51 protein-coding genes and 1 tRNA gene (2 of these 52 running past the window's edge) are annotated in these 57671 nt (G+C 56.0%); 35 read left to right on the forward strand and 17 right to left on the reverse strand.

Going from position 1 to position 57671, the window contains the following annotated elements; genetic code table 11:
• The 6 genes from CWM57_RS11415 to ecpR all read right to left on the reverse strand — a co-directional run.
• A protein-coding gene (locus CWM57_RS11415) for a fimbria/pilus periplasmic chaperone (protein WP_012542735.1) crosses the window boundary here: on the reverse strand, positions 1-248 show its 5' end (the start). The gene continues 463 nt to the left of window position 1, outside the view; the window shows 248 of its 711 coding nt (coding positions 1-248); it begins with the start codon at positions 246-248; its stop codon lies beyond the left edge, outside the window.
• Entirely contained in the window at positions 217-1860 is a 1644-nt protein-coding gene (ecpD, locus tag CWM57_RS11420) for a fimbrial adhesin EcpD (RefSeq protein ID WP_061155624.1), read from the reverse strand. The genes CWM57_RS11415 and ecpD overlap by 32 nt, the downstream gene beginning before the upstream one ends.
• Positions 1850-4375, reverse strand: coding sequence for a fimbrial usher EcpC (ecpC, locus tag CWM57_RS11425; protein ID WP_074386777.1), 2526 nt, complete (start codon positions 4373-4375; stop codon positions 1850-1852). Before ecpC ends, ecpD begins: the two co-directional genes overlap by 11 nt.
• Positions 4376-4400: 25 nt before the next feature.
• Positions 4401-5069, reverse strand: coding sequence for a hypothetical protein (locus tag CWM57_RS11430; protein ID WP_061155626.1), 669 nt, complete (start codon positions 5067-5069; stop codon positions 4401-4403).
• A 58-nt stretch (positions 5070-5127) separates the two neighbouring features.
• Entirely contained in the window at positions 5128-5715 is a 588-nt protein-coding gene (gene ecpA / locus CWM57_RS11435; RefSeq protein WP_012542737.1) for a common pilus major fimbrillin subunit EcpA, read from the reverse strand.
• Positions 5716-5790: 75 nt separating this feature from the next.
• Positions 5791-6333: an ECP biosynthesis operon DNA-binding transcriptional regulator EcpR gene (gene ecpR, locus CWM57_RS11440; RefSeq protein ID WP_061155628.1), complete on the reverse strand. Its 543-nt coding sequence runs from the start codon at positions 6331-6333 to the stop codon at positions 5791-5793.
• Between the two features lie 843 nt (positions 6334-7176).
• Here ecpR and phnC point away from each other — a divergent pair.
• The 4 genes from phnC (at position 7177) to phnE (CWM57_RS11460) (ending at position 10801) form a co-directional block, all read left to right on the forward strand.
• On the forward strand, positions 7177-8019 hold the full coding sequence (phnC, locus tag CWM57_RS11445; RefSeq protein WP_012542738.1) for a phosphonate ABC transporter ATP-binding protein: 843 nt from the start codon (positions 7177-7179) through the stop codon (positions 8017-8019).
• A 22-nt stretch (positions 8020-8041) separates the two neighbouring features.
• The gene (phnD, locus tag CWM57_RS11450; RefSeq protein ID WP_032691132.1) at positions 8042-8980 is read left to right on the forward strand and encodes a phosphonate ABC transporter substrate-binding protein; all 939 of its coding nucleotides are present in this window, start codon (positions 8042-8044) and stop codon (positions 8978-8980) included.
• Between the two features lie 67 nt (positions 8981-9047).
• Positions 9048-9920: a phosphonate ABC transporter, permease protein PhnE gene (gene phnE / locus CWM57_RS11455; protein ID WP_038422156.1), complete on the forward strand. Its 873-nt coding sequence runs from the start codon at positions 9048-9050 to the stop codon at positions 9918-9920.
• Entirely contained in the window at positions 9917-10801 is an 885-nt protein-coding gene (phnE, locus tag CWM57_RS11460; protein ID WP_100676217.1) for a phosphonate ABC transporter, permease protein PhnE, read from the forward strand. Before phnE (CWM57_RS11455) ends, phnE (CWM57_RS11460) begins: the two co-directional genes overlap by 4 nt.
• Positions 10802-11241: 440 nt before the next feature.
• On the opposite strand, the gene CWM57_RS11470 is transcribed toward phnE (CWM57_RS11460), so the two are convergent.
• Entirely contained in the window at positions 11242-11907 is a 666-nt protein-coding gene (locus tag CWM57_RS11470) for an HAD family hydrolase (RefSeq protein WP_023322122.1), read from the reverse strand.
• Between the two features lie 94 nt (positions 11908-12001).
• Entirely contained in the window at positions 12002-12871 is an 870-nt protein-coding gene (locus tag CWM57_RS11475) for a DMT family transporter (protein ID WP_100631405.1), read from the reverse strand.
• 411 nt (positions 12872-13282) lie between these two features.
• On the opposite strand from CWM57_RS11475, the gene CWM57_RS11485 reads away from it, so the two are divergent.
• A complete protein-coding gene (locus tag CWM57_RS11485) occupies positions 13283-13849 on the forward strand; it encodes an NlpC/P60 family protein (protein ID WP_004222859.1) in 567 nt (188 codons plus the stop codon).
• Between the two features lie 44 nt (positions 13850-13893).
• Here CWM57_RS11485 and phoE read toward each other — a convergent pair whose 3' ends face one another.
• Entirely contained in the window at positions 13894-14946 is a 1053-nt protein-coding gene (gene phoE, locus CWM57_RS11490) for a phosphoporin PhoE (RefSeq protein ID WP_049163779.1), read from the reverse strand.
• Between the two features lie 289 nt (positions 14947-15235).
• Here phoE and proB point away from each other — a divergent pair, with 289 nt between their 5' ends.
• The 3 genes from proB (at position 15236) to CWM57_RS11505 (ending at position 17792) form a co-directional block, all read left to right on the forward strand.
• A complete protein-coding gene (proB, locus tag CWM57_RS11495; protein ID WP_008805306.1) occupies positions 15236-16339 on the forward strand; it encodes a glutamate 5-kinase in 1104 nt (367 codons plus the stop codon).
• A gap of 10 nt (positions 16340-16349) precedes the next feature.
• Positions 16350-17603: a glutamate-5-semialdehyde dehydrogenase gene (gene proA, locus CWM57_RS11500; protein WP_008805305.1), complete on the forward strand. Its 1254-nt coding sequence runs from the start codon at positions 16350-16352 to the stop codon at positions 17601-17603.
• Between the two features lie 113 nt (positions 17604-17716).
• Positions 17717-17792: transfer RNA gene (locus tag CWM57_RS11505), tRNA-Thr, on the forward strand.
• Between the two features lie 718 nt (positions 17793-18510).
• On the opposite strand, the gene CWM57_RS11510 is transcribed toward CWM57_RS11505, so the two are convergent.
• From CWM57_RS11510 to CWM57_RS11530, 5 genes are read right to left on the reverse strand one after another with little or no spacing between them, the layout of a single operon-like run.
• On the reverse strand, positions 18511-19254 hold the full coding sequence (locus tag CWM57_RS11510; RefSeq protein WP_100631404.1) for an ABC transporter permease: 744 nt from the start codon (positions 19252-19254) through the stop codon (positions 18511-18513).
• Complete coding sequence (locus CWM57_RS11515) at positions 19251-20441, reverse strand: ABC transporter substrate-binding protein (RefSeq protein ID WP_100631403.1); 1191 nt, start codon at positions 20439-20441, stop codon at positions 19251-19253. Before CWM57_RS11515 ends, CWM57_RS11510 begins: the two co-directional genes overlap by 4 nt.
• Positions 20425-21225: an ABC transporter ATP-binding protein gene (locus CWM57_RS11520; protein ID WP_008805294.1), complete on the reverse strand. Its 801-nt coding sequence runs from the start codon at positions 21223-21225 to the stop codon at positions 20425-20427. The genes CWM57_RS11515 and CWM57_RS11520 overlap by 17 nt, the downstream gene beginning before the upstream one ends.
• Positions 21222-22280: an acyl-CoA dehydrogenase family protein gene (locus CWM57_RS11525; protein WP_074386783.1), complete on the reverse strand. Its 1059-nt coding sequence runs from the start codon at positions 22278-22280 to the stop codon at positions 21222-21224. Before CWM57_RS11525 ends, CWM57_RS11520 begins: the two co-directional genes overlap by 4 nt.
• A gap of 33 nt (positions 22281-22313) precedes the next feature.
• Positions 22314-22865, reverse strand: a complete 552-nt coding sequence (locus tag CWM57_RS11530) for a carboxymuconolactone decarboxylase family protein (RefSeq protein ID WP_074386784.1) — start codon at positions 22863-22865, stop codon at positions 22314-22316.
• A gap of 109 nt (positions 22866-22974) precedes the next feature.
• Between CWM57_RS11530 and CWM57_RS11535 the strand changes: the two genes are divergently transcribed.
• The 4 genes from CWM57_RS11535 to CWM57_RS11550 all read left to right on the forward strand — a co-directional run bounded on the left by CWM57_RS11535 (position 22975) and on the right by CWM57_RS11550 (position 27194).
• On the forward strand, positions 22975-23928 hold the full coding sequence (locus CWM57_RS11535; RefSeq protein WP_008805291.1) for an AraC family transcriptional regulator: 954 nt from the start codon (positions 22975-22977) through the stop codon (positions 23926-23928).
• Positions 23929-24145: 217 nt separating this feature from the next.
• Entirely contained in the window at positions 24146-24493 is a 348-nt protein-coding gene (locus tag CWM57_RS11540) for an AraC family transcriptional regulator (protein WP_008805290.1), read from the forward strand.
• Between the two features lie 288 nt (positions 24494-24781).
• Positions 24782-26476 (forward strand): assimilatory sulfite reductase (NADPH) hemoprotein subunit, encoded by a 1695-nt coding sequence (gene cysI, locus CWM57_RS11545; protein ID WP_100676218.1) that lies wholly within the window; start codon positions 24782-24784, stop codon positions 26474-26476.
• A gap of 1 nt (position 26477) precedes the next feature.
• Positions 26478-27194, forward strand: coding sequence for a glutamine amidotransferase (locus CWM57_RS11550; protein ID WP_008805288.1), 717 nt, complete (start codon positions 26478-26480; stop codon positions 27192-27194).
• Between the two features lie 170 nt (positions 27195-27364).
• On the opposite strand, the gene CWM57_RS11555 is transcribed toward CWM57_RS11550, so the two are convergent.
• The gene (locus tag CWM57_RS11555; RefSeq protein ID WP_100676219.1) at positions 27365-30130 is read right to left on the reverse strand and encodes a LuxR C-terminal-related transcriptional regulator; all 2766 of its coding nucleotides are present in this window, start codon (positions 30128-30130) and stop codon (positions 27365-27367) included.
• A gap of 252 nt (positions 30131-30382) precedes the next feature.
• On the opposite strand from CWM57_RS11555, the gene CWM57_RS11560 reads away from it, so the two are divergent.
• The 12 genes from CWM57_RS11560 to CWM57_RS11620 all read left to right on the forward strand — a co-directional run bounded on the left by CWM57_RS11560 (position 30383) and on the right by CWM57_RS11620 (position 43149).
• The gene (locus CWM57_RS11560) at positions 30383-31342 is read left to right on the forward strand and encodes a thiamine pyrophosphate-dependent dehydrogenase E1 component subunit alpha (protein WP_002889884.1); all 960 of its coding nucleotides are present in this window, start codon (positions 30383-30385) and stop codon (positions 31340-31342) included.
• Between the two features lie 11 nt (positions 31343-31353).
• Complete coding sequence (locus CWM57_RS11565) at positions 31354-32373, forward strand: alpha-ketoacid dehydrogenase subunit beta (protein ID WP_002889881.1); 1020 nt, start codon at positions 31354-31356, stop codon at positions 32371-32373.
• A 3-nt stretch (positions 32374-32376) separates the two neighbouring features.
• Positions 32377-33912, forward strand: coding sequence for a 2-oxo acid dehydrogenase subunit E2 (locus CWM57_RS11570; protein WP_074386787.1), 1536 nt, complete (start codon positions 32377-32379; stop codon positions 33910-33912).
• Positions 33902-35299, forward strand: a complete 1398-nt coding sequence (gene lpdA / locus CWM57_RS11575) for a dihydrolipoyl dehydrogenase (protein ID WP_100676220.1) — start codon at positions 33902-33904, stop codon at positions 35297-35299. The genes CWM57_RS11570 and lpdA overlap by 11 nt, the downstream gene beginning before the upstream one ends.
• Positions 35300-35476: 177 nt before the next feature.
• Positions 35477-35728 (forward strand): zinc ribbon domain-containing protein, encoded by a 252-nt coding sequence (locus tag CWM57_RS11580; RefSeq protein WP_023288528.1) that lies wholly within the window; start codon positions 35477-35479, stop codon positions 35726-35728.
• 512 nt (positions 35729-36240) lie between these two features.
• The gene (locus tag CWM57_RS11590) at positions 36241-37032 is read left to right on the forward strand and encodes a class I fructose-bisphosphate aldolase (RefSeq protein WP_002889868.1); all 792 of its coding nucleotides are present in this window, start codon (positions 36241-36243) and stop codon (positions 37030-37032) included.
• Between the two features lie 14 nt (positions 37033-37046).
• Positions 37047-37598: a glycerol-3-phosphate responsive antiterminator gene (locus CWM57_RS11595; protein ID WP_002889866.1), complete on the forward strand. Its 552-nt coding sequence runs from the start codon at positions 37047-37049 to the stop codon at positions 37596-37598.
• A 20-nt stretch (positions 37599-37618) separates the two neighbouring features.
• Positions 37619-39157: an FGGY-family carbohydrate kinase gene (locus CWM57_RS11600; protein WP_100631392.1), complete on the forward strand. Its 1539-nt coding sequence runs from the start codon at positions 37619-37621 to the stop codon at positions 39155-39157.
• Positions 39158-39168: 11 nt separating this feature from the next.
• Positions 39169-39930: an SDR family NAD(P)-dependent oxidoreductase gene (locus tag CWM57_RS11605; protein WP_012542779.1), complete on the forward strand. Its 762-nt coding sequence runs from the start codon at positions 39169-39171 to the stop codon at positions 39928-39930.
• A 16-nt stretch (positions 39931-39946) separates the two neighbouring features.
• Positions 39947-40942, forward strand: coding sequence for a 2-hydroxyacid dehydrogenase (locus tag CWM57_RS11610; RefSeq protein ID WP_100631391.1), 996 nt, complete (start codon positions 39947-39949; stop codon positions 40940-40942).
• Between the two features lie 88 nt (positions 40943-41030).
• On the forward strand, positions 41031-42293 hold the full coding sequence (locus CWM57_RS11615; RefSeq protein WP_100631390.1) for a PTS galactitol transporter subunit IIC: 1263 nt from the start codon (positions 41031-41033) through the stop codon (positions 42291-42293).
• A 217-nt stretch (positions 42294-42510) separates the two neighbouring features.
• Positions 42511-43149 (forward strand): glutathione S-transferase family protein, encoded by a 639-nt coding sequence (locus CWM57_RS11620; RefSeq protein WP_100631389.1) that lies wholly within the window; start codon positions 42511-42513, stop codon positions 43147-43149.
• A gap of 40 nt (positions 43150-43189) precedes the next feature.
• On the opposite strand, the gene CWM57_RS11625 is transcribed toward CWM57_RS11620, so the two are convergent.
• Together CWM57_RS11625 and CWM57_RS11630 are read right to left on the reverse strand one after the other, a co-directional pair.
• Positions 43190-43939: an SAM-dependent methyltransferase gene (locus tag CWM57_RS11625; RefSeq protein ID WP_165784184.1), complete on the reverse strand. Its 750-nt coding sequence runs from the start codon at positions 43937-43939 to the stop codon at positions 43190-43192.
• Positions 43940-43996: 57 nt separating this feature from the next.
• A complete protein-coding gene (locus CWM57_RS11630; RefSeq protein ID WP_061155654.1) occupies positions 43997-44254 on the reverse strand; it encodes a YjhX family toxin in 258 nt (85 codons plus the stop codon).
• A gap of 461 nt (positions 44255-44715) precedes the next feature.
• Here CWM57_RS11630 and glaH point away from each other — a divergent pair, with 461 nt between their 5' ends.
• From glaH to CWM57_RS11685, 11 genes are all read left to right on the forward strand, one after another.
• Positions 44716-45693 (forward strand): glutarate dioxygenase GlaH, encoded by a 978-nt coding sequence (gene glaH, locus CWM57_RS11635; RefSeq protein WP_100676242.1) that lies wholly within the window; start codon positions 44716-44718, stop codon positions 45691-45693.
• A gap of 27 nt (positions 45694-45720) precedes the next feature.
• Entirely contained in the window at positions 45721-46989 is a 1269-nt protein-coding gene (gene lhgO / locus CWM57_RS11640) for an L-2-hydroxyglutarate oxidase (RefSeq protein WP_100676221.1), read from the forward strand.
• Positions 46990-47012: 23 nt separating this feature from the next.
• A complete protein-coding gene (gene gabD / locus CWM57_RS11645; protein ID WP_100676222.1) occupies positions 47013-48461 on the forward strand; it encodes an NADP-dependent succinate-semialdehyde dehydrogenase in 1449 nt (482 codons plus the stop codon).
• 12 nt (positions 48462-48473) lie between these two features.
• Positions 48474-49757, forward strand: coding sequence for a 4-aminobutyrate--2-oxoglutarate transaminase (gene gabT / locus CWM57_RS11650; protein ID WP_100676223.1), 1284 nt, complete (start codon positions 48474-48476; stop codon positions 49755-49757).
• 135 nt (positions 49758-49892) lie between these two features.
• A complete protein-coding gene (gene gabP / locus CWM57_RS11655) occupies positions 49893-51293 on the forward strand; it encodes a GABA permease (RefSeq protein ID WP_100676224.1) in 1401 nt (466 codons plus the stop codon).
• A 45-nt stretch (positions 51294-51338) separates the two neighbouring features.
• Positions 51339-52025 carry a DNA-binding transcriptional regulator CsiR gene (gene csiR, locus CWM57_RS11660; RefSeq protein ID WP_100676225.1) on the forward strand — a complete coding sequence of 229 codons (687 nt, stop codon included), beginning with the start codon at positions 51339-51341 and terminating at the stop codon, positions 52023-52025.
• Between the two features lie 303 nt (positions 52026-52328).
• Positions 52329-53732, forward strand: coding sequence for an undecaprenyl-phosphate glucose phosphotransferase (locus CWM57_RS11665; protein WP_100676226.1), 1404 nt, complete (start codon positions 52329-52331; stop codon positions 53730-53732).
• Positions 53722-55008, forward strand: a complete 1287-nt coding sequence (locus tag CWM57_RS11670; protein WP_100676227.1) for an outer membrane beta-barrel protein — start codon at positions 53722-53724, stop codon at positions 55006-55008. The genes CWM57_RS11665 and CWM57_RS11670 overlap by 11 nt, the downstream gene beginning before the upstream one ends.
• Positions 55005-55559 carry a polysaccharide biosynthesis/export family protein gene (locus CWM57_RS11675; protein ID WP_162677961.1) on the forward strand — a complete coding sequence of 185 codons (555 nt, stop codon included), beginning with the start codon at positions 55005-55007 and terminating at the stop codon, positions 55557-55559. The genes CWM57_RS11670 and CWM57_RS11675 overlap by 4 nt, the downstream gene beginning before the upstream one ends.
• 1 nt (position 55560) lies before the next feature.
• Positions 55561-57648, forward strand: coding sequence for a GumC family protein (locus CWM57_RS11680; RefSeq protein ID WP_100676228.1), 2088 nt, complete (start codon positions 55561-55563; stop codon positions 57646-57648).
• A gap of 5 nt (positions 57649-57653) precedes the next feature.
• A protein-coding gene (locus tag CWM57_RS11685) for a lipopolysaccharide biosynthesis protein (protein ID WP_100676229.1) crosses the window boundary here: on the forward strand, positions 57654-57671 show its 5' end (the start). 1200 nt of this gene lie beyond the right edge of the window; the window shows 18 of its 1218 coding nt (coding positions 1-18); its start codon is at positions 57654-57656; its stop codon lies off the right edge, out of view.

Consider the following 57671-nt stretch of genomic DNA (forward strand, 5'->3'; position numbering starts at 1 on the left):
AGCAGCTCACCATCCACCGGCCGGGAGCGTACTTCGCTGCCGCCCGGGCGATCGATGGCGCTGATGGCGATGCGGTACAGCCGCGCGCTTTTATTGTTGTTGACCACCCGTTTGCTGGCGAAATCCGCTTCGGCCGGCAGGGAAAAGGTCAGGTTGCCGACCGAGATCGCCTGCGCCAGCGGCGCTGCCAGCAGGCAGCCCACCGTCAGCAGGGCCTTAGTTAATGTTGCGCCACGTCGCCTGGACATGAATCTCTCCTGAAGCGCTGACTTCGCCAAACCAGCCGTTATCGTCTACCGTCCGCAGCGAAATGGCGTTATCCATCGGAATCGAAAATTTCACCGTGGTCTTATCCATCTGCCCCACTTCGCCGGAGATATCGGTCCATGGCGTGGTCAGCCACAGCGCATCGGTCATATCCCGCCAGCTGTCATCGCACCCGGCATCGTAGGTCTGCGTCGCCCCGCTGCGGGTGATAAAAGAGAGCGTCGCCGGGAACGGCACTTTCGCCGTACCGTCATCGGAGCTAAAGAGACAGTAGGAACGTCCGCCAATCACCTGCGCCGGTCCGGTCACCTTGATCAGCACTTCATCGGCGGCCGTTTTACCGCTGGTGGTGACGATGTAGCCGAAATCGAGCGCCGGTTCGCCGCTGCCGACATACCCCTCGCGCGACGGCGCCGAGGTATATTCGTCGGAGATAATGCTGATGCTGAAATCACGGGGTTTGATAATCAGCGTATTGGAGGTGGAAAACTCATACCAGCCTGACTCCGGCGAGGTGGTGTTCTGAAAGCGAAAGTTGAACAGATCCTTGGTGTTGATATCGCTGATCCCGAGGTTCACCATCTGCTTAAAGAAGTTGCTGGAGAAGAAAACATAGATTGAGTCTGAGCTCTTCATCTCGTTGAAGGTGTAGTAATAAGCGGTATTGCTCACCGGCTTCCATGAGCTGCCGTTGAGGCTGAACTGCATATCGTACGCCCCGACGGCCGAGGCCAGCGACGAGTTGGCGATCGCCGGGAAAATATGGATCGAGGTGTTGCTTAAGCCGTTGGTCTGCAAGGTATAGTTCACCATCTTACAGCTTAATCCTGCGCGGCTGCCGATGGTCTGCGTCTGGCAGTCGGCGTTCCCTTCCCCCAGGGTCGGCACGCCGTCGCTGTTGATAAACACCTCCGCCAGCGAGTGGGTATTAATCAACCGCAGGTTCGCCGCTTTGGTGTGGGTGACGTTGCGCACATACCAGTTACCGGAGGCCTGATCCTTACAGCGCGCACCGCTGCTGGCATCGTAGTTCACCGAGGTCTGGCAGGCATTGATGGTCATCGTAAAGCTGCCGCCGACCGGCATCTGCTGCAGATACTGATAAAACGCGTCCGACATCATGCCGTGCATCCACTTCGCGCCGCCGCTGGTCACCGTCGCGCCATAAAACCCGCTGGCGTCGGTGGTTTGCGGCAGGATCAGGCTGGTGGCCATATCGCACCCGGCGTACCAGTTGATGCAGCGCAGCCCGGTTAAGGGGTGCGAAACCGGCGAGTTTTCCAGCCACATATCAAACTTCCAGTTGGCATTGAGCCCGGTGTTGTAGCCGTTATCGATATAGCCGAGGCTTTGCTGATAGATGGTGCCGGAACCGGTGTATTTTAAGCCGGTCCAGCGGTTAGCGCCGGTCAGGCGCGGATCCAGCGCCCCGCCGGGGGTGACGAAAAAGTTGTCGTCGGAGTTGTTTTCAACAAACACAAACTCGCGCGCCGGCGCATCCGACCAGGTGGTCTTGGACACCGCCGCTCTGAGCGCGGCTGCCGGCCAGAGTAGCGCGAGGATCGCCAGCGCCATCAGTGCATTAACTTTCATTCTCTTCTCCTGTCTGCTGCACTACCGCCCACGACGAGAGGCCGCTGCAGACCACATCCCCGACCCAGACGGCGCCGCGCGCCTGGCTGAGCTCCAGCGCCACTTCGCAGGTTTTATTGCCGCCGTAGCTGAAATCGATAGTGGGGTATTTCTTATCCACGTCCATGACAAACTCGCCGTTTTCATCGGTCCGGGTACGGCCGATATGGTTGTTAATCCGCGCATTCGCCAGCAGCGTGCCGTCTTCTGCACGAATACGACCGGAGACGGTGACCATCTGCTTCACCTCTGGCTCAATCACCGCGACGTTGCCCGGATAGAGAGTCAGATGACTCTTGCGCCCACTGACGATGTCGTAACTGTCGAGCGAGTTTTTGCTGTTCTGTAGCTCCACCTCATAGCGACCATAGGGAGAGAGCGGCAGGTAGTTACGTTTGCCGCTGAGCGGGAAAATCCGCCCGTTAACCCTGGCGCTGATCTGACCATCGTCCTCCAGCCCGGTGTTGAAAATCACCCCGGCGTTACCGTCGGTTCGTCCGCTGGCGGCGATGTTTTTGCCCTGCCAGCCGACGCTGCCGCTGGCGGTAAGGTTGGTGTTGACGTAGCCGTCCGCCGCGCTGTTGACGTTCAGCGTGCCGCTGGCGTAGCGGGCGTCGAACTGGGCATACGCCCCGCCGCTGAGGGTTTTGTCATCCCCGGTATCGCCGGAGATGGCTCGCGACAGATTGGCGCCGATGGTGCGAATGGTGCCTTCATCAAACTGCTTACGCGCTGAGAGGTTAGCCATGGTGTAGCCGTTCTGATGGGTCATCCCGGCGCTGAACCAGTTGCCCAGCGGCAGCGAGAGATCGAGGGCGATATATTTCCCGGTGTTGGCGCTGCTGTCGCCATTGTTATAGCGCTGGATCCCCGCCCGCAGACCAAGCGATCCAAACGCGCCGCTGTAGACCGTCTGATAGTAATCCGCGGTGTAGTAATGACTGTTGTAGCGGCGGTCATCGTTGTAGCTGACGCTGAACGTCCCCAGCTTCGACCACAGCGCGTTGAGGTTGAGGGTCCCGCCGATCGCCCGGTTGTCGGCATCGCTACGCCGCAATTGATCGCCAATGCGGGTTCTCTCCTGGTTGACCCACACTGAACTGAAGCCCCCCGGCAGCGTGGCGCTGATGCTGCCGACGCTGCTCCAGGAGCTGTCGCTGGCCAGCATATTCTGCAGGTTAACGTTGATCGACTCGCCCAGCGGCAGCGTCAGGCGGGTTTCCCCCACCGCCTGATTGTCGTAGCCATAGCCCGTTGCCGCCCAGCTCAGGGTACTGAGCGACCCGGAGGTCGAGAGGCCTGCCAGCCAGCTCTCTTTTGCCGGCCGGGTCTTTTTGCCGCTTTCCGACCAGCGATCCATATGGAAACTGCCGCCCCATACCTGCCACGCCAGCGGCGCGCCGATGCCGCGTCCCCGGCTGAACAGCTTATTGACCCGCTGGGTGCGTTTGCTGACCACCCGACCGTTGACGATCACCTCCACTTCCACGTCGTAAATACCGTACGGCAGGCCGCGGGTATCCACTTCGTGGTTGCCCATGGCGAAGTTCTGGACGCTCAGCAACCGGCCGTCACGGGTGAGATGCACCTCGCCCGCCGCCGGTAAAAAGGCAATCACCGGCGTGGCCGACTGGCTGCTGTCGAAGACGGTGGAGCTGGCCTGATTTCCCCAGGAAAGGCCGTAAATCTTGCCGGCCGAAATAGCGGTCATCGGTCCCAGGGACTGCAGGTTCCAGGTGTCGAGCATCCCACCGGCAAAACGGTGGCCGGCGAAATCGCGCTCATACATGGCCTTATATAATTCGCTGTCCTGCTGACCACTGCCGATCCCGTACAGCGAGCCGTCGAGCACCACGTGATGCTCCCGCAGCGCCGTGACGTTGTTCAGCGACAGGTAGCTGGAGGTGTTGCTCCCGCCATTGCGCATCTGGTTGTTATAGACGCCGAGGTTATAGCTCAGGTTGCTGCTGAGAGTGTTCACGCTGGACTGACCGATATCTTCGCTGCGTGAGCGCAGCACGGTGCCCAGCGCCTCGCGCTTGACCACCAGCTGCAGCAGCAGCTGGCGCAGGCTGAGATCCAGCTGCGCGCTGTCGGTCAGGGGAATGGTGAGTGCCTCGCTGAACGGGGCATTGGCCAGGCCGATCAGCTGCTGTCGGGTCTGTTCGCTGACGCTGGCGTTCCCCTCGCTCTCCTCCAGTTGGATCTGCCGGACGCGTAGCTGGCCGTCGTCCAGCCAGATAAAGGCGCTGCCGATCCGCTGATCGTCCCGGGTGTCCTGGCTGCCGGCAAGATGAATATAGAGCGGGACGCTCATACCGTCCTGCAGCGCCCGACTGAAGGCCTGCGGAATAATCACCCCACCAATCTGCTGGGCACGTACGGCAGCAGCGCTGGCGTCGGGCTGAACGAACAAAAAGATCATGCCGAAGGCAAGCTGCGTTTTCAGTCCTGGGGAAATCCGTCGTAGAGGCATCGTCGTTATCCATCTGCACAACTGTCTATTTCACGGGAACAAACTGCTCACCCTGCCAAAGCGCAACCCGTCCTTTTTTATTCGCCGTGTCCACCTGCGTAAAACGGCGCGATTTACCCGGCATCAGGTAGTAATTCTCTTTACACTCCTTACCGTCGGCGGCCTTCAGGCAAGGGCCGTAGGCGAGGATCCGCAGCGTCGCATTCCCGGTGTTGGTCAGGGAGCCGTTGGCGTACTGAAAGCGGTAGTTCACCTGGCGTGGCGCCACCACCAGGATGGTGCCGATGCGGGCGGACGCCGTCGCTACCGCGCTGCGGTTGGCGTTATCGCGCTGGGCATCGCTGAGTGCCTGATCGAACCAGACAATGCGGTAGTAGCGCTCTTTGTCGTCCGCCGGGCCTTTATAAAAGAAGCGGATAACATCGCTGGCCTGGGCGGGTAGCAGCAGGCTGGCGGGGGTGAGCAGCACCTCATCCGGTTTATCCATCGGGATAACCTGCCCGTCGTCCAGCGGGGAAGAGAGCCGTTCGAGATGGATATTGATCAGTCGACCGCTGTCTGTGCTGTTCTTGATCGTTTTGCTCAGCGTGCTGCTGCCGCTGTTCATAAAGGATGAAATATCGCCGACATCCAGCGCCTGCGCCGGCGACACCCCGGCAAGCAGCAGCCCGAGGGCCAGAAGGTGCTTTTTCATAACAATTCCGTCCGTGAAAAAAGCAGGGGGAGCCCCCCCTGCTGGTGCATCAGAAGGATCAGCTGGTCCAGGTGGCGTCGAACTGGACGCTGACGTCGCCGCTCCAGATCCCTTCCGGCAGGGTGCTGTAATCGGTCACTGCGGTAGTGCCGTTAGTGGTGCCGCTGATGATGGAGAAGGTGAAACCATCCTGCGCGGTGGTACGGCCGCTGGCGTTGTAGCCATTTGCCAGCGCGCTGAGGTTGCCGCCCAGTACGCCGTTAGCGGTATCGATCATCACGGTATCTGCGGTTTTTTCGACCGCGGCGCCGTTATAATCCACACCCACGCTCAGCGTGGAGCCGGAGGTATCCAGCTGGGTTAAGGTGTTAGTGATAAGGCGCGAGGTCAGCTTAAAGGCGGTCGCCGTTGCGTCACCTTCAATCGCCACGTCAAACAGACCTTTCTGCGAGTTAAAACCTTTAATGCCTTCGGCGTACTGGAACGCCAGGCTGCCGAGCGGGGTCACAACCAGCTTGCTGGTGGTGTCTTTTTTAGCGGTCGCCGACCAGGTCGCAACAGCCTGAGCCGTTACGTCAGCAGCCTGCGCCACACCCATACCGGTAAACGCTGTTACCAGAGCTATTGCCAGAACCTTTTTTTTCATCGCTTTTTCATCCTGAGTTGAATTAAGGACATGATGTCCCGGTGAACCATTTAAAAAAACAAACTTGCCTGGGTGTTACTGAACTAACTTATATATTTTGGAATACAGTTTGGCCTCGGCATTGCGCCGATGGGTATATACTGTCTTCACGCTACAATTTTCAATTCTGGCGATCGATTTCGGCTGCATGCCCTGGGCGGTCATGCGGATAATTTTCATTTCGCGGTCTGTAATTTTATCTTTCTTAATATCTTTACGGAGAAATCTGCCATTAATGACGTAAGCCAGTTCTTTTCGAATATCGCGGCTCAGGCCAACATATACCACACCGCGAATATTGCTATTGTAATACCAGTAATTTGCTAAGGCTTCTGATTTCCTGGCCGCAATCAATACGACCTGTTTCCCCTTTACCGCGGATAGCCATTCGCTATCGCGCCTGATAAATTCGTTTAAAGAAGCCGTATTGAGATTGATAAAAACAAAATCTTTTCTGATTTTTTCCAACGACAGATAAATTAATTCGTCGATATCCATAATCAGTTCGGATAGCCCTTTATAGAAGTAGGAGTCATGGGCAGACCAAATGTACTTATCGGAACAGCATTTATATTCCATATAGTTTTTAACCTCATAGTCCTTGAAGTAATCATTTTTACAACTTCACTGTTTGCCAGGCCTACAAAGTTAACTGGCGTATTCGCTTCCTTTAATAAATCGCCATTAAATAAGACACACATTACTTATCAATATTTGATAAGCCGGGTTTAATTTTAATTATTTTCGGCATGGGTTGAATTTAAGTTTTTTCCTATGGAGTGTCAACACGCGGGCAGGCAATCAATTTCGTGCCTGGGTCAATATTTACAAAAACTGAAAATATCGGATTTTTGAGAAGATGAAAAAGACATTTATTTTCATGAGGTTATTGACAATATAACCCTCAATTCTTACTTGTGCTTTATATTACCCAGGATCTTCGCCCTATTATGTTAGGAATATTCTTAATGGTGCACCGGATGGAGTTATCAAATAGACTAAATTTATATAAAAATAAAGAATATAAATCTGGAAATTAGCAATAACCAGGATGATTCACCAATACATAAGACCAATGAATAGATTAACCTGCCGCACAAAATAGTTATACATATGTTAATTCTGCGGAATGATGAATGCTAAACAAAGGCAGACGCATTATCTATTCGATTAAACAGACCTCATTAGCAAGATAAAACGAGTTTTGCCGATGGGTTCCTGCCGTCACGGGTGCACCTGCCTCTGCGTCCCCCGAAAGCATAGCCGCTTTTCAAGGCTTCGCCAGCGGCCAGCGAGCCGCGCGGTCGGCCTGTCATCCCCGCCCTTTCCCGCCTGTTCACGGTTTGTTCGCAATACCGTCATCGAAATTTCATATAAAGACCTATTAATAGTGCCCAGTTAATGACGAACCTGGACACTCTTATGAACAGCTCTCTTGCCGCGGTGGCCGAAACTGATTTCCAGCCGTTCACCGATCTCGATGCAGGCCTGCAGCGGAAGGTCTTAAGCGTGCGTAACCTGACTAAAGCCTATCATGCCCAGCACAAGGTGCTGGACGGCATTAGCTTTGACCTGCACGCCGGCGAAATGGTCGGGGTCATTGGTCGCTCCGGCGCCGGCAAATCGACGCTCCTGCATGTCCTTAATGGTACGCACAGCGCCAGCGGCGGCGAAATTCTTAGCTATCCGGAAGTCGGTATGCCACACGATGTCTCAAAGCTGAAAGGCCGCTCACTCAACGCCTGGCGCAGTCAGTGCGGGATGATCTTTCAGGACTTCTGCCTAGTACCGCGCCTCGACGTGCTCACCAACGTCCTGCTTGGCCGCCTCAGCCAGACTTCAACCCTGAAGTCGCTGTTTAAAATTTTCCCCGCCGCCGACCGGGCGCGCGCCATTGCGCTGCTCGAATGGATGAACATGCTGCCGCATGCGCTGCAGCGGGCGGAGAACCTCTCCGGGGGACAGATGCAGCGGGTGGCAATCTGCCGGGCGCTGATGCAAAACCCCGGCATATTGCTGGCCGACGAACCTGTCGCCTCGCTGGATCCGAAGAACACCCAGCGCATCATGGATGTGCTGCGCGAGATTAGCGAGCAGGGCATCAGCGTGATGGTGAACCTGCATTCGGTAGAGCTGGTGAAGGCCTACTGCACCCGGGTTATCGGCGTCGCCAGCGGCCAGCTTATTTTTGACGATCACCCCTCCCGGCTGACGCAGGATGTGCTGCAGCAGCTGTACGGCGATGAAGTTAGCCAATTGCATTAATTTCACTCACACGGGCAACATAATGAAAAAATATATGACTGGCGCAGTTCGTTTATCCGCAGTGGTCGCGGGCATGATGATGGCATGGCAGGCGGCGGCAGCGCAGCCGAAAGAGCTGAATCTGGGCATTCTCGGCGGCCAGAACGCCACCCAGCAAATCGGTGATAACCAGTGTGTGAAGACCTTCCTCGATAAAGAGCTGAACGTGGATACCAAACTGCGTAACTCTTCCGACTATTCCGGGGTGATCCAGGGTCTGCTGGGGGGCAAAGTCGACGTGGTGCTGAGCATGTCCCCCTCCTCTTACGCCTCGGTTTATATCAATAATCCGAAAGCGGTGGATATCGTCGGCATTGCCGTGGACGATAAAGATCAGTCTCGCGGCTATCACTCCGTGGTGATCGTCAAAGCCGACTCCCCGTACAAAACGCTGGACGATTTAAAAGGTAAAGCGTTCGGCTTCGCCGATCCTGACTCCACTTCCGGTTATTTGATCCCTAACCATGCGTTTAAAGAAAAATTTGGCGGTAACGCCGACAACAAATACAACAATACCTTCTCCAGCGTTACCTTCTCCGGTGGCCACGAGCAGGACATCCTCGGCGTGCTGAACGGCCAGTTCGCGGGCGCGGTCACCTGGACCTCGATGGTTGGCGATTACAACACCGGCTACACCACCGGCGCGTTCAACCGTCTGATTCGCATGGATCATCCGGATCTGATGAAGCAGATCCGCATTATCTGGCAATCGCCGCTGATCCCGAACGGCCCGATCCTGGTGAGCAATGCGCTGCCGGCGGACTTTAAGGCGAAGGTCGTGGCGGCAGTGAAAAAACTGGACACCGAGGACCACGCCTGCTTTATCAAAGCGATGGGCGGTACCCAGCACATCGGTCCGGGCAGCGTGGCTGACTTCCAGCAGATTATCGACATGAAACGCGAGCTGGTGAGCGCGCGTTAATCCTGCCTCAACGCCGCCTGCTTGCCTCCAGGGTGAACGGCGGCGCTACGTTGAAGATCCCCGACGCATGAAGACGACCCACACCGAATTTGAACGCTATTACCAGCAGGTACGCTCGCGGCAAAAGCGCGATACCGTCTGCTGGTCGTTACTCCTGCTGGCGCTCTATTTTGCCGCCGGCAGCGCCGCAGAATTTAATCTGCTGACCATCTGGCACTCGCTGCCCCACTTCTTTGACTATATGGCAGAGACCATTCCGCCTCTGAGTGCCGGCAACCTGTTCGCCGATGTGCAGACCAAAGGGTCGCTGGCCTGGTGGGGCTATCGCCTGCCGATCCAGTTGCCGCTCATCTGGGAAACCCTGCAGCTGGCGCTGGCCTCGACGCTGGTGGCGGTCGCCATTGCCACCGTCTTCGCGTTCCTCGCCGCCAACAACGCCTGGACCCCGGCGCCGGTGCGCTTTGCCATTCGCGTACTGGTGGCGTTTTTACGCACCATGCCCGAGCTGGCGTGGGCGGTGATCTTTGTCATGGCGTTCGGCATCGGTGCGATCCCGGGCTTTCTGGCGCTGATGCTGCACACCGTCGGCAGCCTGACCAAACTGTTCTACGAGGCGGTGGAGAGCGCGCAAAACAAACCGGTACGCGGCCTGGCGGCCTGCGGCGCGTCGCCGCTGCAGAAAATCCGCTTCGCCCTGTGGCCGCAAGTGAAACCTCTATTTCTCTCCTACGGCTTTATGCGGCTTGAAATCAACTTCCGCTCGTCAACCATTCTCGGCCTGGTGGGCGCGGGCGGCATCGGTCAGGAGCTGATGACCAACATCAAACTCGACCGTTACGATCAGGTGAGCATCACCCTGCTGCTGATCATTCTGGTGGTGTCGGCGCTGGACATGCTGTCCGGTCGTCTGCGCCTGTGGGTACTGGAGGGAAAAAAATGAGCATCTGGCACATGCAACCGGATATCGCCGCCAGCCGTCGGCAGCATAAGCAGCTCTATCAGGTCCAGGGGCGCTACCTGCGCTACGTCGGGCTGGTGGCGCTGGCCTGCGTGCTCTATTACGTCTGGTTTTTTCTGCAGTTTGGCATCAGCGGCGAGCAGCTGACCACCGGTCTGCAGCAGATTGGCCGCTACCTGGCGCGGATGTTCGTCTGGCACGACTTCTGGAACTGGCCGTTCGGCTATTACTTCACGCAAATCGGCATCACCCTGGCTATCGTCTTCGCCGGGACGCTGACCGCCACGGTGCTGGCGCTGCTGCTCTCCTTCTTTGCCGCCCGCAACATCATGCGCGGCATGGTGCTGGGGACCCTCGCTCTGCTGATGCGCCGCCTGTTTGATGTGCTGCGCGGGATCGATATGGCTATCTGGGGGTTGATTTTCGTGCGCGCGGTAGGCCTCGGGCCGCTGGCCGGGGTGCTGGCGATCATCATGCAGGACACCGGTCTGCTGGGACGGCTGTACGCGGAAGGACACGAAGCCGTGGACCGCTCCCCCGGACGCGGGCTGACCGCCGTGGGCGCGAACGGCCTGCAAAAGCATCGCTTCGGCATTTTTACCCAGTCGTTCCCGACCTTCCTCGCCCTGAGCCTGTATCAGATTGAATCCAACACCCGCTCCGCGGCGGTGCTGGGCTTCGTCGGCGCCGGCGGTATTGGGCTTATCTATGCCGAGAACATGCGCCTGTGGAACTGGGATGTGGTGATGTTTATCACCCTGCTGCTGGTGGCGGTGGTGATGATCATGGACACCCTCTCCGCCTGGCTGCGCCGTCGTTATATCGGCGGCGCCGCGGTGCCGCTGTATCAGGGCGGACGCTAGCGCGCCTTTGCGCCGGATGGCGGCTTCGCCTTATCCGGCCTACTCGTCCGGCTCTGACTGTCTCCAGGCCCGGCAAACAACTGCGCCGCCGGGCGATGGCATCAGGCACGGAGCTGCTTTTATGCCGGGTGGCGGCTGCGCCTTACCCGGCCTACAACCCCAAATCACCGCCGAGCCTGGGGCAACTGAAACTGCCGGTGCTGGCGGCCTCAACATCGCTGAGACGTTCCCTGCCCATGGAAAAAAGAATGCAGAAAAATTAACCGGGAGCGCAATCTGCCCGGAAATAACACAGGAGTGGTAGCCCTGCTAAGCGCAGCGCGAGCAGGGACATCTCCGGTTGCGCCGATATTTCGCCGGGTGGCGGCTGCGCCTTACCCGGCCTACAGAGCTTATCCGGCCTGGAACAGCTGAACCCGCAGAAGCATTTATCCGCTCCGCTATTCCAGCCGCCAGCTCAGCACCGGCCAGCCGTATCCGGCACCCGCCGCCTGCAGCTGCGGACAAGGATTGACCAGCCGCACGCGATCCGCATGCAGGCACAGCGGCAGATCGTTAATGGAATCGGTATAGAAAGTCACCTCGCCGTCATACTGCGGATGCGCCTCGCGCCACTGCGCCAGACGCGCCACCTTCCCCTGCTGATAGCTGGGGATCCCGGCAATGACCCCGCTGTAGCCGCCGTCGACCATCGCCACGTCAATGCCCAGCGCCTGATCAATCTCCAGCGCGGCGGCCACCGCCTGCACCAGCAGGCTAACCGAGGCGGAGATAATCAGCATCTGCTCCCCCTCGGCCCGCAAACGACGAATGAGCTCCCACGCCTGCGGATAGACCCGGGGCAGGATCGCCTCGCGCACGCAGCGGGCCACCAGCGCGTCAACGTCCGATTTCGGTATTCCGGCCAGCGGCGCCTGGATCAGAGCCACATAATCGGCGATATTCATCTCTCCCCGGTCATAATCCGCCATTAGCCGCGCCTCGCGGGCAAGATACCCCTTCTGCGTCGCTAATCCTTCGCGAACCATAAACTGGCTCCAGACCGTACTGCTATCGCCCTGTATCAGGGTGTTGTCGAGATCGAAAATCGTCAGCGTGTTGCCCATCTGCTTTCCCTTGTTGATCAAAATAAGCTGCCGGGAGCATGCGTAAAAAAGATGACAGGAAAATGAACCGGACGCCGCAGCGCCCGGCTCACCATCAGCCGGCGCTGACCTTCGTGGTGCGGAACACCAGCACAATCCCACCGATGATCGCCACCATACCGACCATCGCCGCCGCCGGCAGCCGGTTGCCCAGCAGCAGATAATCCAGCAGCGCCGTGATCGCTGGCACCAGATAAAAGAGGCTGGTGACATTGACAATATTTCCCGCGCTCAGCAGACGATACAGCAGCAGCTGGGCGACCACCGAAATCAGCAGCCCGAGAAACAGCACCGGAATAATCAACCCGGCGTTAACGGTAAACTGGAAGCCGCTGACCGGGGCAATCAGCAGGCACAACCCCAGACTGACGGCGTACTGCAGCGGCAGGACATCCGCCGGCGCCTGACGGCTGCGCTTTTGCCACAGCGCGCCAGAGGTCATCAGCAGCAGAGCCGCTAGCGCAAACAGGATCCCCACCATCGCCATCGGCGAGGCCGCCAGGCTGCGCCACACCAGCAGCACCAGCCCCGCCAGGGCAATCAGCAGTCCTGACAGCCGCCGCCCCTGCAGGCGACGCTCCACCACGCAAAGCGTGAGGATGGGCTGGATCCCCATGATTGTGGCGATAAGTCCCGGCGTCACACCGTTAGCCATCGCCTCGAAGTAACAGACCGAATAGCCGCCAATCAGCATCAGGCCGGTGGCCGCTGTCTGCAGGCGGGTGCCCGGCGCAGGCAGCCAGCGCCGACGGGCGATGGCCAGCGGCGTCAGCGCGACCAGGGCAATCAGAAAACGAAAGACCAGCAGCGCCATCGGCGAAGCGTTGTCCAGTCCCCAGCGGGTGAAGATGGCCGCGCTGCCCCACAGCAGCACAAAAATGGCCGTTGTCGCCTGCGAGGCGAGCAGAGAATAGCGAACGTGCATAGCATGCTCCAGAACGTCAAACACAAGGTATCAAGCGTCATACCGGCAGGTAAGCGCCTGCTAAAGACGGCGTTAAGCGCCGAAAACAACCCGGTCTGGAGGGGGAGGCGGTGGGCAGAGCGTGGTGAAGCAATGATGAGGCGCAGACGTCATCCACCCCGCGTCGAAAGCGGCGCCGGGCAAAGTCTCACCAGAGATGGCGTAATGCGTCATGGAATGCCTCGTCAAATGTTTAATCAGAATCCTGGCACAGGCCGTTCGGAAGTGACAACTGCCTTTTATGGGTGATCTCTCGGCTGGTTGTTTATTTTTAATCGTAAATAAACGTAAAGGCGGCCTCGGCTTATTCAGCCGTTCTTTTTAATCGGCTATAAAACAAAGCAGTCTGCTTGCTACTTCGAAAATAACGATATGAAGCCAAAACTGACGCATGCTCTCTTTTTAATTCCTTTTTTGTTGTTGGCAGGATGCTCCTCCTCACCGAAACAGGCAAAGAACACAAAATCTCATGCGGATATGACCATTGACGGCGGATCGGACGATCTGATCCCGGTGGTGGCGGCCCTGCATGACCAGATGCACACCTGGCAGGGTACCCCCTATGAATGGGGCGGTACTGAACAAAGCGGCGTCGACTGCTCGGGTTTCGTCTGGCGCACGCTGAAGGATCGCTTTAACCTGCCGATGGAGCGGATCACCACCCGCGAGCTGTTGCACATGGGCGTGCGGGTCAATAAGCGCGATTTACGTCCCGGCGATCTGGTTTTCTTCCGCACCCGGGCCGGGATGCACGTTGGCTTTTACGATACCGATCATAATTTCCTTCACGCCTCGAGCAGCCAGGGCGTGATGCGCTCTTCGCTGGACAACCCTTACTGGGAGTCGGCGTTCTACCAGGCGCGCCGTTTGCCGAAGGAGTATAACGCGCAGATCACCATGAACAGCGACACCCTGCATCTGGCGAAGAATCGCCGCTAAAAAAAAGCCGCAGCCAGGGCTGCGGCGGGTGGTTCTGCGGTTAATCAGAACTGGTAGGTCATGCCCAGCGCGACGATGTCGTCATCGTTGATGGCGAGTTTGTTATCGCTTTTCAGCTGGTTGATTTTGTAATCCACGAAGGCGTTCATGTTTTTGTTGAAGTAGTAGGTCAGGCCCACGTCAATGTAGTTAACCAGATCTTCGCTACCCACCCCTTCAATATCTTTCCCTTTCGACAGCACATAGCCGAGGGACGGACGCAGACCGAAGTCGAACTGATACTGCGCCACCGCTTCAAAGTTCTGCGCTTTGTTGGCAAAGCCGCCGCTGATCGGGGTCATTTTGCGGGTTTCAGAGTACATGGTCGCCAGGTAGATATTGTTGGCGTCATATTTCAGGCCGGTCGCCCAGGCTTCCGCTTTGGAACCCTGACCACGGGACAGCAGGTTCTGCGCATCGGTACGGTCGGAGCTAGTGTAGGCCGCGCTGACGGCGAAGTCGCTGCCGCCGAAATCATAGCTTAATGAGGTACCAACGCCGTCGCCGTTCTGTTTCTTCGCTTCACGGCCTTCGTTTTTACCCTGGTACTGCAGGGTCATATCCAGACCATCCACCAGACCGAAGAAATCGGTGTTGCGGTAGGTCGCCAGGCCGCTGGCGCGTTTGGTCATAAAGTTATCGGTCTGGGCAGAGGAATCGCCGCCGAATTCCGGGAACATATCGGTCCAGGCTTCCACGTCGTACAGGGCGCCAAGGTTACGACCGTAGTCAAAGGAGCCGTAGTTCTTCAGCTTCACCCCGGCGAATGCCAGACGGGTTTTTTGACTGGAGTCGCTCTCGGTTTTGTTACCGGAGAATTCAGATTCCCAACGGCCATAGCCGGTCAGGTCATCGTTAATCTGCGTTTCGCCTTTAATCCCGAAACGCACGTAAGTCTGATCGCCATCTTTGCTGTCATAATCGCTGAAGTAATGCATGGCTTTGATCTTACCGTACACATCCAGCTTGTTAGCGTTCTTGTTATAAACTTCCGCTGCCTGCGTCGCCGTTGAAGCCACAAAGCCCATCATCATTAATGCCAGAGTACTCTTTTTCATTATTCAGTCCTGGTGATTTATTTATACGCGCTATTCAATTGCGGGCACTCGCCCATCAAAAACAGGAGTTTTTTTAACGCCGGGATATTAAATATTTATGACAATGTGGAACTTTTTATAAAAAAGAGTATTTAAATGTATCTGACATATTTTTGTCACATACCCTCTCCAGAATGCCCGATCCCGCGCAATAAAATGGCGCGCCCGCCGCCCCGGGTGTTGGCAAGCGGGCCGACTCCTGCTACAACATCAGCTCGATATCGATATTCCTTTTGAACGGCAGAGAATCATGAGTGAAAGCCAGACGCTGGTGGTAAAACTGGGCACCAGTGTTTTAACAGGCGGGTCCCGTCGCCTGAACCGCGCCCATATCGTCGAGCTCGTGCGCCAGTGCGCACAGCTGCACGCCATGGGACACCGTATTGTCATCGTGACCTCCGGGGCCATTGCCGCCGGGCGCGAGCACCTTGGTTACCCGGAACTGCCCGCCACCATCGCCTCCAAGCAGCTGCTGGCGGCGGTGGGACAAAGCCGTCTGATCCAACTGTGGGAACAGCTGTTTTCTATCTATGGCATTCACGTTGGCCAGATGCTACTGACCCGCGCCGACATGGAAGACAGAGAACGGTTCCTCAACGCCCGCGACACCCTGCGCGCGCTGCTGGATAACAGCATCGTCCCGGTCATTAACGAAAACGACGCTGTCGCCACCGCGGAAATCAAAGTGGGCGATAACGACAATCTCTCCGCACTGGCCGCGATCCTCGCCGGGGCGGATAAGCTGCTGCTGTTAACCGACCAGCCAGGCCTGTTCACCGCCGACCCGCGTAGCAACCCGCAGGCGGAGCTGATTAAAGACGTCTACGGCATCGACGACGCGCTGCGCGCCATCGCCGGCGACAGCGTCTCCGGACTCGGCACCGGCGGCATGGGCACCAAGCTGCAGGCCGCGGACGTCGCCTGCCGTGCGGGGATTGATACCATTATCGCCGCCGGCAACCGTCCGGACGTCATCGGCCACGCGATGGAAGGCCTGCCGGTGGGCACCTGCTTCCACGCTCAGGAGTCTCCGCTGGAGAACCGTAAGCGCTGGATCTTCGGCGCCCCGCCGGCCGGTGAACTGACCGTCGATGCGGGCGCGACTCAGGCGATCCTCGAAAGAGGCAGCTCGCTGTTGCCAAAAGGCATCAAAATCGTCAGCGGCAACTTCTCCCGCGGCGAAGTGATCCGCATTCGCAATAGCGAAGGACGCGATATCGCTCACGGTGTCAGCCGCTACAACAGCGACGCGCTGCGCCTTATCGCTGGCCAGCACTCGCAGCAAATCGATGCCATTCTGGGCTACGAATACGGCCCGGTGGCCGTCCACCGCGATGATATGATCATCCGTTAAGGAGCTGAAAATGCTGGAACAAATGGGCATTGCCGCCAAAGCGGCCTCCTGGCAGCTGGCGTTACTCTCCAGCCGGGAAAAGAACCAGGTACTGGAAAAGATCGCCGATTATCTGGAAGCGCAGACCGACGATATTCTGCGCGCCAACGCGGAAGATTTAGCCGAAGCTCGCGCCAATGGCCTGAGTGAAGCGATGCTTGATCGCCTCGCGCTGACCCCGGCGCGTCTGAGCGGCATCGCCAACGATGTGCGCCAGGTGTGCAATCTGGCCGATCCGGTCGGCCAGGTGATCGACGGCGGGCTGCTGGATAGCGGTCTGCGTATTGAACGTCGCCGCGTCCCGCTGGGGGTGATTGGCGTGATTTATGAAGCGCGACCCAACGTGACGGTCGACGTCGCCTCCCTGTGCCTGAAAACCGGCAACGCGGCGATCCTGCGCGGCGGGAAAGAGACCTGGCGCACCAACGCCGCCACGGTGAAGGTGATCCAGCAGGCGCTGCAGGAGTGCGGTCTGCCGGCCGCCGCGGTACAGGCCATTGAGAGCCCGGATCGCGCGCTGGTGGGCGAAATGCTGAAGATGGATAAATACATCGATATGCTGATCCCCCGCGGCGGCGCTGGCCTGCACAAGCTGTGCCGCGAGCAGTCAACGATCCCGGTGATCACCGGCGGGATTGGCGTGTGCCATATCTTCGTTGATGAAACCGCCGAGATCGCCCCCGCGCTGAAGATCATCGTCAACGCCAAGACCCAGCGGCCGAGTACCTGCAATACCGTGGAAACGCTGCTGGTGCACCGCAACATCGCCGACACCTTCCTGCCGGCGTTAAGCAAGCAGATGGCCGAGAGCGGCGTCACCCTGCACGCCGCCCCTTCCGCCCTCCCCGCGCTGCAGAACGGCCCGGCGAAGGTCGAGCCGGTGAAAGCGGAGCAGTACGACGACGAGTATCTGTCGCTGGATCTGAACGTCAAAGTGGTGGCTGATATGGATGAGGCTATCGCCCATATCCGCGAGCATGGCACCCAGCACTCCGACGCCATCCTGACCCGCACCCTGCGTAACGCCAACCGCTTTATCAATGAAGTGGACTCTTCCGCCGTCTACGTGAACGCCTCCACGCGCTTCACCGACGGCGGCCAGTTCGGCCTCGGCGCGGAGGTGGCGGTCAGTACCCAGAAGCTGCACGCCCGCGGCCCGATGGGACTGGAAGCGTTAACCACCTATAAGTGGATTGGTTTCGGCGACGATACCATTCGTGCGTAAATGAGAACGGGCGATGCAAAAATAGGCAGTTGATTCCACTGGCTATTGACGCATCGCCCGCTAAGTTCTAACCTTTTGCCTCGTGATTCACGCTCGTGAACACCTCTTGCAGGGCCGATATAGCTCAGTTGGTAGAGCAGCGCATTCGTAATGCGAAGGTCGTAGGTTCGACTCCTATTATCGGCACCATTTCAATCAAAAAGTTACATAAGCCACTGTCTTTAAAAACCTGTTTGGGGTTACGCCTGGGTTACTTTTTCCCCCGCAACCAACGCACTTAAGCTCACTGTTCTTATCGCTGAACCAGGGCATCAAAACTGCCATACACTGTTCTGGATAGAGACCCCCACGATGCGATGTTTAAAAAGACTGTAGCTTCGATATGAAGTGTCTTATGGCATGCATACGCTTTTATATATCCAGCCTGAAAAAATATTTTTTATAAAATATCAATAAATTAATAGCATTTCATTTCTTAAAAAAACGTTAAACATGTTTAGAATTGTTAAGGTTAAAATCGAGTTTTTATCACAGGAACGCTCTCTCTTGTATCTAACAGAAGAGTTAGGGTTTCGAAGAGGTTTATTGCCTGATCAGGTTTCAGAGGGACCGCCAGAAAGCCGGTCCTGTAAGAGAGTCATTTCAGCTCCAGCGCTGTTATAACATGGTAATAGCCTTCCTGTGTTTAGAGCGCCGTTGCTTACACAAAGCGGATAGTTCGGGGTCAGTCCAGCAGGCTTGCCGGGCTATATCTGTGGGAAGGTACAGCCTCGAGTTCAGATGCGTACGCCGCAAGGTGGCTGGGCTGACCCAATCCATGCAAGCACCGTCCCTGATTTCCATGCCGATGGGCTGGTACGCTACGGCATGCCGAGAACATTCGCCCTCGGCAGGGGGTTAAGGGCGATCAGGCGCTAACCGTACGGATAAAATACCTGGCCAGCCAGTCCATCAAAAAGCCGATCGCGCCAATAGTCACAATCACCGCCATCAGGGCGGAATAATCCAGCCGGTCGCGAGCATCAAGGATGGCATATCCCAGCCCTGAGCTGACCCCCAACATTTCACAAGGCACCAGCACAATCCACAGGATGCCGATGGCCAGCCGGACGCCGGTGAGAATATGGGCGCGAACACCGGGCAGAATAATATGCCAAAGCGTTTCCCGGCGCGTCGCGCTCAACGAACGGGCCAGCAGCAGCCAGCCGGGCGGCAGTTGCCTGACGCCGCTGGCGGTATTGAGCAGCACCGGCCACACGGCGGCAAAGCTAAGCAAGAACCAGATCGGCCGATCGCCGATCCCCAGCAGCATCACGGCGACGGGCATCCACGAGAGCGGCGAGATCATGCGCAAAAACTGCAGAGCCGGCATCGCCAGGCGTTCGCTTGCCGCCGAGCAGCCCATCAGCAAGCCGCACGGGATACCGACGATCAGCGCCAGCCCCAAGCCAACCGCCACCCTCGACAAGCTGATGGCAATATTGCGCGCCAGCTCCCCCTGGGCAAGCATCTCCTGAAGGCTACGCAAGGCGTTTTCCGGCGCGAATAGCCCGGCCATTCCGCCGGCAAAGTGAGTGATTGCCCCCCAGATCAGCAGCAGCAGCGCCAGACCAGGCAGCGCCCAGCCAATACGGATTAAAATCGGTTTCATGGTGCGATCGTTTCCTCACGGTCAAACTCGCCGTCGGGAAGACCAAACGCGGTCATACCGCCGGCGCGGACGATACTTTGACGCACAAAATCCGACGCTACCAGATCGGCGGCGACTTGCTGCCCGTTGAGTCGGGCGAGAAAATCGCTATTGCCCTCCATCACCGTCTGCTTTAGCTGGTCGGTGAGCGATGCGAAATAGCTGGCGTACGGCCATGGCTGGAAATCAATCCGCTGCTGGTGCCACGCATCGTGGCGGATAGCGCCGTCCTTTTGCCAGCTAGCCTGCATCGCTGGCGTCGGCAACAGCACCTGGCGAAGCACGTCGGCGTCGTGTGGGGTATAGCGATGTTCATCGCTGTGCGACAGCAATTGGGCCGTTTCCGCCCGGTGCTGGCGGATCCACTGCTGGGCGTTAACCAGCGCGTCGGTCACGCTCTGGCTCCATGCCGGGCGCATGCTGAGATCGCTTTCGTGCATCATGACCACGCAGCAGGCGTGGTTTTGCCAGACATCGCCGGTAAAGCGCAGGATCCGCCCGACATGGCGTGTTTCGGCTAGCGCGTTAAAGGGCTCAGCGACGATAAAACCCTGAATCTGCCCGGCCGCCAGCGCGGGCACCATATCCGCGGGTGAAAGTACCAGCAGGCGAACCTGTTTTTTCCCCGGCGCGCCGGTGACTGTCTGCAGCCCGGCGCTGCGCAATATTTGCTGCAGCACCACGTTGTGTATTGAGTACCAGAAAGGTACGGCGACGGTTTTCCCCTCCAGCTCTTCGACGCGGCTAATTTGCGGCGCTACGGTCAGCGCCGAACCGTTGGTATGGTTCCAGGCCACCACTTTGGCCGGCAGCTTCGCCTGGTAGCGCGCCCAAATCGTTACCGGCGAAAGCATATGAATCACGTTCACCCGGCCGCCGATAAACGCCTCTGTCAGTTGCGACCAGCTGCGGAACATCACCGGACGCTCGGCCTTCACCCCGGCCTTGTCGAACAGGCCCAGCCCGTGCGCCACCAGCAGCGGCGCCGCGTCGACGATCGGCAGATAGCCGACTCTGACCGGCGCGTCCGGTTCAGCGGCGGCGCGCGCCTGCTGTTGCATTACCAGCGGTAGTGCGGCTCCAGCGCTCAGCAGCGCGCTCAATTTCAGAAAGTCGCGGCGCGACATCGCATCACACATCAGGCACATAGCGTTTCTCCGCATCGGTATCCGCGCGCACATCACGCAGTTTCTTCAATATGTCCAGCCGCAGGGCAGCGAGCGCCTCCAGCGCATTATCACGCGGATGCGGGATCTGCGGGCGCCATTCGCCCATCAGGCGGCCCGGAGCGCCGCCCAGCAAAATAACTCGGTCCGCCACCAGCAGCGCCTCATCAATGTCATGGGTAATCAGCAGCGCCGACATCCGGTGTTGATTCAGCACGGCGATCAGCAGCCGCTGCATATCATGGCGGGTGACTTCATCCAGCGCGCTAAACGGCTCATCAAGCAGCATCACTTTCGGCCGCCGCGCCAGACATCGGGCTAGCGCCACGCGCTGTGCCATCCCGCCGGAAAGCTGGGTCGGTAGCTTGCTGAGATGGGTAATCAGACCGACCGACGCAATCGCCTGCCGCACGCGTTCCTGACGTTCGTGCGCCTCAAGCCGCGGCTGATGGCGGAAATCGAGGCCAAAAGCGACATTCTGTTCCAGAGTGCGCCAAGGCAGCAGCGTGGGGTCCTGGAAAGCCACCGAAAGGTGGGGATGCGGGCCGTCCAGCGGCTGGCCGAGGTAGTTCACCTCTCCAGCCAGCGGCTTTTCCAGCCCGGCGAGGATCCGCAGCAGGCTCGACTTCCCGACGCCGCTGGCTCCCACTACGGCGACAATTTCATTTTCCGCCAGCGAAAAGTTGAAATCCTGCAGCAGGCGGGTCGTTGCCTGCCCGCGGTGATACCCCACCTCAAGGTGGCTGGCATGCAGTAACACGCTCATGCCGGCAGCCTTGCCAGCTGCTGTTTCAGCTGCACAACACTGGGGGTGACCAGCGGAAGGAAAGCACATTCGCGCCAGCGGCGCGCGGTCCGATCGCCCTGCGGCGATAGATAGGCCCGCCCTCCCGCGAGCATGAGTTCCAGCTGTATGCCGTTTATCGCCAGTTCGACCAGCCCGATACGTAGCCGGAACAGTTCACCGGGCTGCTGTACAAAGCGCTGGCTTTCCACACCGGCGTAAAGGTCGCTGCGGATCTGGCGATAGCGCTGTGCCAGCGTCTGCCATTCCCCGCGCAGCACATGGCCGTCGCTTAATCGGTCGCGGCACTCGTCAAGAATACATTCGGCCAGCCCTAGCGCCATGCCGCACTGCAAACCGAGAAAACGCGGGCGCACCGCGGGCAAAAACGTCCGGGCGGCAGAATGGATCACCCCGTCTTTTTCCAGCGCGACATCGTCAAAGTGCAATGCCGCCGTGGCGCTGCCCTGCATCGCCATCAGCGCAAGATCGGCAGAGCGCGACACGCCGGCAAGGCCGGATCCGATGCTGGCGATGAACGGTTCACCGCCGCCAACAGGCTGAACAACCGTCACCGCCTGGAAACCGCGGTTTTGTAAATTGGTAACCCAGTGAAGCTGCCCGGAGAGCCGCCAGCCCCCCTCCCCGTCAGCTACGCCGCCGATCTGCAGCTCTTCGAGCCCGGAGAGGAATTTCATCGCGTTGGATAAACCCGTCGCCCCCGCCAGCTGGCCGGCCAGCAGATCGGGCAATATGCGATCGCATAACGCGCTCTGTGGCGCCTGCGTCAGGATGTCGATGTAGGTACGGTGTCCCCAAAACATAAACGCCGCCGTCAGCGAATGGCGGGCCACCGCGCTAATGGCATCAATCGCATCCAGCAGCGTACCGCCGCTGCCCCCGAGCGCCGGCGCGATCCCGATACGAAACAGGTTCGCTTGCGCCAGCTTTAGCAATAACGCGTGGCTAAGTTCACTGGAACGGTCGAGTTCCGCCGCCCGGTCGTCAAGCCACTCGCGTAATGAATGATGTAGCATGCGTACTCTCCTTCAGCAGAGAACGGGCCAGATTTAGTCGGACCAGGCCCACGGACTTAGCTCGGTATTGAGCGGCGTTTGCGCCAGGCTATTGGCGAAGTTGCACAGCGTGGCCAAGCTGACGCCGAGGATCACATCCAGCGCCTGGCGCTCGCCGTAACCCGCCGCGCGAAACGCCTGCCATGCCGCCTCGCTAACCGCGCCGCGCGTGGCGATGACTTCGCGGGCGAAGCTGGCAATGGCTTCAAGATGCGGGTCTGGCAGCGGCTGCCGCTTGCGTAGCGCCTGTAAATCGGCCGGAGACATGATCTTTTTCTTTTCGACCGTTGCGCTGTGTCCCGCCACGCAAAAACCGCAACCATGGACAGTTGCAGCAATTAATTGCACCGTTTCTCGTTCCGCTGCGGATAGACTGTTATTATTATTTATAGCGCCAACTGTTATATATGTTTGCAGCGCCTGCGGCGAATTAGACAGCGCCAGTAATAAGTTGGGAATAAATCCTGAAGAACGCTGGGCGTTTTCCAGATAAGTTTTTGATTCCTCTGGAGCCGTTGCCAGGGTCTGCAAGGTAATTCTTGTCATAATTAGCCTCCTGTTGAATTACAATCAGTATGTTTTTATTGAACATGGGGAGCAATACTGATAAAAAGTTGATTATTGTTCATTCGTCCTTTATTTATTCTTTTTTACTATGCTAAATAGCGAATGGTTATTAGATAATCTGAGCATTGAGAACTCCGTTTTCCATGTGGGCAAGTATTGCGGCTCGTGGAAAGGCGGCACTTCGGGCAGTGGAAAGGCCAGCTATCACCTGGTGATGGAGGGGCACTGCTGGCTGCATTGCGCCCAGCATTCCAGCGCGTTACGTCTTGAAAAAGGCGACATGGTTTTTATTTTACAGGATTGTCCATTCGTTCTTTCCTCCCATGAAAATGCGCAAAGCGCCTACCGCGCGCCGGTGCAGGAAATGCAGCCGCTGACTTACAAAGATGAGACCAGCACCGCATTAGCCTGCGGTTTTATTACCTTTAAAACCACCATTAGCCAGATGCTGTTGAGCTTTTTGCCGCAGGTTATCGTATTTAAAGCACAGGACGACCGGTCCGGCTCCATCGGCAAACTGGTGGCGGTGATTAATCGGGAAGCGACACAGACGGCGCTACGCAGTGAAAAGCTTATCGCTTCGCTGACGGAATTACTCTTTTTTATGGTGATCCGCCACTATTTATCCAGCCATACGGTGAAGACGCCGTTGGATAATATTCCGCTGACAACAGAATTCCTCAATCTGATGGCGGAGATTGTCTTGTTTCCGGCACGCCCCTGGACGGTGGAAGCCATGGCGCGCGCATCGGGCCTGTCGCGCTCGTGGTTTATTCAGCGCTTTAACCAGGTTTCGCCGCTGTCACCTGCAGAAATTGTGCGCCATATTCGCATTGCACTGGCCTGCCAGCACATCGCCGGCGGTGTAAGCCTGACGCAGAGCGCGGAACGAGTCGGCTATCTATCCCAGGCTGCGTTTAATCGCGCATTTCAACGCATCACAGGGGTCACCCCCGGCCGCTACAGTCAGCAGTGCCGGGACAACGCCGCCGCTCAGCAATTTCACGGCCGGAATTATCTGCAGATAAACGAAATCGTTTAACTCGCCCCTGCTGCAGCATGGTTGATTGCGATCGGCCATGCTTCAGGCCATACTCTGCTGTGCGAACGGAAATGACGCCGACAAAACGCCTGCGCTAAAATCTCGATCATCACGGACTCGTAATACTGTTATCCATAAAAACCACAACATTGTATATTTCGTTTTGTTTTAAATTACCTACAATAAAAAAGATATAGTTAAAAAAGAAGTAGTATCTATGCAACACCATGTTCAACTCTCCGACAGCATAATATCCAACAGCCAGACATTGGTTAATTCCGCAATACAATATATTTATCAAAATATAAAGAATAACATTTCAGTTTATGATATCTCTGAATATCTGCAAGTTTCCCGGCAATATGTGCATCGCATTTTCAAAAAACAAACCGGAATGACCGTCAACACCTTTATCAGCCATAAAAAAATCGAATATGCGATGATGGATATCATCCTCGGTATTGAGGATGCCGACTCGGCCTACCTTAAATATAATTTCAAAAGTAAACATGCGTTTATCAATCAGATTCAGCATCTATATCCATACCACTCCTGCCTTACATAGCCTGCCGGCAGTCGCAGCACATAAAAAATAAATCGCTGCGCGCTGCCCCCCAATATCACTGCCTCCCTGATACCATCTATCGGCGATGCGCTCAACCATTAGCAAAATAATCGCTAACGAATAGCGGAAAAATAACTCAGAACGAATAATAATTAATTAGAATCAGTGGTTATAACAACTGTTATATCGATTAACAAACAAACTGTTCATGTTGGTGAAGGATCCGCTGTGATGTAATTCACTGGTATTTTCGGGTGAATTAACCCGCACTCTGTTGAGAACACTATAATGAGCAATGATGAATTTTCGGATAATGAACGATTGAAACAGCAGAGCCAGCTTCTGCGCGGCACGATTAAAGAAGATCTGCATAACGAATTAACCGGCGGATTTCTCGGCGATAACTTTCAGCTGATCCGCTTCCACGGTATGTACCAGCAGGACGATCGCGATATTCGCCAGGAAAGAGCGGCGCAAATGCTGGAACCGCTGCATACGGTGATGCTGCGGGTGCGTTTACCCGGCGGGATCATCAGCCCGCAGCAGTGGCTGGGGATTGACGAGTTTGCGTCGCAGCATACGCTTTACGGCAGCATCCGCATCACCAACCGCCAGGCACTGCAGCTACACGGCGTGCTAAAACGCAATATCAAGCCGGTTCATCGGCTATTGCATCAGCTGGGTCTCGATTCGCGGGCGACGGCGGGCGACGTCAACCGTAACGTGCTGTGTACTTCAAATCCGGTGGAGTCAAGGCTTCATCATCAGGCTTACGAGTGGGCTAAAAAGATATCGGAGCATCTGTTGCCGAAAACAAACGCCTATGCCGAAGTCTGGCTGGACGGTGAAAAGATCGCACAGCCGGAAGAAGAACCCATTCTGGGCAACAACTATCTGCCGCGCAAATTTAAAACCGCGGTGGTCATTCCGCCGCAAAACGACGTCGATTTACACGCCAACGATCTTAACTTTATCGCTATCGGCGACAATGGGCAGTTGACGGGCTTCAACGTGCTTGTAGGCGGCGGCCTCGCGATGACCCACGGCGATCAGAGTACCTATCCGCGCCTGGCGACGGAGCTGGGGTATATTCCTTTGAACGCTACGCTGGCGGTTGCCACCGCCGTTGTCGCCACCCAAAGAGACCTGGGAAACCGCGCAAATCGACGCAACGCTAAAACAAAATATACTATCGATCGACTCGGCATTGAGGTGTTTAAAGCGGAAGTCGAGCTGCGGGCAGGCTTGGCATTCCAACCGCTGCGCCCTTACGCTTTCAGCAGTCGCGGCGATCGTATCGGCTGGGTCGAAGGGATCGACGGTAAGCACCATCTCACCCTGTTTATCCCCAGCGGCAGGTTGATTGATAAGCCCGGCAAGCCGCTCAAATCGGGCCTGGCCGCCATCGCCGCCGTCCACACGGGCGATTTTCGCTTAACCCCCAATCAAAATATCATTATCGCCGGCGTCAGCGAGCGCAACCGAGCACAGATTGACGCACTGGCGCAGCGCTATTCCCTGATTGATGACACGGTATCGCCGCAGCGAAAAAGCGCGATGGCCTGCGTCTCCTATCCCACCTGTCCGCTGGCGATGGCCGAGGCCGAACGCGTGCTGCCGGACATCGTCGATCGCCTTGACGCTATCTTAATACGTAACGGGATTGCCGATCGGGACGTGATATTTCGCGTCACCGGCTGCCCTAACGGCTGTGGCCGGGCGATGCTGGCCGAAATCGGCCTCGTCGGCCGTGCCGTGGGCCGCTATGACATATACCTCGGCGGCAACCGCGAGGGAACGCGTATTCCTCGCCTCTATAAAGAGAACCAGCCGCTTGAGGAGATTATCCGCGACCTTGACGCGTTACTGAGCGCCTGGGCGCAGGCGGCTAACCCGGATGAGGCGTTCGGCGACTTTGCGATACAGACGGGGATTATTCGCCCGGTACTGAACTCCAGCATCGACTTTTATCTGCAGGATTAAGATGGCCAGGCCGTTGGCGATTATTCAAATGGGCGATCCGCCGGCGGTCATCCGCCAGGAGGCAGGCGAGCAAAGCCGATGGTTCGTTCAGGTGCTCGCCTTAAACCGCGGGGAGTACCGGGTTTTTCGCCCGGATCGCCATGAGCTCCTGCCCGCTATCGACACAATCTGCGGCGCCATCATCAGCGGCTCCTGGGCGATGGTCACCGACCGGTTGGCGTGGAGCGAGGAGACCGCGCAATGGATACGCCTCGCCCACGCCCTGAACCTGCCATTGCTTGGCGTCGGCTATGGCCACCAGCTGATTGCCCACGCGCTGGGAGGGCTGGTTGCGGATAACCCGCAGGGGAGTGAACACGGGCTTCAGCTGATCCAGATCGCCGAAAACAGCACTGCCCCGCTGCTAACGACATGTCCCGGTCGCTTCGCGGCCTGGCTTTCTCACCGGCAAACCGTGCTACGGCCGCCGGAAGGTGCCAGCGTACTGGCTTTTTCCACCCGGGACGTCTGCCAGATTCTGCGCTATAGCGACACGGCGTATTCGGTGCAGTTCCACCCGGAATTTACCTGGGATATTATGGCCGCCTGCCTCAAACAGTGCGGCGAAGGGTTGGAAATGGCCGAGATGTCCGGCGAACCAGCCTGGCCACAAGAACTGCTCAGGCGCTTCTATTATCTCTGGTGCAAGGATAATGCCCCCCGCTTATGCCAGTCATAAGCATGAGAAAACGGTTTAATTGATCTCCTCCCGGAAAACAGTACCACTCTACATCAAGATAAAAGCCTCTCTGGGTTTACACCAGGGTTGCTTTCCCCTTGCGTCGCCCCCTTAAACTCAACGCACTTATCGCTGAGCAAGGACATCAAAACTGCCCCCTCTTCAAACCGTTAATCCAGTAATTTCATCTCCAGCGCCCGGCTCATCGCTTGAGTGCGACTATTCACTTTGAGCTTCGCGTAGATATTTTTGATGTGCCATTTGACCGTCTCGGCAGAAATAGCGAGGGAGCGAGCAATTTCTTTATTCATCTGACCTTCAGCGATCAGTTGTAATATCTGCAACTCTCGCTCGCTCAGCTCGCCATGAATATCGGGGCTTCCACTATTAAACGGTGTTCCATCTGCAGGCGCGCGCTTGCCGGCCCAGGGTTCATGGATTATCCCTTCCTCTGTACAAGCCAAAGAGGAATCGTTCATACCGATAAGCAAAGGTTGCAAGGTATCGCCAGCGTCAAGAAAGAGCCCCTTGAGATGCTGTTGTTCAGCCAGCTGCACGACTGGCTGAAATGTCGTGCGCGCTGCCGCAGTTTTGCCACTGTTCCACAAGGCTAATGACCAGAGCGTACGCAGACGCGCTGCGGTTAACCCGTCCCCCCGGCTTTCCTGATCAGAGACCATGTCAGCCAGGAGAATACAGGCTTGCGGCGCCTGGCCTCTGGCGAGAAGAAGGCGACAGTGGCTAAGGGATGCAGACAGAGCGATAGCGCGTTGACAGGGATGTTCGGCATCCATTCGGAAGCTGGCGGTCATTTGTTCAAGTTGTCGCTGCAGTTGCTCTGCGCCTGTGAAATTGCCGCACTGCAGCCGCACTCTCACCTGCTCGGCTAACATCATGGCCTGGAGCCGTTGCCAGCCGCGAGACACGGCAAGACGCTGCGCATGCTCCAGCAATCGCTCGGCCTCATACGGCATATCGCCATCCAGGGCCTGACGCGCGAGATAGGTATAGCAGCGCCTCAGCGCATCGGGTGGACTGAAACGGTCGATGAATTCGAGCCGGTCGGCTAACAGATGATCGGGCGAGTCACCACTCTGACATTCATAGGCTATCTCCGCCAGCAGCGGTGCCAGCGTCGCGCCACTGGTCGACTGGGTACCGGTATAACATTCAGCCTGACGCAACGTTTTCTCTGCGTACCACCCGGCTTTCCCCAGATCGCCCTGACAAAGATGGCACTGGGCAATGATAAAAGCGCGATATACCGAGACAAACAGATTATCTAAAGGACTTTCCGGAGAGGGCATATGCTGTTGAACCTCCAGCGCGTCGTGATAGCGCTGGTTAACAACATGGCAATAGCTGAGAATATTGCATATCAGACCATCAACCCAGGTGTCGCCGCAGGGCACTTCGGCCAGCAACGGCTGAACAATAGCCAGACTCTCCGGGATGTTTTCCGCAAAGGCTTCGCAAATTGCCCGTACAACCCGCAATTTACACCAGGTACTGCGGGTTAAATCCTCACGATGATGAAGTACCATCTGATCGAGGTTATCAAGCAGCTGCCTCGACTCATCAAAGTGGAAATAATGCGCCAGTGCCCAGGCCAGATTAATTTGCAGGTCAATGCGCGAAGGATCGGTGCTGGGCGGTAAATGATGCATCCATGAGATCAGGGTATCGATATCCCCTTCTTCCGCCAGTGACTGAGCGCTTGCGCCGTCCTGTACGGGGCTATGCACCGGCTTGCCTGCGCTGAGCGCATGGCGTACCGCCTCAGACCACAGTTTCTGTTCGACGAACCAATGACTGGCTAATTCATGTAGCTGTTTGCGATCAATATCGTTGTTCTGCTGCAGCATGGTCCGAAGATTTTCCTGCAACAGAGGATGGTAGCGAAACCAGTAGCCTTGTTCGTCAAGGGCTGACAAAAAAAGGTTGTGTCGCTCAATCCATGCCAGCATCGCTTTACTGTCATCACGTCCAGTCACTGCGTTGCATAATTCGGCATTTAACCGACTGAGGAAGGACGTTTTCACCAGAAAATCGAGAACCTCTTCCGGCAGTGGATCCAGTACCACCTCTTTCAGATAGCGGGCAATAGACCGTGTTCCTCCATGCATATTGCGCAACAGATGCTCGGGATCATGCTGTAATTCTGCGGACAATGAAGCGATCTTCATCCCTGCAATCCAGCCCTCTGTCACGGACTGTAGCCGCTGTGCATGGTGGTTGCTGAGGGGTAGCGCAACCGTGCGGCTAAAATAGTGTTTTGTTTCTTCGAGCGTGAATTGCAGGTCTCGATCATAGATTTCCACCAGTTGGTCCTGGGCCTGCAGCTGGCTCAGCGCAAGATTCGGGTGGAAACGGCTGCCAATGATCAGATGCAAGACGGCAGGCGCATGCTTGATTAAATACCCCAGGGCTTCATAGACCCCACGATCGTTAATCACGTGAAAGTCGTCGATGATCAGGTATACGTCATGCGGGCAGTAGTGTAGCTGGTTAATGAGCCCGGCCAGCAGTTGCTCGGAGCTGGAGAGCTTCTGTTCTTCCATGTCACGCCAGAAATCGGCGTCCCAGTCAGCATAGAGAGGACGCAATGCTTGCAGCAGATAAGGAATAAACTGCCATACGTCATCATCATCCTCATCGAGGCTCAGCCAGGCGATACGTTCCCCCTGGGCGACCATCTGCTGATGCCATTGCGCCAACAACGTGGTTTTGCCAAATCCAGCGCCGGCACAAACGACGCCCAGCCGGCACTGCTGAACGGGATTGAGAAGCTGAAGAAGCCGGGGGCGCTCCAGCAATTGTATCGAGGAGCGAGGCGGGACGAATTTGGTCAGGATTAGCGGCAAGCCTCGCGTCAGCCGCAATGGCCCGGAGACCAGTGAGGGTGATTGGCGACCTTCTAAATCCAATGGCTTCATCCGTGGTGTCTACTCGTTTTGTTTTTTTCAATTGTACGCCAGCCCCCGGGATGACATGGGGCAGCCAAACTTTATTGCTACACAAAATTTAGAAAGTTTGACCTCAAGCATGAAAACCCCCACCTACCCCCCCATGAAGGTGGCTTCGCACTCCCTTTAACCGCTCGTAGATTCATTGCATGGGTGTGGCCAGGGTTATCCGCCTTGTCTGTTGGCCCCGCCTGGGTGACCTTTATTGAGGAGAATTAAACGATGCTCAGCAAACAGGCGTTATTGCAGGCTTACCGCAAGATGCGGGAGATCAGGACCTTTGAAGAGCGGTTACATCAGGAAAATACCAGCGGTGATATTCCGGGCTTCATTCACCTTTACACCGGTGAAGAGGCCATCGCGGTGGGGGTCTGCGAAAATTTAACGAGCGCAGATTTCATTGGTTCAACACACCGTGGACATGGCCACTGTATTGCTAAAGGTTGTGACATTCACGGCATGATGGCCGAAATATTCGGTAAGGACAGTGGGTTATGTCGCGGTAAGGGTGGATCGATGCACATTGCCGATCTGTCGAAAGGAATGCTGGGGGCGAACGCTATCGTTGGGGGAGCCCCTCCACTGGCCATCGGCGCCGCGCTAACAGCAAAGACGCTAAAAACCGGCAACGTCGGTGTCTCTTTTACGGGCGATGGTGGTTCTAATCAGGGCCTGGTCTTTGAAGCCATCAATATGGCCGTCGTGCTCCAGCTTCCAGCCGTCTTTATTTTCGAGAACAACGGTTACGGCGAAGGGACCGGCCATGACTACGCCGTGGGTGGGCGTGATATCGCCCGGCGCGCCGCTGGCTTCGGCCTGCCGGCAGTGACCGTCGATGGCACCGATTTCTTTGCCGTTTATGAGGCAACCTCAGAGGCGGTCAAGCGTGCGCGAGAAGGCGGTGGCCCAAGCGTCATTGAGGCCAAAGCCTTCCGCTGGCATGGTCATTTTGAGGGCGATCCCGCGCTATACCGCGCGGAAGGTGAAGTGCAACGCCTGCGTGAACAACATGATCCGCTGAAGATTTTCACCGCTAAGGTCAAGCAGCATATCACCCAGGAAGAACTGGCGGCGATTGACGAGGAAGTAGAAGCCCTGGTCAACGATGCCGTATTGAAGGCCCGCGCCGCTGCCTACCCGGCTCCGGAAGACCTGCTGACAGACGTGTACGTCTCATACTGAGGGTGATAACCATGACAATAAAAACCTATCGTGAAGCGGTCAAGGAAGCCCTGGCTCAGGAAATGGAACGCGATGAACGCGTGGTGCTCATCGGTGAAGACTTGCGTGGCGGTCATGGCGGAAATGCGCCCGAAGAGGCGAAGATTGAAGCCTTTGGCGGTGTGCTGGGTGTCACTAAAGGGCTGTGGACGCAGTTCGGCTCCGATCGGGTTATCGACACGCCCATTACCGAGTCGGCCATCATCGGTATGGCGGCCGGCGCCGCAGCAACGGGTCTGCGGCCGGTCGCGGAACTGATGTTCATGGATTTTTTTGGTGTGAGTCACGATGCACTGTACAACCAGGCGGCTAAGTTCCGCTACATGTTTGGTGGTAAAGCCAGAGCTCCGCTGGTGATGCGAGGGATGATAGGCGCGGGGTTTTCCGCCGCGGCCCAGCATTCACAGTCACCCTATAATATCTTTGCCACCACGCCTGGACTGAAGGTGGTGGTGCCCTCGACGCCTTATGACGTCAAGGGTCTGTTAATCCAGTCCATTCGCGACGACGACCCGGTGGTATTCTGCGAGCATAAAATGCTGTACGACCTCAAGGGCGAGGTACCGGACGAGATCTATACCATCCCGCTAGGTGTAGCCAACTACACTCGCGAAGGAGAGGACGTCACCATCATTGCGTTGTCGGCAATGGTACATAAAGCAAACCAGGTGGCGGACAAACTGGCCAGAGAGGGGATCTCGGTCGAGGTGGTCGACCCGCGAACCATTTCGCCGCTGGATGAGGAAGGTATTCTGGAATCGGTGGCTTCCACAGGGCGGGTAGTGATTGTCGACGAATCCGCTGCACGCTTCGGTTTTGCTCATGATGTCGCGGCGCTGATTGCGTCCCAGGCATTCCATTTTCTCAAAGCGCCCGTTCTGCTGGTGACACCGCCACACACGCCGGTCCCGTTCTCCCCTGCTCTCGAAAAACTCTGGATCCCTGGCGTTGAACGTATCGAAGCCGCCGTCCGTCAAGTGCTGGAGGATTAACCTATGAGCGAAATCAAGACGCTTGAAATGCCAAAGTGGGGGCTTTCCATGGAGGAAGGCTTGCTCGCTCGATGGGCAATCCAGGAGGGTGACGATTTCACCAGAGGGCAGGAAATCTGTGAGATTGAAACCAGTAAAATCGTCAATGTGCTGGAGGCACCTTTTGCCGGTACATTACGCCGGATAATCGCCCGAGAGGGTGAGACGCTTCAGGTTGGCGCCGTGCTGGCTCTGGCGGCTGACGCTTCGGTCAGCGATGCTGAACTGGACGAATTTGCTGCCAGTCTGGCGACGGTGAAACCCGCAGCCCCTGGCCCGGAGGCTGCCGCGCCGGACGTAGCGGCACAGGCAGGCGCTAAGCCACCTTCCGTTGTTTCGCCGCCATCCAACAGCCCGGAACCCCCTATTGGGCAGACGGTCATCCCCGTCAGTCTGCAAGGCGTGACCGATGTGACTCAGGTTAATGCCACGCCCCATGCGTTACGACTGTCCGCCCGCTGGGGTGTCGACCTGAAAAAGGTCCGCGGCAGCGGACGCGGGGATCGTATCTCTGTTTCTGATCTGGAAAGCGCGATCGTTGCCGCCGGCGGTCGCCTGGCCTCTCCGACGCCCCCCGTTCGTCGCAGCAAAGCGCCCCGCTCGCATGCCGATGATAGCCAGGTATCGGCCACCCCGCTGGCCCGCCGTCTGGCCGGCAAACTGGGTATCAACTTGCATGACTGCCGAAGCAGTGGTTCACGTGGTCGGGTGAGTCGCGATGATGTGCTGGCTGCGGCGTTGTTGCTCGACGGGCACCCGCAGACCAGCCCTGTACAGGAGAGTGCCCCGGCGCCCTTTGAGAGCATCCCCATGTCCGGTATGCGGCGGGCTATCGCTTCTCGTCTGCAAACGTCCAAGCAACAGTCTCCCCATTTCCGTTTGAGTGTCGATCTCGATCTGGAACGACTGTTAGCGTTTCGTCAGGAAATTAACCGCGAAGTACCCGGCGTCAAGATTTCGGTTAACGACCTGCTGGTGAAGGCTTGTGCCCTGGCGCTGGTGGCCGTGCCAGACGTCAACATCCAGTTTGATGAAGCGACACAAAGTATCCGCCGCTTTGCGGATGCCGACATTTCAGTGGCTGTTGCGCTGCCTGACGGGCTAATTACCCCTATTGTTCGCTCGGCGAACCGGAAATCGATCCGCGACATATCGGCCGAAATTCACGCCCTGGTGACCAAAGCCAAAGCGGGCACGCTGAAGCCGGAAGAGTTCCAGGGGGGAACCTTTAGCGTGTCAAACCTGGGTATGCTCGGTGTACGGCAGTTTGACGCCATCATCAATCCACCGCAAAGCGCAATCCTCGCCATTGGCACCGGCGAGATGCGGGCGGTAGTACGCGACGGGCAAATCGTCGCGCGCCACCAACTGACGGTATCGCTATCCTGCGATCACCGGGTCATTGATGGGGCGGCAGGTGCAGCTTTTCTCCGGGAACTCAAGCGACTGACTGAAACCCCAACCCTGATGTTTATCCAGGAGACGAGCTATGCACGATAATTACGATGTGCTGATCATCGGCGGGGGTCCTGGGGGGTATGTTGCCGCCATCCGGGCCGGCCAGCTAGGACTTCGTACCGCCTTAGTGGAAAAACAACATCTGGGCGGCATCTGCCTGAACTGGGGATGCATTCCAACCAAGGCGCTGTTGCATGGCGCTGAGGTCGCGCACAGTATCACCCATGCCAGTCAGCTGGGCATCAGCGTGGGTGAGGTGAATGTCGATCTGCAGAAACTGGTGCAGTTTAGCCGTGCCGTTTCGCAACAGCTCACCGGCGGGGTTGAATATCTGTTGAAGAAAAATGGCGTGAGGGTGATTGATGGTACCGCGCGGCTGCGCGGTAAGGGACAAATAACGGTAGCGGATGCCCGGGGGGAAGCGCACGATTACCGGGCCGATCACGTGATCCTGGCCACGGGCGCCCGACCACGCGCATTACCAGGCATAGAGCCAGATGGCGAACATATCTGGACCTATTTCGAGGCACTACAGCCTAAGCGATTGCCCAGGTCGCTATTAATCATCGGTTCAGGCGCGATTGGCGTCGAGTTCGCCAGCCTTTATAACGATCTGGGCTGTAAAGTGACGCTGGTCGAGCTAGCGTCGCAGATTTTGCCAGTGGAGGATGCCGAAGTGTCAGCGGCGGTGCGTAAGTCATTCGAAAAGCGCGGGATTCAGGTCCATACCCAGACCCAGGTGACGCAAGTCCAGCTCACCGATACCGGGGTGCGCTGTACAATGAAAAATACGAGCGCCGAATCTTTCCTTGAAGTCGAACGTGTGCTGCTGGCGGTTGGCGTACAGCCGAATATTGAAGATCTGGGGCTGGAAGCACTGGGCGTCGAGTTAGACCGCGGTTTTATCAAGACGGATGCGGCTTGTCGCACTAACGTATTTGGGCTTTATGCCATCGGCGATGTAGCCGGCCCGCCGTGTCTGGCGCACAAGGCCAGCCACGAAGGCGTGATCTGCATTGAGACGCTGGCTGGTGTCGAAGGCACCCATCCGCTTGATCGCGACTATGTGCCCGGTTGCACTTATTCCCGGCCTCAGGTTGCCAGTCTGGGCCTGACGGAATCGACGGCCGTGGCTAGAGGACGGCCCGTCAGGATCGGTAAGTTCTCTTATCAGAGCAATGGTAAGGCGCTGGCCAGCGGCGAGACAGAGGGTTTTGTGAAGACCATTTTTGATGCTGAAACCGGCGAGTTGCTGGGCGCGCATATGGTTGGCGCACAGGTCACGGAACAGATCCAGGGATTTGGCATCGCCCGTCACCTGGAGGCCACCGATGAAAGTCTCCTGTCGATGATCTTTGCGCATCCGACACTTTCCGAAGCGATGCATGAATCCATACTCGCGGCCTGTGACCAACCGTTGCATCAATAAGAAATAAGGGAGGCGATAGCGTCGTGATACGGAGTAAGTTGCCCGTTATCCCTCCTGCACTCCCTGGCAGAAGATCCACAACAACGGTTACGGCAGGATCTATTGATCTGAAACGCTAAACGCCATGCGTAAATTCTGTATGTTTAGTAGACAACCAAACGACAGGAGGGGTGATCTATGACACAGCACGAAAGGTTTTGCCAGGCCTGCGGAATGCCGATGTCCGCACCTGATGCGCAAGGGGCCAGCGATAAATATTGCGCGTATTGCAGCGACAGCGACGGTAATCTGAAATCCTGGGAAGAAGCCGTATCCGGTCTGGCGGCTTTTCTCGACTCCTGGCAAAAGGTGGGCGTAGCGGAATCACGGAAACGGGCAAAACGTTACCTGACGGCGATGCCTGCCTGGGCGCACAAAGCGGACGAGTAATTTGCCCGGGCGGCAGGAAGAAACCATCCCGGGGACAGACCGCCATGCCGACAACATTGCTATAGCGTTTTCGTACGCCATCCGGACAGGAATAAATGCGCGTTTGTGGATGACGACCTGCAGGCTGGAGCATGCATGGATGCGTTCTTCATTCGGATGAAATAAACGCCTGGCGTTCTCCCCCTTGTCCGGATGCGTTATTGCCTGGTTTTTAAAGGTTCTGTTTCTGTATTTAACCCAGCACTTCTCATGGAATACAACATATTGATGTGATGAATCTCTCATTTCAACGATACCAACTGGACAATAAGTTATCGCGTGTGTTAGTTATTTAATCACGCAAGAGAACAGATTTAATTTAAAAAAGTTAAACCTTTCTCACCTTGCTAAAAAATTGCATTGATAATGCTTTGGATCCCTGAACCATTATCAAAAGGGTATGTGAACAGAAAGCCCTCAGAGACGCGAGTCTCTGAGGGCTTTTTTTTGTTTTTTATCTCAGGAGTAAATAAATGTCTAAAGAACGTCGTCTCTCAAGAATATTCGCAAAAGACGGTAAATCCGTGACCTTAGCGCTGGATGGCTACTATTTTTCCACGAAAACAAATGGTATTGATAATACGATAAATCAGCTCCCTGCTCTGGTGGAACACGGCCTGGATTGCGCGCTTGTCACGTACGGCATGTTGAAGAATTATCGGGAAGCACTGAACAGCGTTCCCGTTGTGTTACGCGTCGACAGCACGGTGAGTATCTTTGACAATACCGTTCCCGATACTACCCCCGTTTTTTCCGTCGAAGATGCGCTTAAAGTCGCTGCCGAGGGCGTGGTCTGCATGACCTTCCCCGGCGCCTTCAATGAAGAAAAAACCCACATTATGGCGATGCAACTCGCGCAAGCAGCGGATCGCTGGAACGTACCGCTGATTGTCGAATCGCTCCCGTATGGTTATCCCGTCACCAGCGATGACTCTAACAATCCGGCCATCATCGCTGCATCGGCCCGCGCAGCGGTGGAGCTGGGTGCGGACGTCATCAAAACGCGTTTTACCGGTTCACCAGAGGACCGACTGATCGTTGAAGCTGCTGGCGTGCCGGTGCTTGCCTTAGGGGGGCCAAAAACCGGCATCGATGGTTACTTCAAATTTGTTCAGCACTGTATGCAGATGGGTGCGAAAGGCGTGGCTGTGGGACGAAACATTACCCAGGATCCGCAGCCGGCGAAAGTGGTAGCAGGCCTGAATGCCATCATCCATGAAAACGCAACAGCGGAAGATGCATACAGCCTCTACATGGCTAAATAACATCGGAAATTAATATGATTTCAAATAACACCATCATCCCTTCCATCAGGAAGTATAAATACTTTGAGAAAGCATTATCCTGCCAGTCAGAATATGTGCTGCTATCCGAAGCGAATATCGGCAATCTGCAGTCGCTGATTGGCAAATGCCATCAAAGCGGTAAGAAGGTTCTCGTTCACCTTGAATTACTGGGCGGCTTCAAACCGGATCAGGCGGGGATCAATCTACTGAAAAATTATTACAAGGTTGATGGTGTTATTTCTTCCAATCTCTCCGCGCTACGCTACGCCAAAAAAGAGGGATTGCTGACCGTATATCGGGTTTTACTTATCGATTCGCGATCGCTTGATCAGTCGCTCGATATTGTTAAACACAGTCCACCGGACGCAATTGAAATCTTACCTGCTGAATATGCCTGCCAGTGTCTGGAGTTGATTAGCCGAAATTTGAAAGGCTTTGATGTGGTATTCATCGCCGGAGGCTTTGTTAAGCGCAAATACCTTGTAGATAAAATATTCCATGCCGGATTTAAAGGGATAACCACCAGCGAGCCCGGTTTATGGTAACCAATAAGGAGTCCACGCGAATGAAAGATGAATACGTCATGGGCATCGACAATGGTGGAACCGTCACCAAGGCAGCCATCTATGACCGTAAAGGACAGGTGCTCGCCATCGCCGCAAAATCCACGCAGATGCTGACACCCCGGGAATTCCACACAGAGCGCAGTATCGATGAGCTGTGGGCCGCTAATGTCGAGGTGATTAAAAAGGCGATTGAGCAGTCAGGTATCGACGCCAGCCAGATAAAAGGAGTGGCCGTCACCGGTCATGGTAACGGTCTGTATCTGGTTGACGAAGAAGGTCACCCGGTGCGTAACGGCATTATATCCACCGATAGCCGGGCAAAAGAGTACGTTGAGAGATGGCAACGCTCGCCAGAATTCCTTACCGACATTTTGCCAAAAACAATGCAGTCCATCTGGGCCGGACAACCTGTCGCCCTGCTGGCATGGCTGAAGGACTTCGAGCCCGAGACTCTGCAAAAAGCGCGTTATATTTTTATGGTCAAGGACCTGATCCGTTTTTACCTGACCGGAGAGGCTTTTCTTGAGCTGACCGATATCTCAGGGACCAACCTGATCAACGTACGTGACTGCAAGTATGACGATGAACTACTGGCATGGTGGGGACTTGATGAACTGCGGGATAAATTGCCCCCCATCAAACGCTCAACAGAATACTGCGGAAAAATCACTGACGACGTGGCCCGTCTGACCGGTTTATGCGCAGGTACGCCGGTTTCTGGCGGGGTGTTTGATATCTCGGCCTCTTCCATTGCCTCGGGGATTAACAGTCTCGATAAGATGGCGATCGTCACCGGCACCTGGAGCATAAACGAATACGTTACCGACCACCCGGTTATTGATAAAGATCTGTTTATGACCTCCATTTATCCCATTGAGGGTAACTGGCTCATCACCGAGGCCAGCCCTACCTCCGCGAGCAACCTGGAGTGGTTTATTAACAACTTTATGGAGAGCGATCGGAAAACCTCCGCCGAACAAGGATCGTCGGTCTATGACCTGTGCAATAAGCTGGTTTCGTCAACGACGCCGGATGAAAGCCACCTGCTGTTCTTTCCGTTCGTGTTTGGCTCTAACACCATTCCCGACGCCTCGGCCGGCTTTATCGGTGTAAACAGCTTTCATAAAAAAGCCCATTTTCTGCGGGCGATTTATGAGGGCGTGGCCTTCAGCCATCTCTACCACACCGAGCGCTTACGCAATATTAACCCGAAGCTAAGCCGCACAATTCGTATTGCTGGCGGTGTCACGAACTCCCCGGTCTGGCTGCAGATATTCGCCGATATCTTCCAGGCCACGCTGGAAATCGTTGACGTCAAAGAGCACGGAACCCTGGGTACCGCGATGACCGCCGCCGTCATGGTGGGCTGGTTTGCAGAGGTATTTGCTGCCTCAAACGAAATGGTCCATGTCTCACGCACCGTCTCCCCTAATCCGGAAAGCCACCGGGTCTACCAGACCAAATACCAGCTTTATAAAAACCTGTTATCAGAAATGCAGTCGCCGTGGAAAAGCTGCAGCAACTACATCGCGCACTAAGTGAGGAAAAAATGGATCTGAATTTAACGAATCGTACGGCCATCGTGACAGGCGGCGCAACCGGCCTGGGGAAAGAGTTTGTTCTTTCTCTCGCCAAAGAAGGCGTCAATATCTGCTTTACCTATATGCGTGAGGAAGAGTGTCCCGAACGGCTGATCGAAACGGTGAAGGCCAGCGCGAATGTAGAGATCATCGCGGTTAAAACCGATCTCTCTGACGAACAGAGCCGGGAAAATCTGTTTGCCACCTGTATCGACAGACTGGGCAAAGCCGACATTCTGGTGAATAACGCAGGGATCTGGCTGAGCGGCTACGTCACCGAGATCAGCCCGCAGGACTGGGATCTGGTGATGAATGTCAATCTGAAAGCCATCTTCCATCTCAGCCAGCTGTTTGTAAATCACTGCCTGCAGCATGACCAGATGGGCAGCATTCTGAATATTACCTCGCAGGCTGCGTTCCATGGCTCCACGACGGGACATGCGCACTACGCGGCAAGTAAGGCCGGCCTGGTTGCCTTTGCTATCTCACTGGCGCGGGAAGTCGCCAAACAAAAAATCAATGTGAACAATATCGCCGTCGGGATCATGGATACTGCGATGATCCGTAAGAACATTGAGCAAAACCCTGACTATTACGTCAGTCGTATTCCGGTGGGCCGCGTGGCCCAGCCTCAAGAAATTGCCGACATCGGTGTCTTCATGGTTTCTCCTAAGACCAGCTATATGACGGGAGCAACTCTGGACGTTACCGGCGGTATGTTGATGCGTTAATCTAGGGAGAATCATTATGAAATGTCTGGCAATTGCCGATCTGTTTATCAATGCAGCAATGATGGAATCAGGACTGAAAGCACTCAGGGATAAGGGGATTGAAGTAGAAGTACGCGAGTGGTCACATGACTCTATTGAGAAACTTCAGGAAGATAATTTGCGGGTTGAACAGGAAGGAGCAGAAGCCGTGGCCTTACCGGAAGCACTGCTTCAGGGAACGGATGATATTGACATCCTGATCACTCAGTTTGCCCCCGTCAATACTGCGGTGTTCGATAAACTACCAAAGCTGAAATATGTAGGCGTGCTCCGCGGTGGCGTGGAAAACGTGAATCTTCAGGTGGCGAACGCCCGGGGCGTTGAGGTGATGAACACCCCGGGGCGTAACGCTCGCAGCGTCGCCGAATTCACGGTCGGCATGATCCTGGCGGAAATGCGCAATATCGCCCGTTCACACGATGCCCTGCGTGACAAATACTGGCGTAAAGACAGCCCGAACCATCAGGCGATCCCGGAGCTTGGCGGAAAAGTCGTGGGGCTGGTTGGCCTCGGTCATATTGCCCAACTGGTCGCGGGATTTCTCAGCGGCTTTGGCACGGAGATTATCTTTTACGATAAGTACGTTGCAGGCCATGAACGTTATGAGAAAGTCGATTCTCTGGACGAACTGGTACAACGCGCCGACGTTATCTCGTTACATGCTCGCCTGACGCCGGAAACCGAAAATCTGATTAACGCACACCATTTCGCGCTGATGAAGCGCAGTGCCATCATTGTTAACACAGCACGCTCCGGGTTAATCAATGAAAAAGAGATGATTGATGCGCTCAGATCCGGGCAAATCATGGGCGCCGCGCTTGATACGTTTGATGACGAGCCGCTTCCTGACGACAGTGAATTCTATACTCTGAATAACGTGACCATTACGCCGCATATTGCCGGGAGTACCATTGACGCATTCAGTAATTCGTCCAAACTCTTCGCTGAGATCCTTTTAAAGAAACTCAGTTAAATACTAAAAGAACCATTAAAGGTATTAACAGGGCCCAATGGGCACGGGTTTACTCGTGCCCAATTCGCCCGCCTTTTAAGGAATCATTATGGATATTATCAACAGCATTATTAGTCTGGGGGCATCAGTAATGATGCCAGTAATATTCTTTATTATCGCGCTTTGCTTTGGCGTTAAAATCGGTACGGCATTTAAAGCAGGGATGCTGGTAGGCATTGGTTTTGAAGGGGTGGGGCTGGTGATTGGCCTGCTGCTGACAAACCTGGGCCCGGCATCGCAGGCGATGGTTGAGCGTATCGGCCTGCAGTTAACGGTCGTTGATACCGGTTGGCCTACCGCATCGACCATTGGCTGGGGTTCACCGCTGATGCTGCCCGTCGTGGTGGGCTTTATCGTCATCAACCTGGCCATGCTTCTGTTGAAATTAACCAAAACGGTGAATATCGATATTTTTAACTACTGGATCTTCCTGATCATGGGGTCCGTGGTCTATGCCGGAACGGGAAATTACTGGCTTTCGGTCGGTATTACATTCGCTATTTTTGTGTTGACGCTATTGGCGGCAGATTTAACGGCTCCGTATTTACAAAAAAACTATAATCTAAAAGGGATATCATTCCCACATCTTACCTGTATAGCTTACGTGCCGTTTGGCATTGCCTGTAATTACATCATTGATAAGATCCCGCTTATCAATAAAATCAATTTCGATCCGGAAAGTATTAATAAAAAATTCGGCGTTTTTGGCGAGCCTCTTACCCTGGGGTTTGTGCTGGGACTGCTGTTGGCCTTCCTGGCTGGATATGACGTTTCCGCTGCCGTTTCACTGGCCATTAAGGTTTCAGCCGCCATGCTGCTGCTGCCTAAAATGATTGAAATTCTGGTGCAAGGATTGTTGATTGTCCGTGATGCCGCTGAAGCAAAACTGAAGGCTAAATTCCCGGGGCGCGATTTTTACATCGGGATGGATACAGCGTTATTGATCGGGGAACCTTCGGTACTGGCGACCGGTCTGCTGTTAATCCCTATGGCTGTGGTGCTGTCTATCATTCTGCCCGGCAACCGCGTACTGCCCTTTGTCGATCTGGCTTCATTAATGTTCCTGCTGGCAATGGTCACGCCGTTCTGTAAACGAAATATGTTCCGCATGTTCATAACCGGAACCCTGATCGTGACCAGCATCCTGTATGTCGGGACGGACATTTCGCAAGAATACACTCAGGCGGCGGTGAACTCGCATATTCCGGTGCCGGAAGGGATGGCCGAGATCACCAATATCGTCGGCGGCGCCACGACGCCTGTCGGCTGGCTGGCCGTCAAATTTGGCGAGTTTTTTAGCGCCACACCTTAGTACAAGGCCACTCAAGTAAACAGAGGGCAAACTGTTGCCCTCTGTTTCTTCCTCTTATTCTGTGCGCTGAATAGCTGGCTCAGCTAAGCCCCTGGTTTGAACATCTGACCAGCGCGTCCGCCCCCTGCGCGGCGAGGTGGCTCATTTCTTTTGCGCCCCCTCACGTTTTCAACCCAACCTGCTATGCTCCTTCTTTCCCTGTTCTCTGGAGATCTCAATGCTGACCATCTGGGGCCGAAAAACCTCCTCTAACGTGCAGGCGCTGATGTGGTGTGTTGGCGAGCTTGGGCTGGACTATCTCCGGTTCGATGTGGGGCATCGCTATGGCGGTACCGACAGCGAGGCGTTTTATCAGCTCAATCCTAATCGCACGGTGCCAGTGCTGCAGGATGGCGATAATCCGCCGCTGTGGGAAACGGGTGCGATCCTTCGCTATTTAGCCAGTCGCTACGCCGATGACGCCTTCTGGCCGGGCGACCTGCTGGCTCGCACTGAGATTGATCGCTGGGCCGAGTGGTCAAAGCAGAATATCGCCCTCGGCTTTACGGCGCCGGTGTTCTGGCGCGTGGTGCGCACGCCTGCCGCCGAGCGGGATCCGCAGGACATCGCCGCGGCGGTGACGGCTCTGGAGCAAAAGCTGGCGATTGCCGAGACGCGTCTCGCCGGCAGTCGCTATCTGGTGGGCAATACGTTCACCCTGGCCGACATCCAGTTTGGCCATGTGCTGTACCGCTACTTCGCTATCGACATCACCCGTCATTCCCTCCCCCATCTGGCGGCTTACTATGCACGGCTAACCGAACGACCTGCCTTTCGCCAACACGTCATGGTCAGCTACGACGAACTGAAGGTCTGAAGGTGGTCGGTAGCGCCTTACGACGCTACCGACATACCGGTTAACGCGCCATCAGAACAAACACGCCCCAGCCGAGATATTCCCGGGTCCAGGTGACATGGTGCAGCGGCGCGGTGGTCAACTGCTGGCGAACCTCCGGCGCGAAGTCATCGTGCGGATTGGCCTCCAGCCAGCGGCGCATCGTCAGCCATTTCGCCGCTTCATAACGATCCCAGCCCTCCTGGTCGGCCAGCACCATCTCCACCACGTCATAGCCCAGTTCGCCAAAGTGGGCGACCAGCGCCGGCAACGTCAGGAAGTCATCAGGCGACTGCGCGCCGCAGGCAACCGCCTCTTCCGCCGTGGCCGGACGTTTACGCCACCATGGCTCGCCGATCAGCAGCATGCCGCCGGGCCGCAGGCTCTGCTTCAGCAGCTCAAGCGTGCCGGCCACCCCGCCGCCGATCCACGTGGCCCCCACGCAGGCGGCAATATCGCACGGCTGGCTGGCGACATACCCGCTGGCATCCTGATGCACAAAGGTTACCCGGTCGCTTACCCCGAGCACCTCTGCCCGAGTGGCCGCCTGCTGGCTGAACAGCAGGCTCATGTCCACACCGGTGCCGACGATCTGATGATCGCGCGCCCAGCTACAGAGCATCTCGCCGGAGCCGCTGCCGAGGTCGAGAATGGCGGTGCCTGGCGCCATTCGCAGCGCCTGTCCCAGCGTGGCGTACTTTTCCGGGGTAAAAGGATTATGGATACGGTGCTCGCTTTCACTAATGGTAAAAATGCGAGGGATATCGATCATGAGGTTTTCTCCTTGAGAACCCTACACCCGGGCAGCAACCCTGCCCGGGTCGCTGTATCAGCAGTTGTCCACCTGTGCGCGGACGTTGTGCAAACCGGTGGTGTTGATCCGGTACGGTTGACCATTAACCGACTTAATCAGCTTTTTGGTTTTGAGCTTTTTGAAGACCGCGAGGGTGCAGTCGCTCAGCAACAGCCCTTCCCGGGTGTAGCATTCGACGGCGGTAATGCGGCCGGAGGTGTCGCGGACGTGCGCAATACGGCCACCTTTGGCGAGAACGTGTAATGTACGTTGTTCCTGACGGGATAAATTCATACTGAAACCTGTTCATTATCATGTGCGAAAACATGCCTACACCCGCAGGTGTGTGCGTAAGGTTTAGGCGCAGCGATAATCAGTCCGGCCTGGGCAGGTCGGGAAACTGATTATCTGATAATGACATTCTCCAGCATCGAAGCCTCAGTGAGCATTGAAAGGTATTTACCGGCTGAATACTAACACCCTCATTTGGTAAGGACATTGTGCAGATTAAAAACTGTGACCGGTATTACGATTTACCCTCAGCCTTCCCCGCATTTTGCGCTTTCCGCCACCCGCTCTGTTCCTCAACGTTAACCACCACCTTATCTCCCTCCTGCATTGTTAAATAATTGTTGTCAGATCACAAAATAGAAACAAAAAGGCCATTTCGTACGCATTTTATAAAAATGTAGATATTTTTAATTTATGGCTACGAAATGAACATCACCCTGACCTTACAGCGAGGAACGATCCTGATGAACGCCCTGACCGCAGTAAAACCGACACCCGCATCATTAGCCCAGCAATACCCTGGCTTTTCCTTCGCCCCTTCCGCCCAGTCGCCGCGCCTGCTGGAACTCACCTTTTCCGCCGAAACAACCTCCCGGTTCCTGCAGCAGGTCGCGCAGTGGCCAGTGCAGGCGCTGGAGTACAAATCTTTCTTACGCTTCCAGGTCGGCAAGATCCTCGACGATCTGTGCGGCAACCAGCTGCAGCCGCTGCTGATCAAAACATTGCTCGATCGCGCGGAAGGCGCGCTGCTGATCAACGGCGAAGGCATCGATAACGTCAGCCAGGCCGAGGAGATGATCAAGCTGGCCACCGCCGTCGCGCATCTGATTGGCCGTTCCAATTTCGACGCCATGAGCGGCCAGTATTACGCCCGCTTTGTGGTGAAAAATGTCGATAACTCAGACAGCTACCTGCGCCAGCCGCACCGGGTGATGGAGCTGCACAATGACGGTACCTATGTCGAAGAAATTACCGACTACGTGCTGATGATGAAGATCGACGAGCAGAACATGCAGGGCGGCAATTCCCTGCTGTTGCATCTCGACGACTGGGAGCATCTCGACGAATTTTTCCGCGACCCGCTGGCTCGCCGCCCAATGCGCTGGGCCGCGCCGCCGAGCAAAAACGTCAGCAAGGATGTTTTCCACCCGGTGTTCGACGTCGATTCGCTGGGCCGCCCGGTCATGCGCTATATCGACCAGTTCGTCCAGCCGAAAGATTTCGAAGAAGGCACCTGGCTGAGCCGCCTTTCCGACGCGCTGGAGACCAGTAAAAACATTCTTTCCGTGCCGGTGCCGGTGGGCAAATTCCTGCTGATTAACAACCTGTTCTGGCTGCATGGCCGCGACCGGTTTACGCCGCACCCGGACCTGCGCCGCGAACTGATGCGCCAGCGCGGCTACTTTGCGTATTCCACGAATCATTACCAGACTCATCAATAAGGGTTCTCAGGCGAAGGAATTGAGCGGATGTATGATTTCGTGATTATCGGCGGCGGCATCATCGGCATGTCGACCGCCATGCAGTTAATTGAGATTTACCCGGACGCGCGCATTGCGCTGCTGGAAAAAGAGTCCGGCCCGGCCTGCCATCAGACTGGCCACAACAGCGGCGTGATCCACGCCGGGGTGTATTACACCCCCGGCAGCCTCAAGGCGCAGTTTTGCCTCGCCGGCAACCGCGCCACCAAAGCCTTTTGCGAGCAGAACGGCATCCGCTACGACGTCTGCGGCAAAATGCTGGTCGCCACCTCGCCGCTGGAAATGGAGCGGATGCGCGCCCTGTGGGATCGCACCGCCGCCAACGGCCTGCAGCGCGAGTGGCTAAGCGCCGGGGAGCTACGCGAGCGGGAACCGAACATTACCGGGCTCGGCGGGATCTTCGTCCCTTCCAGCGGCATCGTCAGCTACCGCGACGTGGCGGCGGCAATGGCGAAGATCTTCGAATCGAAAGGCGGAACGATCGTCTACGACGCCGAAGTCAGCGCCCTGAAAGAACATGCCAGCGGCGTGGTGATCCGCACCCGCCAGGGCGGCGAATATGAGGCCTCGACGCTGATCGCCTGTTCCGGGCTGATGGCCGATCGGCTGGTGAAAATGCTCGGCGTCGATCCCGGCTTTATCATCTGTCCGTTCCGCGGCGAATATTTTCAACTGGCGCCGCAGCACAACCAGATCGTCAATCATCTGATCTATCCAATCCCCGATCCGGCGATGCCGTTTCTCGGCGTCCACCTGACCCGCATGATCGACGGCAGCGTCACCGTCGGCCCCAATGCGGTGCTGGCCCTCAAGCGCGAAGGCTACCGCAAGCGCGATATCTCGCTGGCCGATACCCTGGAGATCCTCACCTCGCCCGGCATTCGCCGGGTACTGCAAAACAACCTGCGCGCCGGACTGGGCGAAATGAAGAATTCGCTGTGCAGAAGCGGCTATCTGCGGCTGGTGCAAAAATACTGCCCGAGCCTGACGCTGAGCGATTTACGCCCGTGGCCGGCCGGCGTGCGGGCGCAGGCCGTCTCGCCGCAGGGCAAGCTGATCGACGATTTTCTCTTCGTCACCACCGCGCGTTCGATACATACCTGCAATGCGCCATCGCCGGCGGCCACCTCCGCTATCCCGATCGGCGCGCATATCGTCAGCAAGGTACAGACCCTGCTGGCCAGCCAGAGCAACCCCGGACGCACGCTGCGTGCGGCACGTAGCGTGGAGACACTACACGCCGCTTTTACCCGTTAACCCCCTTAAGACAGGAAGCGATTATGCAACTCAACGATATGACACTGTTTCGCCAGCAGGCGCTGATCGATGGTCAGTGGCGCGATGCCCCCAATGGCGATGTGATTGCGGTGACCAACCCGGCCAACGGCGAGCAGCTCGGCAGTGTGCCGAAAATGGGCGCCGACGAAACCCGACAAGCGATCGAGGCCGCTAACCGCGCCCTTCCCGCCTGGCGCGCCCTGACCGCCAAAGAGCGGGCGAACATTCTGCGCCGCTGGTTCGATCTTATGATGGAGAACCAGGACGATCTCGCCCGCCTGATGACCCTCGAGCAGGGAAAACCGCTGGCGGAAGCCAAAGGCGAAATCAGCTACGCCGCCTCCTTTATTGAGTGGTTCGCCGAAGAAGGTAAGCGCATTTACGGCGATACCATTCCCGGCCATCAGGCCGACAAACGCCTGCTGGTGATTAAGCAGCCCATCGGCGTTACCGCCGCCATCACCCCGTGGAACTTCCCGGCGGCGATGATCACCCGTAAAGCGGGCCCGGCGCTGGCCGCCGGCTGCACCATGGTCCTGAAACCGGCCAGCCAGACGCCGTTTTCCGCGCTGGCGCTGGCCGAACTGGCCAATCGCGCCGGGATCCCCGCCGGGGTGTTCAATGTGGTCACCGGCTCCGCCGGCACGGTCGGCGGCGAACTGACCAGCAATCCGCTGGTGCGCAAGCTCTCCTTTACCGGCTCGACCGAAATTGGCCGCCAGCTGATGGAGCAGTGTGCGAAAGACATCAAAAAAGTCTCCCTGGAACTCGGCGGCAACGCGCCGTTTATCGTCTTTGACGACGCCGACCTCGATAAAGCCGTCGAGGGGGCGCTGGCGTCGAAGTTCCGCAACGCCGGGCAGACCTGCGTCTGCGCCAACCGACTGTATGTGCAGGACGGGGTGTATGACCGTTTCGCTGAAAAACTGCAGCAGGCGGTGGAAAAACTGCGCATCGGCGATGGCCTGCAGGATGGCGTCACGACCGGCCCGCTGATCGACGAGAAAGCCGTCGCCAAAGTTGAAGAACATATTGCCGACGCCATCGCCAAAGGCGCGAAAGTAGTCACCGGCGGCAAACCGCATGCTCTGGGCGGCAACTTCTTCCAGCCGACCATCCTGGTCAACGTTCCCGACAGCGCCAAAGTGGCGAAAGAGGAGACCTTCGGCCCACTGGCGCCGCTGTTCCGCTTTAAGGATGAAGCCGACGTCATTGCCCAGGCCAACGATACCGAATTCGGCCTCGCCGCCTATTTCTACGCCCGCGATCTGAGCCGCGTCTTCCGCGTCGGCGAAGCGCTGGAGTACGGCATCATCGGCATCAACACCGGCATTATCTCGACCGAAGTCGCGCCGTTCGGCGGCGTCAAGGCCTCCGGCCTTGGCCGCGAAGGGTCGAAGTACGGCATCGAAGATTATTTAGAAATCAAATACATGTGTATTGGCCTTTAACAGGAGCGATGGATGAACAGCAATAAAGCAATGATGGCGCGTCGCAGCGATGCGGTGCCGCGCGGCGTCGGCCAGATCCACCCTATCTTCGCCGAACGCGCGGAGAACTGCCGGGTATGGGACGTCGAAGGCCGGGAATATCTCGATTTTGCCGGCGGTATCGCGGTGCTGAACACCGGCCATCTGCACCCGCAGATTGTCGCCGCCGTCGAAGACCAGTTGAAAAAGCTGTCGCATACCTGCTTTCAGGTACTGGCCTACGAGCCTTACCTGGCGCTGTGCGAAAAGATGAACCAGAAGGTGCCTGGTGATTTTGCCAAGAAAACCCTGCTGGTCACCACCGGGTCGGAAGCGGTGGAGAACGCGGTGAAAATCGCCCGCGCGGCAACCGGGCGCAGCGGCGCCATCGCCTTCACCGGCGCCTATCACGGCCGTACTCATTACACCCTGTCGCTAACCGGGAAAGTGAACCCGTACTCCGCCGGTATGGGGTTAATGCCGGGCCACGTCTACCGCGCCCTCTACCCGTGCGCGCTGCACGGCGTCAGCGATGACGAGGCGCTCGCCAGCATCCATCGCATCTTCAAAAATGACGCCGCGCCGGAAGATATCGCCGCCATCATTATCGAGCCGGTGCAGGGTGAAGGCGGATTCTATGCCGCCTCCCCGGCCTTTATGCAGCGCCTGCGCGCCCTGTGCGACGAGCACGGCATTATGCTGATCGCCGATGAGGTCCAGAGCGGCGCGGGCCGTACCGGCACGCTGTTCGCCATGGAGCAGATGGGCGTGGCAGCAGATATCACCACCTTCGCCAAATCCATCGCCGGCGGTTTCCCGCTGGCGGGCGTCACCGGACGGGCGGAGGTGATGGATGCCATCGCCCCCGGCGGACTCGGCGGCACCTACGCTGGTAACCCCATCGCCTGCGCCGCCGCCCTGGCGGTATTGCAGATTTTCGAGCAGGAGAACCTGCTGGAAAAAGCCAACCAGCTCGGCGACACCCTGCGCCAGGGCCTGCTGGCGATTGCGGAAGATCATCCGGAGATCGGCGACGTTCGCGGCCTCGGGGCGATGATCGCTATTGAGCTGTTTGAAGAGGGCGACCACAGCAAACCCAACGCCAGGCTGACGGCGGATATCGTTGCCCGCGCCCGCGACAAAGGCCTGATCCTGCTCTCCTGCGGGCCGTACTACAACGTGCTGCGCATCCTGGTGCCGCTGACCATCGAAGAGGCGCAGATCGAGCAGGGTCTCAAGATCATCGCCGACTGCTTTACCGAGGCGAAACAGGTATAGAACAGAACACATGCGGAAGCGAAGTACGTTCGTAAAGGAATGAAGACGAGACCTGCAAAACAACAATAATACGCGTGCCCCGGCGCGGGAATGTCGGGGCGCTCTCCCAGGTGACACACTTCGAGAGGGTAAATGATGGGGCAACTGTCGCAATCACAGGATTTAGGGGCGGGGCTGAAGTCGCGCCACGTCACGATGTTATCTATCGCCGGGGTGATCGGCGCGAGTTTATTTGTCGGTTCCAGCGTCGCCATTGCCGAAGCGGGCCCGGCAGTGCTGCTGGCCTATCTGTTTGCCGGGCTGCTGGTGGTGATGATTATGCGTATGCTGGCCGAAATGGCCGTCGCCACCCCGGATACGGGCTCCTTTTCCACCTACGCCGACAAAGCCATCGGCCGCTGGGCGGGGTATACCATCGGCTGGTTGTACTGGTGGTTCTGGGTACTGGTTATTCCGCTGGAAGCCAATATCGCGGCGATTATTCTGCATTCGTGGGTGCCGGGCGTCCCGGTGTGGTTGTTCTCCCTGGTCATCACTCTCGCCCTCACCGGCAGTAACCTGCTGAGCGTCAAGAACTACGGTGAATTCGAGTTCTGGCTGGCTATCTGTAAAGTCATCGCCATTCTGGCCTTTATCGTGCTGGGTGCCATCGCCATCACGGGCTTCTACCCCTATGCCGAAGTGAGTGGGATTTCGCGTCTGTGGGATCACGGCGGCTTTATGCCGAACGGCTTCGGCGCGGTACTCAGCGCGATGCTGATCACCATGTTCTCGTTTATGGGCGCGGAGATCGTCACCATTGCCGCCGCCGAATCGGATACCCCGGATAAACACATCGTCCGTGCCACCAATTCCGTTATCTGGCGCATCTCTATCTTCTACCTGTGCTCCATTTTCGTGGTGGTCGCCCTGATCCCATGGAATATGCCGGGGCTGAAGAGCATCGGTTCCTACCGCTCGGTGCTCGAGCTGCTGCATATTCCCTACGCGAAGCTGATTATGGACGGCGTGATCCTCCTGTCGGTCACCAGCTGTCTGAACTCGGCGCTGTATACCGCCTCGCGGATGCTCTACTCCCTGAGCCGCCGCGGCGATGCGCCGGCCATCATGGGCCGAACCAACCGCAGTAAAACCCCGTACGTGGCGGTGCTGCTCTCCACCGGCGCAGCCTTCTTAACCGTGGTGGTGAACTACTACGCCCCCGCCAAGGTGTTTAAATTCCTCATCGACAGCTCCGGCGCTATCGCCCTGCTGGTTTATCTGGTGATCGCCATTTCTCAGTTGCGGATGCGCAAAATCCTGCTGGCGAAAGGGGGGGAAATTCGTCTTAAGATGTGGCTCTACCCGTACCTGACCTGGCTGGTTATCGCCTTTATCACCTTCGTGCTGGTGGTGATGCTGTTCCGTCCGGCGCAGCAGCTGGAGGTGATCTCTACCGGGCTGTTAGCATTGGGAATTATTTGTACAGTACCGATTATGTCACGCTGGAAAAAGCTGGTATTGTGGCAAAAACTGCCGCTGCAAAATACGCGTTAACCCTGTTCCCGGCGCCTGCCGGGAAGAGTATTCAGGAGTAAGAACATGACCGCCATTCCCCAGGCGACGGCCATTGACGGGTACCGTTGGTTGAAAAACGACATCATCCGCGGGGTCTACCAACCCGATGAGAAGCTGCGGATGAGCCTGTTGACGTCGCGCTATGAGCTCGGCGTCGGGCCGCTGCGGGAGGCGCTCTCGCAGCTGGTGGCGGAAAGGCTGGTGACGGTGGTTAATCAGAAAGGCTATCGGGTGGCGCCCATGTCGGAGCAGGAGCTTCTCGATATCTTCGACGCGCGCGCCAACATTGAAGCCATGCTGGTGCGCCTCGCCATCGAACGCGGCGGCGACGAGTGGGAAGCCGAGCTGCTGGCCCGCGCCCATCTGCTCAACAAGCTGGAGTCCTGTGACGCCAGTGAGCGCTTACTCGATGAATGGGACCAGCGCCATCAGGCGTTTCACACCGCCATCGTCGCCGGCTGCGGCTCCCAGTATCTGCTGCAGATGCGCGAAAGGCTGTTCGATCTGGCGGCGCGCTACCGCTTCATCTGGCTGCGCACCACCGTGCTGTCGGTGGAGATGCTGGAAGACAAGCATGTTCAACACCAGACCCTGCTGGACGCCATTCTGGCGCGCGATGCCGAGCAGGCCAGCGCATTGATGCGCGAGCACTTACTGACCCCTATCCCGATTATTCAACAGGCGATGGCCGGCAAGCTGTCGTCATCCTGAGTCAGGCGGCTGTATTTTATAATCCGGCTGCGGCCTGCCAAGGCGTGTCTTTCTCCCCTAACTTTCCCGGCACGCTCAAACGCTGAATTAAGTATCATGAATCGCGCAAAACATCGCAATATTCATGGTTATTTTATTCATTGATAAATCTATATATTTTTTAACTGTCAAGTCGACATCTTATAACCTATCATCTATAGTTATAGATAGTTTATTCAAAATCACGTTAATAAATAATTTTTCCTTTCCCCTCTACTGAATGATAAGAAAACATTATTTAATTGACGATAAAATGAGCGAAAAATGACAGATAGCAAAATTAAAATTTATAGCACCCGCTATAGTAACATAATGAAATTGCTTGATTTTTTCTCTGTAAACATCTTTATCTATGTCTACCTTATCGTTCTTGATCTTGTCCCCACCCCTTCGTCTATATTACTTGGGATTATTTATTCATTAATATTTATACGTACCAATGAGTATTTTCAGCTCTATTCGGGGCAAATGAAAGGAAGATACTTATCCACTTTCGCTAAACTGCTTATTAGTGCCGGCGTGGGGGGGGTGTTATCTTTTCTGTTGATTGTCATCGCTGAACAGCTGGCCAGCCGCCCCCTCTCGCTTCATCACCTGGCATTAGCCAAAACGATCGCCCTGTGCTCCGTTGCCGTTTTCATCAGTATGTTTCTGATCCGTGTCGTAACCAGTCGCTATTTCTTTAAGAGCAAACGCAGAGTCGCCATTCTGGGGATAACGCCTGCGGGGCTGGCGATCCTTCAGGAACTGCATAAAGAATTCTCAGCTGAGGGTATCGATATTCGTTTCTTCGAAGACCGCACCGTGCAACGCGACAGCCGCCTTATCAATATCGAGAAATCGGGTAACTCAAGAGATCTACTGGCGCTGGCGAAGAAAGGCGAGGTAGATGAAGTGTATATTGCACTACCGATGGTTGCCCAACAGCGTATTCGCCAGTTCCTGAACGAATTTTCCGATACCACGGTGGATGTCTTTCTGGTACCCGATCTCTTCTCGTATAGCGCACATATTTCCCAGTTACGCATGTTTGGCAACATCCAAACCATCAGTATTTTCACCTCGCCGTTTGAAGGGGAAGGCGCGGTACTCAAACGTATTGAAGACATCATTCTTGGCCTCTTTTTTACCTTACTCAGCCTGCCGGCGATGCTGATTGTGGCCATAGGGATTAAACTCACCTCGCCTGGTCCCGTGTTGTTTAAACAAAACCGCTACGGTCTGAACGGTAAACAGATACAAGTGTGGAAATTTCGAACCATGCGCGTGATGGAGAACAGCGCCGTGGTCACGCAAGCCACGCGTAACGATCCACGAATCACCAAATTCGGCGCTTTTTTGCGTAAAACCTCACTGGATGAATTGCCACAATTTATTAATGTCCTGCAGGGACGAATGTCTATTGTCGGCCCACGTCCGCACGCTGTCGCACATAATGAGCAATATCGCGTACTCGTCGAAAACTACATGATTCGTCATAAGGTGAAGCCTGGTATCACCGGGCTGGCGCAAATCAATGGTTTTCGCGGCGAAACGGATACGCTTGATAAGATGGAAAAACGTATCCAGTTTGATCTGCAATATATTCAGTCGTGGTCACTGTTACTGGATTTAAAAATTATTTTTCTGACTTTCTTCCGTGGTTTTGTGGGCAAAAATGCGTTCTAAAGGGATGGCTCTGACGGTGCTGCTTTATATCCCCTGGGTCCATGCTGACCTGCAGGGGAAACCGCATACCGGTATTGCCGGCATCGATTTCGAGAGCCAACTGGGTTATGACATTGGTTACAACGACAACGTGACCTGGCAGCGGTATGACCAGAATAAAATCGGCTCCAGCTACCAGAACATTAAACCGATCGTCAAAGCCATCGGTGAACGCTATGAAGACCGCTACCTGCTGATGTACTCCGGCGATTATCGCAACTATGCCAACGATAGCGCGGACAATCGTAATAATCATTTTTTCATGTTCAATGGTAAATGGCGCTTCGGCAGCATGCACGGGCTCTCGCTGGACCTTGATGAGACGCTGGGTCACGAAGAACGCGGTCAGGACACGACCGAAGGTTTTTTACCTGAGCAGTTTAAAGAGTTTGGTATTAATAAACCTATCGGCACCCGTTTTTTCAACAGCGAGCTACGCTACAGCTATGGTGCCCCGGAGGGACGCGGTAAAGTTGAAGTCGCGTTGCTGCATAAGCAGTTGCGCTTTCGCGACCTCGACAGCATTAAAGCCGCCAGCGATGACTTTGACTACTACATGCACGACCAGGAGTGGAATGAAAACAGCCTGGTGGCCGAGCTGTTCGATCAGAAAGCCAAAACGCTGCGCTACCGCTATAGCTTTATCACCAACCAGCGCCGTTACGAGCTGAATCCGCTAAAAGACAGCAATGAGTATTATCTGCTGTTTGGGATGAAAAACCGATTGTCGGGCAAAACCGAGATTAATGGTAACGTTGCCTGGCTGTACAAAGACTTTATCCATAACCCGAACTCACAGGGTTTCAACGGTCTGAACTGGGATATCACCGCCGACTGGAAACCGCTGGAGCAGATGAAGTTTAACTTACACAGTTCCCAGCGCATCAAAGATCCTACCGACTCCGGCGGCTATATCCTGGTTTCTAATGTTGGCGTTGGCTATGAGCATCACTGGCTGGTGGATCGATTCTCAACCCTGGTCGATTATTCATATATCACTGAAGACTATAAGCATCAGAGCAATAAGCGCAAAGACCAGAGCAATCTACTGTCACTGACGCTTAACTACGATTTCCGACCATCGATTAACTTTAAGCTGAAGCTGCAATGGAACACTATGCACTCGAATAAAGACACGGACACATTTTATATTGGCCCGGACTACTCGCATGCGGTTGACCGCACCCTGGGCTACGACGATTCGGCCATTATTTTTATGACGCAGGTACAGATATGATCCTTTTCAACAGAAAACTGGCGATGCTTTCGCTGTTGGCGTTGTTGCTGGCGGGTTGTTCCACTCCGCCGCAGACGATCAAAACGCCGCCGGACGCGGTTTATCTTCTGGACCAGGGCGATGAAGTGAATATTGCCGTCTCCGGGGAACAGGATCTCACTATGCGGGTAAAAATCGATAACAGTGGCAGCATTGATTATCCCTACATCGGTTCGCTGTTGTTGAAGGGCAAAACCCCCGAACAAGTGAGTAATGAAATCGCCGATAAGCTGCGCGGTAACTACCTGCAGGCACCGATGGTCACGGTGAGCATTGCCGAATACCGCAAAGTTTACCTGCTCGGCGAAGTGAAAAAACCGGATGGATATGCCTGGGAGCCGGGATTAACGGCGGAAAAAGCCATCGCCCTGGCTGGCGGTTTCACCGACCGCGCCGACCGTCGTGATATTCAAATTCGACAGGCCCGCGGCGGTAGGCTGCTGGAAAATGTCGCCGCCGACTCCTCCGTGCAGGCTGGAGATACCATCATTATTGGCATGAGTTTCTTCTGATATGGCAATTTCATTGGTCGAAAATGGAAAAAAGAAAGAAGGTTTTATCGACTTCACGCCTTATTTCAACAAAATTAAGCACAAGCTTATCTGGTGCCTGGCGGTAGTGATTGTCGCCGCCGTGGCATCGTTTATTCTGACGCGCTTTATGTCCTCAAGCTACACAGCGACGGCCACCGTGCTGTTTAAAGCGCAGTCGCAGGACATCTCTCCCCTGCCGCGGCTGGAAAACTACGACTCCACGCGCAGCGATTATTACGAGACCAAGTACGCATTAATGGGTTCACGCGTGGTACTTGATGCCGCGGTGCGCAAATTAAAGCTGTATCAGGATAGCGAATTTAACGGCGGTGATTATCTCGACGAAGCCACGCGCATCCACAATGCCATTCAGGCGCTGGAAAGAGGTCTGACAATTTCTGGAGTGCGTACCACCCAGCTGGTTTCCGTATCAATGGAAGCCAAATCACCGCAAAAAGCCGCCGATATCGCCAACGGCGTCGCCCAGGCCTTCATTGACTACAGCCTGCAGCAGAAGCAAAACACCTTGCTTCAGGCACAGGGCTGGAATGAAAAAATGATGGACGACCTGAAGCGCAAAATGGAGCAGCAAAAGGCGGACATCGACCATTTTCTCAAAGAGAATGGGCTACTGACCTTCCGCAGCATGGATGGTTATGAAACCGAACGCCTGGGGATTGTGATAAACCACCTCGCCGACGCCACCCAGCGCCGCCTGAAAGCGCAGACAGTGTGGGACAAAGTCCGCCGCCAGCAGGGTAAACCGGTAGAACAAATTATCTCACTGCCGGAAATCTCCGGACATCCGCAGATTCAGGACTTACGCATTGCGCTCATCCAGACCCGGCGTAATCTCTCTGAAGCCGCTAAGCATTACGGGCCACAGCATCCGAAATATCTGCAAGCCCAGGCGCAGTTGCAGGCCGTTAACGTGCAGCTAGGCCAGGTACTGGGCGAGCTATTTAACGGTTTGCGTCAGCAGTATCAAATCGCTCTCGACGATGAGCAGCACTATCAGAAAATGCTCAACGATCAGAAGGCTGATTTCCAGGCGCTCGGCGCCAAACGCGACCAGTACAACACCATGACCACCGCGCTAAACAAAACCGAAGAGTTGTATAAGTCGCTGTACCAGCGCGCCAACGAGCAAAAATTGTCGGAGAGCTTCTCAGTTCCGGATGAGGTCATTTACGACGCTGCGGTACCGCCGGATCGGCCGTCTAAACCGCAGCGCGGCCTGCTAATTATCATGGTTACGATGCTGGCGCTGGCGCTCTATATCATGTACCTGATCGTCAGCACCGCGCTGGATAAAACGGTGAATAGCCTCAGCGAGCTGAAAGCGAAAACCGCCCTCGATGGCAGCGGTGAATTTCCGCAGTTGACGCATCTGGAGAATGTCAGGCAGATTTTCCATAACGTGCTGTATGCCGATATGATCCACAGTCTGCGGCTGGCATTACTTAATCAGCGCGATAAGCCCGCTACCATTCTGGTCACCTCGGTACAATCCCGTTCCGGCAGTTCACTTATTGCTGAACTTCTGGCCTGGTCCGCCAGCAAATCGCGCAAAACCCTGCTCATTGACCTCGATTATCTGGCGTCTCAGGGATTGTCGGCAAAATTTCCTCAGCATAAGCAAGGGTTTAACCAGTTGTTGAACGGCAGTTGTACGCAGGAACAGGCGATCGTCAAACTGGATGAGAAACTGGATTTTATGCCACGCGGCAAACTTCAGGACTCATCACTACTGCTGCTGACTGCCGAACGTTTACCCACCCTGCTGGCGGATCTGCATCAGACTTACGATACGCTGATCATCGACACCCCGGCGCTCAGTCAGGCGCAGGATAGCTTACTCCTGGCGGCGCAAAGCGATATCAGTCTGCTGGTGGTGAAAGCGGGCGAGCAGGCGGCACACATCCGTGAGGCAGAACGTCGCCTGCAAGGCGCTGGCAAGGTCCAGGTGGCGAACGTGCTCAACCTGGTACAAGAAGAGCACCTGGAAACGCAGGAAGGTAAACGCCTGCTCGATCGCCAGATGCGCGAACTCATTGCCCCGAAATAGCGCCTATGAATCTGATTAAGAGT

Origin of the sequence: Klebsiella sp. G-Nf4 (genome assembly GCF_002810615.1) — a bacterium.
Taxonomy (GTDB): domain Bacteria; phylum Pseudomonadota; class Gammaproteobacteria; order Enterobacterales; family Enterobacteriaceae; genus Klebsiella; species Klebsiella variicola.

What these genes read in the sequence shown, in the direction of transcription:
- ecpD (WP_061155624.1), bottom strand. Translation starts at nt 1,860, where the DNA reads ATGAAAGTTAATGCACTGATGGCGCTGGCGATCCTCGCGCTACTCTGG.
- ecpC (WP_074386777.1), bottom strand. Translation starts at nt 4,375, where the DNA reads ATGCCTCTACGACGGATTTCCCCAGGACTGAAAACGCAGCTTGCCTTC.
- CWM57_RS11430 (WP_061155626.1), bottom strand. Translation starts at nt 5,069, where the DNA reads ATGAAAAAGCACCTTCTGGCCCTCGGGCTGCTGCTTGCCGGGGTGTCG.
- ecpA (WP_012542737.1), bottom strand. Translation starts at nt 5,715, where the DNA reads ATGAAAAAAAAGGTTCTGGCAATAGCTCTGGTAACAGCGTTTACCGGT.
- ecpR (WP_061155628.1), bottom strand. Translation starts at nt 6,333, where the DNA reads ATGGAATATAAATGCTGTTCCGATAAGTACATTTGGTCTGCCCATGAC.
- phnC (WP_012542738.1), top strand. Translation starts at nt 7,177, where the DNA reads ATGAACAGCTCTCTTGCCGCGGTGGCCGAAACTGATTTCCAGCCGTTC.
- phnD (WP_032691132.1), top strand. Translation starts at nt 8,042, where the DNA reads ATGAAAAAATATATGACTGGCGCAGTTCGTTTATCCGCAGTGGTCGCG.
- phnE (WP_038422156.1), top strand. Translation starts at nt 9,048, where the DNA reads ATGAAGACGACCCACACCGAATTTGAACGCTATTACCAGCAGGTACGC.
- phnE (WP_100676217.1), top strand. Translation starts at nt 9,917, where the DNA reads ATGAGCATCTGGCACATGCAACCGGATATCGCCGCCAGCCGTCGGCAG.
- CWM57_RS11470 (WP_023322122.1), bottom strand. Translation starts at nt 11,907, where the DNA reads ATGGGCAACACGCTGACGATTTTCGATCTCGACAACACCCTGATACAG.
- CWM57_RS11475 (WP_100631405.1), bottom strand. Translation starts at nt 12,871, where the DNA reads ATGCACGTTCGCTATTCTCTGCTCGCCTCGCAGGCGACAACGGCCATT.
- CWM57_RS11485 (WP_004222859.1), top strand. Translation starts at nt 13,283, where the DNA reads ATGAAGCCAAAACTGACGCATGCTCTCTTTTTAATTCCTTTTTTGTTG.
- phoE (WP_049163779.1), bottom strand. Translation starts at nt 14,946, where the DNA reads ATGAAAAAGAGTACTCTGGCATTAATGATGATGGGCTTTGTGGCTTCA.
- proB (WP_008805306.1), top strand. Translation starts at nt 15,236, where the DNA reads ATGAGTGAAAGCCAGACGCTGGTGGTAAAACTGGGCACCAGTGTTTTA.
- proA (WP_008805305.1), top strand. Translation starts at nt 16,350, where the DNA reads ATGCTGGAACAAATGGGCATTGCCGCCAAAGCGGCCTCCTGGCAGCTG.
- CWM57_RS11510 (WP_100631404.1), bottom strand. Translation starts at nt 19,254, where the DNA reads ATGAAACCGATTTTAATCCGTATTGGCTGGGCGCTGCCTGGTCTGGCG.
- CWM57_RS11515 (WP_100631403.1), bottom strand. Translation starts at nt 20,441, where the DNA reads ATGTGCCTGATGTGTGATGCGATGTCGCGCCGCGACTTTCTGAAATTG.
- CWM57_RS11520 (WP_008805294.1), bottom strand. Translation starts at nt 21,225, where the DNA reads ATGAGCGTGTTACTGCATGCCAGCCACCTTGAGGTGGGGTATCACCGC.
- CWM57_RS11525 (WP_074386783.1), bottom strand. Translation starts at nt 22,280, where the DNA reads ATGCTACATCATTCATTACGCGAGTGGCTTGACGACCGGGCGGCGGAA.
- CWM57_RS11530 (WP_074386784.1), bottom strand. Translation starts at nt 22,865, where the DNA reads ATGACAAGAATTACCTTGCAGACCCTGGCAACGGCTCCAGAGGAATCA.
- CWM57_RS11535 (WP_008805291.1), top strand. Translation starts at nt 22,975, where the DNA reads ATGCTAAATAGCGAATGGTTATTAGATAATCTGAGCATTGAGAACTCC.
- CWM57_RS11540 (WP_008805290.1), top strand. Translation starts at nt 24,146, where the DNA reads ATGCAACACCATGTTCAACTCTCCGACAGCATAATATCCAACAGCCAG.
- cysI (WP_100676218.1), top strand. Translation starts at nt 24,782, where the DNA reads ATGAGCAATGATGAATTTTCGGATAATGAACGATTGAAACAGCAGAGC.
- CWM57_RS11550 (WP_008805288.1), top strand. Translation starts at nt 26,478, where the DNA reads ATGGCCAGGCCGTTGGCGATTATTCAAATGGGCGATCCGCCGGCGGTC.
- CWM57_RS11555 (WP_100676219.1), bottom strand. Translation starts at nt 30,130, where the DNA reads ATGAAGCCATTGGATTTAGAAGGTCGCCAATCACCCTCACTGGTCTCC.
- CWM57_RS11560 (WP_002889884.1), top strand. Translation starts at nt 30,383, where the DNA reads ATGCTCAGCAAACAGGCGTTATTGCAGGCTTACCGCAAGATGCGGGAG.
- CWM57_RS11565 (WP_002889881.1), top strand. Translation starts at nt 31,354, where the DNA reads ATGACAATAAAAACCTATCGTGAAGCGGTCAAGGAAGCCCTGGCTCAG.
- CWM57_RS11570 (WP_074386787.1), top strand. Translation starts at nt 32,377, where the DNA reads ATGAGCGAAATCAAGACGCTTGAAATGCCAAAGTGGGGGCTTTCCATG.
- lpdA (WP_100676220.1), top strand. Translation starts at nt 33,902, where the DNA reads ATGCACGATAATTACGATGTGCTGATCATCGGCGGGGGTCCTGGGGGG.
- CWM57_RS11580 (WP_023288528.1), top strand. Translation starts at nt 35,477, where the DNA reads ATGACACAGCACGAAAGGTTTTGCCAGGCCTGCGGAATGCCGATGTCC.
- CWM57_RS11590 (WP_002889868.1), top strand. Translation starts at nt 36,241, where the DNA reads ATGTCTAAAGAACGTCGTCTCTCAAGAATATTCGCAAAAGACGGTAAA.
- CWM57_RS11595 (WP_002889866.1), top strand. Translation starts at nt 37,047, where the DNA reads ATGATTTCAAATAACACCATCATCCCTTCCATCAGGAAGTATAAATAC.
- CWM57_RS11600 (WP_100631392.1), top strand. Translation starts at nt 37,619, where the DNA reads ATGAAAGATGAATACGTCATGGGCATCGACAATGGTGGAACCGTCACC.
- CWM57_RS11605 (WP_012542779.1), top strand. Translation starts at nt 39,169, where the DNA reads ATGGATCTGAATTTAACGAATCGTACGGCCATCGTGACAGGCGGCGCA.
- CWM57_RS11610 (WP_100631391.1), top strand. Translation starts at nt 39,947, where the DNA reads ATGAAATGTCTGGCAATTGCCGATCTGTTTATCAATGCAGCAATGATG.
- CWM57_RS11615 (WP_100631390.1), top strand. Translation starts at nt 41,031, where the DNA reads ATGGATATTATCAACAGCATTATTAGTCTGGGGGCATCAGTAATGATG.
- CWM57_RS11620 (WP_100631389.1), top strand. Translation starts at nt 42,511, where the DNA reads ATGCTGACCATCTGGGGCCGAAAAACCTCCTCTAACGTGCAGGCGCTG.
- CWM57_RS11625 (WP_165784184.1), bottom strand. Translation starts at nt 43,939, where the DNA reads ATGATCGATATCCCTCGCATTTTTACCATTAGTGAAAGCGAGCACCGT.
- CWM57_RS11630 (WP_061155654.1), bottom strand. Translation starts at nt 44,254, where the DNA reads ATGAATTTATCCCGTCAGGAACAACGTACATTACACGTTCTCGCCAAA.
- glaH (WP_100676242.1), top strand. Translation starts at nt 44,716, where the DNA reads ATGAACGCCCTGACCGCAGTAAAACCGACACCCGCATCATTAGCCCAG.
- lhgO (WP_100676221.1), top strand. Translation starts at nt 45,721, where the DNA reads ATGTATGATTTCGTGATTATCGGCGGCGGCATCATCGGCATGTCGACC.
- gabD (WP_100676222.1), top strand. Translation starts at nt 47,013, where the DNA reads ATGCAACTCAACGATATGACACTGTTTCGCCAGCAGGCGCTGATCGAT.
- gabT (WP_100676223.1), top strand. Translation starts at nt 48,474, where the DNA reads ATGAACAGCAATAAAGCAATGATGGCGCGTCGCAGCGATGCGGTGCCG.
- gabP (WP_100676224.1), top strand. Translation starts at nt 49,893, where the DNA reads ATGGGGCAACTGTCGCAATCACAGGATTTAGGGGCGGGGCTGAAGTCG.
- csiR (WP_100676225.1), top strand. Translation starts at nt 51,339, where the DNA reads ATGACCGCCATTCCCCAGGCGACGGCCATTGACGGGTACCGTTGGTTG.
- CWM57_RS11665 (WP_100676226.1), top strand. Translation starts at nt 52,329, where the DNA reads ATGACAGATAGCAAAATTAAAATTTATAGCACCCGCTATAGTAACATA.
- CWM57_RS11670 (WP_100676227.1), top strand. Translation starts at nt 53,722, where the DNA reads ATGCGTTCTAAAGGGATGGCTCTGACGGTGCTGCTTTATATCCCCTGG.
- CWM57_RS11675 (WP_162677961.1), top strand. Translation starts at nt 55,005, where the DNA reads ATGATCCTTTTCAACAGAAAACTGGCGATGCTTTCGCTGTTGGCGTTG.
- CWM57_RS11680 (WP_100676228.1), top strand. Translation starts at nt 55,561, where the DNA reads ATGGCAATTTCATTGGTCGAAAATGGAAAAAAGAAAGAAGGTTTTATC.